The sequence below is a fragment of the Microbacterium sp. AK031 genome, assembly GCF_024807145.1.
Taxonomy (GTDB): domain Bacteria; phylum Actinomycetota; class Actinomycetes; order Actinomycetales; family Microbacteriaceae; genus Microbacterium.
Genome location: NZ_JANUCA010000003.1, coordinates 1 through 56,568, shown reverse-complemented (window position 1 = coordinate 56,568; position 56,568 = coordinate 1). Strand labels below are relative to the sequence as shown.

General features: G+C 66.5%; 55 protein-coding genes (1 of these 55 only partly in view). 36 read left to right on the top strand and 19 right to left on the bottom strand.

The features are described 5' to 3' along the window. The 3 genes in view from HDC95_RS08305 to HDC95_RS08295 are tightly spaced (at most 32 nt apart) and all read left to right on the top strand, a layout consistent with a single transcriptional unit that may run on beyond the window. A protein-coding gene (locus HDC95_RS08305; protein WP_259062919.1) for a transketolase family protein crosses the window boundary here: on the top strand, positions 1-298 show its 3' end. Its footprint begins 686 nt before the window's first position; the window shows 298 of its 984 coding nt (coding positions 687-984); its start codon lies off the left edge, out of view; the stop codon is at positions 296-298. Between the two features lie 28 nt (positions 299-326). After that, a complete protein-coding gene (locus tag HDC95_RS08300; protein ID WP_259062918.1) occupies positions 327-1,760 on the top strand; it encodes an NAD-dependent succinate-semialdehyde dehydrogenase in 1,434 nt (477 codons plus the stop codon). A 32-nt stretch (positions 1,761-1,792) separates the two neighbouring features. After that, positions 1,793-2,758: a Gfo/Idh/MocA family protein gene (locus HDC95_RS08295; protein ID WP_259062916.1), complete on the top strand. Its 966-nt coding sequence runs from the start codon at positions 1,793-1,795 to the stop codon at positions 2,756-2,758. 63 nt (positions 2,759-2,821) lie between these two features. Here HDC95_RS08295 and HDC95_RS08290 read toward each other — a convergent pair whose 3' ends face one another. Both HDC95_RS08290 and HDC95_RS08285 read right to left on the bottom strand, forming a co-directional pair. Continuing rightward, positions 2,822-3,514, bottom strand: coding sequence for an RraA family protein (locus HDC95_RS08290; RefSeq protein ID WP_259062914.1), 693 nt, complete (start codon positions 3,512-3,514; stop codon positions 2,822-2,824). A gap of 17 nt (positions 3,515-3,531) precedes the next feature. Continuing rightward, positions 3,532-5,004 (bottom strand): FAD-dependent oxidoreductase, encoded by a 1,473-nt coding sequence (locus tag HDC95_RS08285; protein ID WP_259062913.1) that lies wholly within the window; start codon positions 5,002-5,004, stop codon positions 3,532-3,534. A gap of 209 nt (positions 5,005-5,213) precedes the next feature. Here HDC95_RS08285 and HDC95_RS08280 point away from each other — a divergent pair, with 209 nt between their 5' ends. The 18 genes from HDC95_RS08280 (at position 5,214) to HDC95_RS08195 (ending at position 22,984) form a co-directional block, all read left to right on the top strand. Then, on the top strand, positions 5,214-6,140 hold the full coding sequence (locus HDC95_RS08280) for a dihydrodipicolinate synthase family protein (protein WP_259062911.1): 927 nt from the start codon (positions 5,214-5,216) through the stop codon (positions 6,138-6,140). An 86-nt stretch (positions 6,141-6,226) separates the two neighbouring features. Further along, positions 6,227-7,486 (top strand): hypothetical protein, encoded by a 1,260-nt coding sequence (locus HDC95_RS08275; protein ID WP_259062910.1) that lies wholly within the window; start codon positions 6,227-6,229, stop codon positions 7,484-7,486. Between the two features lie 67 nt (positions 7,487-7,553). After that, positions 7,554-8,570, top strand: coding sequence for a LacI family DNA-binding transcriptional regulator (locus HDC95_RS08270; protein WP_259062908.1), 1,017 nt, complete (start codon positions 7,554-7,556; stop codon positions 8,568-8,570). A 295-nt stretch (positions 8,571-8,865) separates the two neighbouring features. Continuing rightward, a complete protein-coding gene (locus tag HDC95_RS08265; protein ID WP_259062905.1) occupies positions 8,866-9,330 on the top strand; it encodes a hypothetical protein in 465 nt (154 codons plus the stop codon). After that, positions 9,327-10,232 (top strand): MaoC family dehydratase N-terminal domain-containing protein, encoded by a 906-nt coding sequence (locus HDC95_RS08260; RefSeq protein WP_259062903.1) that lies wholly within the window; start codon positions 9,327-9,329, stop codon positions 10,230-10,232. Before HDC95_RS08265 ends, HDC95_RS08260 begins: the two co-directional genes overlap by 4 nt. Next, positions 10,229-10,660 carry a MaoC/PaaZ C-terminal domain-containing protein gene (locus HDC95_RS08255; protein WP_259062902.1) on the top strand — a complete coding sequence of 144 codons (432 nt, stop codon included), beginning with the start codon at positions 10,229-10,231 and terminating at the stop codon, positions 10,658-10,660. Before HDC95_RS08260 ends, HDC95_RS08255 begins: the two co-directional genes overlap by 4 nt. Then, the gene (locus HDC95_RS08250; RefSeq protein WP_259062900.1) at positions 10,657-11,736 is read left to right on the top strand and encodes a tartrate dehydrogenase; all 1,080 of its coding nucleotides are present in this window, start codon (positions 10,657-10,659) and stop codon (positions 11,734-11,736) included. The genes HDC95_RS08255 and HDC95_RS08250 overlap by 4 nt, the downstream gene beginning before the upstream one ends. Positions 11,737-11,791: 55 nt before the next feature. Beyond that, on the top strand, positions 11,792-12,574 hold the full coding sequence (locus tag HDC95_RS08245; protein WP_259062898.1) for an SDR family NAD(P)-dependent oxidoreductase: 783 nt from the start codon (positions 11,792-11,794) through the stop codon (positions 12,572-12,574). Between the two features lie 8 nt (positions 12,575-12,582). Then, the gene (locus HDC95_RS08240; protein WP_259062897.1) at positions 12,583-13,509 is read left to right on the top strand and encodes an ABC transporter permease; all 927 of its coding nucleotides are present in this window, start codon (positions 12,583-12,585) and stop codon (positions 13,507-13,509) included. Further along, positions 13,506-14,723 carry a CaiB/BaiF CoA-transferase family protein gene (locus HDC95_RS08235; RefSeq protein WP_259062896.1) on the top strand — a complete coding sequence of 406 codons (1,218 nt, stop codon included), beginning with the start codon at positions 13,506-13,508 and terminating at the stop codon, positions 14,721-14,723. The genes HDC95_RS08240 and HDC95_RS08235 overlap by 4 nt, the downstream gene beginning before the upstream one ends. Then, complete coding sequence (locus HDC95_RS08230) at positions 14,720-15,778, top strand: ABC transporter ATP-binding protein (protein WP_259062895.1); 1,059 nt, start codon at positions 14,720-14,722, stop codon at positions 15,776-15,778. Before HDC95_RS08235 ends, HDC95_RS08230 begins: the two co-directional genes overlap by 4 nt. Further along, a complete protein-coding gene (locus tag HDC95_RS08225; protein WP_259062894.1) occupies positions 15,775-16,617 on the top strand; it encodes an ABC transporter ATP-binding protein in 843 nt (280 codons plus the stop codon). Before HDC95_RS08230 ends, HDC95_RS08225 begins: the two co-directional genes overlap by 4 nt. Then, entirely contained in the window at positions 16,617-17,453 is an 837-nt protein-coding gene (locus tag HDC95_RS08220) for an enoyl-CoA hydratase/isomerase family protein (RefSeq protein ID WP_259062893.1), read from the top strand. The genes HDC95_RS08225 and HDC95_RS08220 overlap by 1 nt, the downstream gene beginning before the upstream one ends. A 59-nt stretch (positions 17,454-17,512) precedes the next feature. Next, positions 17,513-19,048: an ABC transporter substrate-binding protein gene (locus HDC95_RS08215; RefSeq protein WP_259062892.1), complete on the top strand. Its 1,536-nt coding sequence runs from the start codon at positions 17,513-17,515 to the stop codon at positions 19,046-19,048. Between the two features lie 75 nt (positions 19,049-19,123). Then, positions 19,124-19,918 carry an HpcH/HpaI aldolase/citrate lyase family protein gene (locus tag HDC95_RS08210; RefSeq protein ID WP_259062891.1) on the top strand — a complete coding sequence of 265 codons (795 nt, stop codon included), beginning with the start codon at positions 19,124-19,126 and terminating at the stop codon, positions 19,916-19,918. Between the two features lie 25 nt (positions 19,919-19,943). Further along, positions 19,944-20,987, top strand: a complete 1,044-nt coding sequence (locus tag HDC95_RS08205; RefSeq protein WP_259062890.1) for an ABC transporter permease — start codon at positions 19,944-19,946, stop codon at positions 20,985-20,987. 41 nt (positions 20,988-21,028) lie between these two features. Continuing rightward, the gene (locus tag HDC95_RS08200) at positions 21,029-22,261 is read left to right on the top strand and encodes a CaiB/BaiF CoA-transferase family protein (protein WP_259062888.1); all 1,233 of its coding nucleotides are present in this window, start codon (positions 21,029-21,031) and stop codon (positions 22,259-22,261) included. Positions 22,262-22,309: 48 nt separating this feature from the next. Next, positions 22,310-22,984: an aspartate/glutamate racemase family protein gene (locus HDC95_RS08195; protein WP_259062886.1), complete on the top strand. Its 675-nt coding sequence runs from the start codon at positions 22,310-22,312 to the stop codon at positions 22,982-22,984. Between the two features lie 53 nt (positions 22,985-23,037). Here HDC95_RS08195 and HDC95_RS08190 read toward each other — a convergent pair whose 3' ends face one another. Both HDC95_RS08190 and HDC95_RS08185 read right to left on the bottom strand, forming a co-directional pair. Continuing rightward, entirely contained in the window at positions 23,038-23,892 is an 855-nt protein-coding gene (locus tag HDC95_RS08190) for a hydroxypyruvate isomerase family protein (RefSeq protein WP_259062885.1), read from the bottom strand. A gap of 26 nt (positions 23,893-23,918) precedes the next feature. Next, positions 23,919-25,085: a mandelate racemase/muconate lactonizing enzyme family protein gene (locus HDC95_RS08185; protein WP_259062884.1), complete on the bottom strand. Its 1,167-nt coding sequence runs from the start codon at positions 25,083-25,085 to the stop codon at positions 23,919-23,921. An 83-nt stretch (positions 25,086-25,168) separates the two neighbouring features. Between HDC95_RS08185 and HDC95_RS08180 the strand changes: the two genes are divergently transcribed. From HDC95_RS08180 to HDC95_RS08165, 4 genes are all read left to right on the top strand, one after another. Beyond that, positions 25,169-25,840, top strand: coding sequence for a GntR family transcriptional regulator (locus HDC95_RS08180; protein ID WP_259062883.1), 672 nt, complete (start codon positions 25,169-25,171; stop codon positions 25,838-25,840). A gap of 50 nt (positions 25,841-25,890) precedes the next feature. Continuing rightward, entirely contained in the window at positions 25,891-26,817 is a 927-nt protein-coding gene (locus HDC95_RS08175) for a 2-hydroxyacid dehydrogenase (protein ID WP_259062882.1), read from the top strand. A gap of 63 nt (positions 26,818-26,880) precedes the next feature. Further along, positions 26,881-28,542 (top strand): glycoside hydrolase family 13 protein, encoded by a 1,662-nt coding sequence (locus HDC95_RS08170; protein ID WP_259062881.1) that lies wholly within the window; start codon positions 26,881-26,883, stop codon positions 28,540-28,542. Between the two features lie 23 nt (positions 28,543-28,565). Further along, the gene (locus HDC95_RS08165; RefSeq protein WP_259062880.1) at positions 28,566-29,570 is read left to right on the top strand and encodes a LacI family DNA-binding transcriptional regulator; all 1,005 of its coding nucleotides are present in this window, start codon (positions 28,566-28,568) and stop codon (positions 29,568-29,570) included. Positions 29,571-29,584: 14 nt separating this feature from the next. Here the strand turns inward: HDC95_RS08165 and HDC95_RS08160 are convergent, their stop codons facing one another. Continuing rightward, complete coding sequence (locus HDC95_RS08160) at positions 29,585-31,051, bottom strand: sodium:alanine symporter family protein (protein ID WP_259062879.1); 1,467 nt, start codon at positions 31,049-31,051, stop codon at positions 29,585-29,587. A 223-nt stretch (positions 31,052-31,274) separates the two neighbouring features. On the opposite strand from HDC95_RS08160, the gene HDC95_RS08155 reads away from it, so the two are divergent. From HDC95_RS08155 to nhaA, 3 genes are all read left to right on the top strand, one after another. After that, positions 31,275-32,546, top strand: coding sequence for a TrkH family potassium uptake protein (locus tag HDC95_RS08155; RefSeq protein WP_259063152.1), 1,272 nt, complete (start codon positions 31,275-31,277; stop codon positions 32,544-32,546). 37 nt (positions 32,547-32,583) lie between these two features. Beyond that, complete coding sequence (locus HDC95_RS08150; RefSeq protein WP_259062878.1) at positions 32,584-33,279, top strand: TrkA family potassium uptake protein; 696 nt, start codon at positions 32,584-32,586, stop codon at positions 33,277-33,279. Positions 33,280-33,397: 118 nt separating this feature from the next. Further along, a complete protein-coding gene (gene nhaA / locus HDC95_RS08145; RefSeq protein WP_259062877.1) occupies positions 33,398-34,717 on the top strand; it encodes a Na+/H+ antiporter NhaA in 1,320 nt (439 codons plus the stop codon). 7 nt (positions 34,718-34,724) lie between these two features. Here nhaA and HDC95_RS08140 read toward each other — a convergent pair whose 3' ends face one another. The 3 genes from HDC95_RS08140 to HDC95_RS08130 are packed head-to-tail and all read right to left on the bottom strand — an operon-like array spanning position 34,725 to position 35,330. After that, complete coding sequence (locus HDC95_RS08140) at positions 34,725-34,919, bottom strand: hypothetical protein (RefSeq protein WP_259062875.1); 195 nt, start codon at positions 34,917-34,919, stop codon at positions 34,725-34,727. Continuing rightward, on the bottom strand, positions 34,916-35,245 hold the full coding sequence (locus tag HDC95_RS08135; protein WP_259062873.1) for a hypothetical protein: 330 nt from the start codon (positions 35,243-35,245) through the stop codon (positions 34,916-34,918). Before HDC95_RS08135 ends, HDC95_RS08140 begins: the two co-directional genes overlap by 4 nt. Then, positions 35,181-35,330, bottom strand: coding sequence for a TetR/AcrR family transcriptional regulator (locus HDC95_RS08130; protein ID WP_259062872.1), 150 nt, complete (start codon positions 35,328-35,330; stop codon positions 35,181-35,183). The genes HDC95_RS08135 and HDC95_RS08130 overlap by 65 nt, the downstream gene beginning before the upstream one ends. Before the next feature lie 87 nt (positions 35,331-35,417). On the opposite strand from HDC95_RS08130, the gene HDC95_RS08125 reads away from it, so the two are divergent. The 4 genes from HDC95_RS08125 to HDC95_RS08110 all read left to right on the top strand — a co-directional run bounded on the left by HDC95_RS08125 (position 35,418) and on the right by HDC95_RS08110 (position 40,085). Then, positions 35,418-36,107 (top strand): TetR family transcriptional regulator, encoded by a 690-nt coding sequence (locus HDC95_RS08125; protein ID WP_259062871.1) that lies wholly within the window; start codon positions 35,418-35,420, stop codon positions 36,105-36,107. Between the two features lie 149 nt (positions 36,108-36,256). Continuing rightward, a complete protein-coding gene (locus HDC95_RS08120; RefSeq protein WP_259062870.1) occupies positions 36,257-37,180 on the top strand; it encodes an ABC transporter ATP-binding protein in 924 nt (307 codons plus the stop codon). Continuing rightward, positions 37,177-38,835 carry an ABC transporter permease gene (locus tag HDC95_RS08115; RefSeq protein WP_259062869.1) on the top strand — a complete coding sequence of 553 codons (1,659 nt, stop codon included), beginning with the start codon at positions 37,177-37,179 and terminating at the stop codon, positions 38,833-38,835. The genes HDC95_RS08120 and HDC95_RS08115 overlap by 4 nt, the downstream gene beginning before the upstream one ends. A gap of 5 nt (positions 38,836-38,840) precedes the next feature. Continuing rightward, complete coding sequence (locus tag HDC95_RS08110) at positions 38,841-40,085, top strand: glycosyltransferase (protein ID WP_259062868.1); 1,245 nt, start codon at positions 38,841-38,843, stop codon at positions 40,083-40,085. A gap of 51 nt (positions 40,086-40,136) precedes the next feature. Here the strand turns inward: HDC95_RS08110 and HDC95_RS08105 are convergent, their stop codons facing one another. The 3 genes from HDC95_RS08105 to fdxA are packed head-to-tail and all read right to left on the bottom strand — an operon-like array spanning position 40,137 to position 42,938. Further along, entirely contained in the window at positions 40,137-40,766 is a 630-nt protein-coding gene (locus HDC95_RS08105; protein ID WP_259062867.1) for a superoxide dismutase, read from the bottom strand. Between the two features lies 1 nt (position 40,767). Beyond that, on the bottom strand, positions 40,768-42,615 hold the full coding sequence (locus HDC95_RS08095) for a flavin reductase (protein ID WP_310503239.1): 1,848 nt from the start codon (positions 42,613-42,615) through the stop codon (positions 40,768-40,770). Then, positions 42,612-42,938, bottom strand: a complete 327-nt coding sequence (fdxA, locus tag HDC95_RS08090) for a ferredoxin (RefSeq protein WP_259062866.1) — start codon at positions 42,936-42,938, stop codon at positions 42,612-42,614. The genes HDC95_RS08095 and fdxA overlap by 4 nt, the downstream gene beginning before the upstream one ends. A gap of 86 nt (positions 42,939-43,024) precedes the next feature. On the opposite strand from fdxA, the gene soxR reads away from it, so the two are divergent. Next, entirely contained in the window at positions 43,025-43,507 is a 483-nt protein-coding gene (gene soxR, locus HDC95_RS08085) for a redox-sensitive transcriptional activator SoxR (protein ID WP_259062864.1), read from the top strand. Between the two features lie 13 nt (positions 43,508-43,520). Here the strand turns inward: soxR and HDC95_RS08080 are convergent, their stop codons facing one another. Continuing rightward, positions 43,521-45,044, bottom strand: a complete 1,524-nt coding sequence (locus HDC95_RS08080; protein ID WP_259062863.1) for a SulP family inorganic anion transporter — start codon at positions 45,042-45,044, stop codon at positions 43,521-43,523. A gap of 182 nt (positions 45,045-45,226) precedes the next feature. On the opposite strand from HDC95_RS08080, the gene HDC95_RS08075 reads away from it, so the two are divergent. Further along, on the top strand, positions 45,227-45,577 hold the full coding sequence (locus HDC95_RS08075) for a MerR family transcriptional regulator (protein ID WP_259063148.1): 351 nt from the start codon (positions 45,227-45,229) through the stop codon (positions 45,575-45,577). A 117-nt stretch (positions 45,578-45,694) separates the two neighbouring features. Here HDC95_RS08075 and HDC95_RS08070 read toward each other — a convergent pair whose 3' ends face one another. From HDC95_RS08070 to HDC95_RS08045, 6 genes are all read right to left on the bottom strand, one after another. Then, positions 45,695-48,016 carry a glycoside hydrolase family 3 N-terminal domain-containing protein gene (locus tag HDC95_RS08070; RefSeq protein ID WP_259062862.1) on the bottom strand — a complete coding sequence of 774 codons (2,322 nt, stop codon included), beginning with the start codon at positions 48,014-48,016 and terminating at the stop codon, positions 45,695-45,697. Continuing rightward, a complete protein-coding gene (locus tag HDC95_RS08065; protein ID WP_396652685.1) occupies positions 48,016-49,077 on the bottom strand; it encodes an ABC transporter permease in 1,062 nt (353 codons plus the stop codon). Before HDC95_RS08065 ends, HDC95_RS08070 begins: the two co-directional genes overlap by 1 nt. 3 nt (positions 49,078-49,080) lie before the next feature. Continuing rightward, positions 49,081-50,172 carry an ABC transporter permease gene (locus tag HDC95_RS08060; RefSeq protein WP_259062861.1) on the bottom strand — a complete coding sequence of 364 codons (1,092 nt, stop codon included), beginning with the start codon at positions 50,170-50,172 and terminating at the stop codon, positions 49,081-49,083. Then, positions 50,169-50,969, bottom strand: coding sequence for an ABC transporter ATP-binding protein (locus HDC95_RS08055; RefSeq protein WP_259062860.1), 801 nt, complete (start codon positions 50,967-50,969; stop codon positions 50,169-50,171). Before HDC95_RS08055 ends, HDC95_RS08060 begins: the two co-directional genes overlap by 4 nt. Then, positions 50,966-51,790, bottom strand: coding sequence for an ABC transporter ATP-binding protein (locus HDC95_RS08050; protein ID WP_259062859.1), 825 nt, complete (start codon positions 51,788-51,790; stop codon positions 50,966-50,968). The genes HDC95_RS08055 and HDC95_RS08050 overlap by 4 nt, the downstream gene beginning before the upstream one ends. Before the next feature lie 89 nt (positions 51,791-51,879). Further along, on the bottom strand, positions 51,880-53,547 hold the full coding sequence (locus tag HDC95_RS08045; RefSeq protein ID WP_259062858.1) for an ABC transporter substrate-binding protein: 1,668 nt from the start codon (positions 53,545-53,547) through the stop codon (positions 51,880-51,882). Between the two features lie 124 nt (positions 53,548-53,671). On the opposite strand from HDC95_RS08045, the gene HDC95_RS08040 reads away from it, so the two are divergent. Together HDC95_RS08040 and HDC95_RS08035 are read left to right on the top strand one after the other, a co-directional pair. Further along, positions 53,672-54,352 carry a TetR/AcrR family transcriptional regulator gene (locus HDC95_RS08040; protein ID WP_396652684.1) on the top strand — a complete coding sequence of 227 codons (681 nt, stop codon included), beginning with the start codon at positions 53,672-53,674 and terminating at the stop codon, positions 54,350-54,352. A gap of 16 nt (positions 54,353-54,368) precedes the next feature. Further along, the gene (locus HDC95_RS08035) at positions 54,369-55,583 is read left to right on the top strand and encodes an amidohydrolase (RefSeq protein WP_259062856.1); all 1,215 of its coding nucleotides are present in this window, start codon (positions 54,369-54,371) and stop codon (positions 55,581-55,583) included. A gap of 124 nt (positions 55,584-55,707) precedes the next feature. Here HDC95_RS08035 and HDC95_RS08030 read toward each other — a convergent pair whose 3' ends face one another. Continuing rightward, on the bottom strand, positions 55,708-56,406 hold the full coding sequence (locus HDC95_RS08030; protein ID WP_259062855.1) for a GTP pyrophosphokinase family protein: 699 nt from the start codon (positions 56,404-56,406) through the stop codon (positions 55,708-55,710). Positions 56,407-56,568 lie beyond the last annotated feature (162 nt).

Genomic DNA, 56,568 nt, shown 5'->3' with positions numbered 1-56,568 from the left:
CGACGCCGAGGTGCTGCACGTGCCCACTATCAAGCCCCTCGACGAGGAGACGATCCTCACCAGCATCCGCAAGACAGGGCGCATCGTCACCGCGGAGGAGGCCCAGATCGCCGGCGGTTTCGGCGGCGCTGTCGCGGAGCTGCTGGGAACTCGCCTCCCCCGGCCGCTACTGCGCCTCGGCGTCGAGGACCGCTACGGCGAGAGCGGCGCCCCCACCGAACTGCTCGATGCCTTCGGGCTGACTGGCGCGCACATCACGGATGCCGTGCAACAGTTCGCCGGCCGCTCCTTCGACTAACCGATCCGCTCCGTTCTGAAAGGACCACATGTCTGAGGAGTACATCTCGCAGCTGTTCATCGACGGGGAGTGGCGCGACGGCGACCACGGCGAGAGCTTCGCCGTGGTCGATCCGTCCGACTTCTCGGAGCTCGCCCGCTTCGCCATCGCGAGCGAGGGCGACTGCCTGGCAGCGGTGGATGCCGCCGATCGGGCGTTCGCGGGCTGGTCGCGAACGGCGCCGCGCGATCGCAGCGAGCTCCTGCGCCGCGCCTTCGAGATCATGCGCGAGGAGCGGGAGGAGATCGCCGAGATCATCGTCCGCGAGAACGGCAAGTCCTTCGCGGACGCGCTGACCGAGGTCGACTACGCCAACGAGTTCTTCCGCTGGTTCTCCGAGGAGGCCGTGCGGGTACCGGGGGACTACCGGTTGTCGCCGCGGGGTGACAAGCGCATCATCGTGACGAGGGAGCCGATCGGCGTCGCGCTGCTGGTCACGCCATGGAACTTTCCCGCGGCCATGGCGACGCGCAAACTAGGTCCGGCGCTCGCCGCCGGCTGCACCGCCATTCTCAAGCCCGCCCGCGAAACGCCACTAACCGCGGCGCGCATCGTCGACATCCTCAATCGCGCCGGAGTGCCCAAGGGCGTCGTGAACCTGGTCACGCCCGTGCCGACCGGCCCCGCCGTGAGCGTGATGATGCGACAGCGGGCGGTACGCAAGCTCTCCTTCACCGGATCGACCGAGGTCGGGCGGCTCCTGCTGCATGAGGCCGCTGACTCCATCATCAGCTCGTCGATGGAGCTCGGCGGGAACGCTCCGCTCCTTGTGCTCGAGGGCGCCGATTTGGACAGTGCGGTCGCGGGAGCCGTCCAGGCCAAGATGCGCAACGGCGGATCGGCCTGCACCGCGGCCAACCGCTTCTACGTGCACCGTTCGCTACACGACGAGTTCGTGGAGTTGCTGAGCGGCGCCCTCGACGAGTACCGCGTCGGCCCCGGCATCGATCGGGACAATGCTCTGGGGGCCCTCGTCTCTCGCGGCGAGCGTGACAAGGTCGCGGACCTGGTCACGCGGGCTGCCGCGGAAGGCGCACAGGTGGTGCGCGGGGGCGGCGCACGTGAGGACGGGGCGTTCTACGAACCGACCGTGCTCGTCGACGTGGCCCACGGCAGTGAGATCAACCGCACGGAGATCTTCGGGCCGGTCGCCGCCGTCGTGGCCTTCGATGATGTCGACGACGCCATCCGCATGGCGAACGACACCGAGTACGGCCTGATCGCCTACGTCTTCGGCGCCGAGGAGCAGGCGATGAGCGTGGCCCATCGCCTGGAGGCGGGGATGGTCGGTGTGAACCGCGGCGTGCTCAGCGACCCCGCGGCGCCCTTCGGCGGCGTGAAGCAGAGCGGTCTCGGCCGCGAGGGCGGTTCCGAGGGCATCCTGGAGTTCATGGAGGAGAAGTACATCGGTCTCTCGATCTGACCCGGTGCGGCAGCGAAGCAGGAGGTGCGTCGATGACGCAGAACGTGCGATGGGGCATCATCGGCTGCGGTGATGTTACCGAGGTGAAGAGCGGCCCGGCGCTACAGAAGGCGAAGGGGTCGGAGCTCGTCGCCGTGATGCGGCGGACGGCGTCTCTCGCCGAGGACTACGCGCGGCGCCACGGGGTGCCGCGTTGGCATGACGATGCGGATGCGATCCTGCTAGCCGCCGACATCGATGCGGTGTACATCGCTACGCATCCCGCATCTCATCACGAGTACGCCCTCCGGGCCGCCGAGGCAGGCAAGGCCGTGTACGTCGAGAAGCCGATGGCGCGCAGCGCCCAGGAGTGCCGTGAGATGCAGGATGCCTGCGACCGTGCCGGTGTTCCGCTGTGGGTGGCGTACTACCGGCGCGCGCTCCCTCGATTCCTGCGGGTCAAGGAGCTGATCGACGAGGGTGCGATCGGCGATATCCGCGCGGTGGAGTCGCGCCGGTTCCAGGAGGCGCGACCGGATGCGTGGCAGAATACTCCTGGCCTCTCCGGAGGCGGCTACTTCTTCGACGCCACCTGTCATGCGATCGACTTCCTGCACTTCCTCTTCGGGCCGATGGATGAGGTGCGCGGATTCGCCTCGTCCCACGGCAACCTAGGACCGCTGGAGGACACTGTCTCGGCCTCGTACCGCTTCGCGAACGGCGTTGTCGGCAGCGGGACCTGGTGCTTCAACGCGGATGCCGAGGAGGACGTCACAACAGTCATCGGCTCGGCGGGAACGGTGAGCTTTTCGGTCTCGTCCCACGACGCCGTGCGGGTCACGCGCGGCGGCGAGAAGCAGGAACTGTGGATCGAAGACCCGCCGCACGCGCACCAGCCCCTCGTGCAGACGATCATCGACGAGCTCGCCGGCAGAGGGGAATGCCCGAGCACCGGTCGCTCGGCGCTCGGGACGGCAGAGGTCATAGACGTCATCCTCAAGGATGTCGTGCGGCGGTAGCCCGATCAGGTTTCCTGCAGGAATAGCCGAAGATCCGGCTTCCTTCTGCAGGAACCTGTGGGTTCAGGACCCGTATCCCCGGTGTGCCTTGTACGCGTCGAGGGTGAAGCCGTCGCTGGCGATCAGGTCCATGTCGGTGCGCTCGACGCGGCGGACGGTCGCGACCTCTTCAGGGAGGCGGTCGAGGGTCTCCCACGGAATGACGACGATGCCGTTCCGATCGCCGTGCAGAAGGTCTCCCGTGACGATGCGCTGGCCGTCGATGTTGACGGGGTCGCCCACGGACACGATCTCGTAGTTCGCGTGCGACACCACCGGGTAGCGCATGAAGTAGTGGAAACCGATCTCACCCACCTCGGCGACATCACGCAATGCGCCGTCGGTCACCATGCCGACGGCTCCCAGCTTCTGCGCGAGACGGGACATGATCTCACCCGAGTAGGCGACCCGCTCGGGAGCGCCGCTGGCATCCGCTATTACGAGGACGACCGGCCCCTCCAACGCTTCGAGCGCCTCCCACATGCGCCAGTACCCCTCGCGCTGCGCGGGCGGGCCGGGAGCATCCGACATCGTCACGGTGAGGGCGCGTCCGACCATCGATCCGAGATCGGGGAAGACGCACTGCACATTGCCGCCGATGAAGCCCTCGGTGCGGTCGCGGATAGCGAACCTCTCGATCGCATTGGCGACGGTCGGGCTGTCGACGCCAAGCAGGAACTCGTGTTCGGAATCGGCCAGGGGTCGGGTGCTGCTCATGGAGGTCATCTCTCTTCTCATTTGTTGGTAGCGGGTACGGATGCGGTGCGCGCGAGCGCTGTGCCGGCGAGGCGGCCGGACGTCATCGCCCAGCCGATGTGGTGACCGTGGCCTTTGAGGAGCATCCCGCCCTGTCCGACCCCGCCGACGGCGAAGAGCCCGCGGACGGTCGAGCCATCGGCGCGGAGAACCCGCAACTCCTCGTCCACAGCGATGGAGCCCTCGGTGACCGTCAGCATGCTGTACACGGGACCGAGGACGATGAGCTCACCGCTCAGATCGCTCGAGTCGACGGCGGCAGCGATGGTCGCGGGATCGAACCCGAACTTCGCGGCAAGATCCTTCGGGGATGCCGCTCTCGTAATGAGATCGGGGCGCCCCTTTCGGTAGTCCTTGAGGTACGCGAAGGCGATGCCGGGCGCCGTCGAGATGTGCTGAGGTGGAGTGTCGAACTCGGCCGCGATACGGCCGTCGAAGACGAGGAAGCCCCGGCCGTCCGGCTGCAGTGCCAGCTCGGCGGCGGGAGACTCCTCTTTACCGAAGCGCTCCCCCTTGGCGTTCACCAGGATCGCGCCGCGACGGAACATCGTGTCGGTGGGCGACATGTGCGACACCAGCAGCGACTTCACGACCGGGCGCAAGAGAGCGGGCGGAACGTTGTTCGCGACGAGCGCCTCCAGCCGGCACAGCCAGCGCCAGGTGGGCAGCCGGTCCAGAAGGCCCGGCTTGGGCGATGCGGGGAAACGCAACTGCGGACCAAATAACAAATCCATGTTCTTCAGCTCTGCTCCGGCATCCGCCGCGAGGCGATGGCCGAAGCCCTGCGCATCCGGGTTCACGGGAACGGCGGCGGCGGCACTGTTCGACAGATGCTCCGCGCGCATATCAGAGTTTCCGCTGAAGTCGCCGCTGGCGAGCACGACGCCGCGCTCGGCTCGGAACTCGGCATCCTCGCCGTCGACAGCAGCGTGAACGCCCACCACGGTGCCGTCCTCGACGACGAGCCGATCGACCTCCGCGCGGGTCACGATCAACACCCCGCCCTTCACCGCAGCCTCGTGCAGCCGCGCGATGTAGCTACGCGAGTTGGGGATGACATTGTGCATCCGCGGCACACGGTGCGGCGGCTCGGGGAAAGGACCGGCGAACGCCACCCCATGCCGAATCAGCCAATCGAGGGTCGCCGACGATTCGCGAGCATAGAGCCGACGCAGGCTCGGCGCGTCTCCGGTGAGAAGCGTCTCATCGAACTTCCACATGTCCTCAACGAGGTCGTCCGCGTTGTCACGGATGCCGCGACGCCGCTGGTAACTCGTATCAGCGGCGGTCAGAGACCCGATCGACAGCGCCGTAGTGCCTCCGACGGCCGGCCGGCGCTCCAGCAGAATCACTCGAGCACCTCCTTCGGCCGCGGCCACGGCAGTTGCTAGTCCGGAGCCGCCACCGCCCACCACAACGACGTCCGCAGAGCGAGGGGAAGGTCTCATCATTGATTCCATTCTTTCGGTACCGTTTTCAGGGTAGCTTAAACGGCGATCCCCGTCTATCGCATTTTCGCCCGTGATTCCGGGGTTTTCGAGCCGGCATGGCCAATGCTTTTGAGTAGAGAATTTTGGAAATCGGTTGCAGTTCAGTCGATGAAGGAGTTCAATGGTGAGCGTCAGAATGCCTTCTGACCCAGCACAGAAGAGGGGCAAGGATGCCTGTACCCAACCTGCGCGGAGTCACGCCCGCGATCATCACACCGTTCGACGAGCAGGGCGAGGTCGACTACGACAGCCTCATCTCATACTGCCGATGGTTGAAATCGATACCAGGAGTAACCGGCATCGTGACGAACGCCCACGCGGGTGAAGGCACGTCGCTCAGCGAGGAGGAGCGCACCGACATCATTCGCGCCGTCAAGGCCGAAGTTCCCGACTTGCACATCGTCGCCGGAGTCGGAGGCGAGGGGACCCGCGTCATCGCTCGCGAATCCGAACGAGCCGCAGAGGCCGGCGCCGACTCTCTGCTCGTATTCCCCCCGCTTGCCTCGCTGCGGTTCGGCTACCAGGACGGAGCAACACAGGACAGGTACCGCGCTGTCTGGAGCGCCGCGTCCCTGCCGATCACACTCTTCAACTTTCCCAACGTGTCATTGGCGACCTACCCGCTCAAGCTCATCCTGGAACTCTGCGCCCTCGACGGCGTCTTCGCGATCAAAGACGGCGTCCGGGACATGATCCGCTGGGACGTGGAGACGCCGATCATCCGACAGAACTTCCCCGATGTCCAGATGCTCACCTGTCAGGACGAGTTCCTGCTGCACACGATGTGGGAGTCCGACGGTGCGCTGGTGGGTTACGCGGCGCTCATCCCCGAGCTCATGGTCGAGCTGCTGGAGAAGGCGAAGGCGCACGACTACGACGCGGCGAAGGAGGCCTACGACCGGATGATCCCGATCACACGGGCCGTCTACCACCGTAAGTCCCATATCGAGTCGACGACGGCGATGAAGCTGGGGCTCGTAGCACGCGGCATCATCCGCACTGCGACCGTGCGCTCCCCTCTCATGCCACTCGAAGACGGTGCTGCCGAGCAGATCCGGACCACTCTGAAGAACGCCGGAGTCAGCCTGACAAACTGACCAGGTTCCGCTTCGGAAGCGGCGATGCAGACGCGGACACCGCGTGAGAGGAGTCCGACACGAAAACCCTGAACGCCGGTCTGTCGGTGGTCCTCAGTCTGCTGATCCTCACGGTGGCGATCTCCATCGCCGTTCCCGAAGCAACTCTCGTCGCAGGGGCGCTGACACTTCTGTCCGCGCTCATCGGGCTGCTGATCGTCCGCGGAGTGCAGCTGATCATCTCCCTCGTCCTGGTGGGGTGCGGCCTCGCCGCGCTCATAGCGGGACTGCTGCTCGGCGACCGACCTGATCTCGCCGACTTCCTTACCGTGAACCAAGACCTCATCGCGATGCTCGCCGCAGTGTCCTTCGTCCGCTTGATCACCACCTCAACCGAGACGCCGGCCCCGCGCTTGTCCGGGGCGAAGGCGGTTTGGCGTACCGCAGCGGCTGTGCATCTTCTCGGCTCCGTGATCAACATCAGCGCCATCAACCTCATCGGGGAACGCCTGGGCAAGGACGGGCGGCTGTCGCGTCTGAACGAACTGCTCCTGTCCCGTTCCTTCTCCGCCGGAGCGTTCTGGTCGCCGTTCTGGGGAGCGACCGCCGCGGCGATCGCATACGCGCCTGGCGCGAAGTCGAACGTGCTGATCCTCTGCGGTCTTTGCCTCGCGCTGGTCGCGCTGACCTACAGCATCACGGCGACCGTACGCAGATTCGGACCGAGCCTCGGCAATTACCACGGCTATGTCCTCACCTGGAGGGCGCTACGCATTCCGCTCGCGCTGGCCGTAGTCGTGCTCGGGCTGCACACCCTCATCCCCGAGACGCCGATCACCCGGCTAGTGCTGGTCGGCTCGCTCGGGATAACGGTGGTGACCCTGTTCTTCATCCAGCCCCGCACCGCGGGAAGCCGGCTCTTCTCTCATGTGCGAAGCGCACTGCCCCGCCTCTCCGGAGAACTCACGCTGTTCGCCTCGGCCGGCGTTCTCGCGATCGGGCTGGGCTCCTTCTTCAATGCCGTGCAGCTCGAGCTCCCTGTGACGCAATACACCATCCCCGTTGCCTGGGCCACCACCCTCGTGATGGCGATGCTGTCGCTGGTAGGAGTGCATCCGGTAATCTCGATCGCTGCGGTGGCCGCAGTGATCGTCCCACTGCATCCGGACCCGACCCTCTACGCGATGTCGGGCATGATCGCCTGGGGCGCCTCGGCGGCTGCGGGCCCGATCTCCGGCCTAAACATCTATCTCAACGGTCGCTTCGGAACGAACAACTTCGCCATCGCGCGCAGGAATCTGCCGTACTTCATCGTCGTCCTCGCTCTCGCCTGGCCGGTGCTGTGGCTCTGCGACACTCTCGCCTGAGCACGCGGTATCGTTTCCCAACACGTATTTCCGCGCCAGAGCGGGAACCAATGAAGGAGTTGACGCCGTGGCGACGATCCGTGACGTGGCTAAACGCGCGGGGGTTGCACCCGCCTCGGTGACCCGGGTGCTCGGCGACTACCCCAACGTCAGCGACGATCTCCGTGAGCGCGTCATGGCCGCTGTCGAAGAGGTCGGCTACCAGCCCGACCTGGTCGCCGCCGGTCTTCGCCGCGGATACACCAGGACCATCGGCGTGATGATCAACGACATCCTCAACCCTGTCGTCGCAAAATGGGTCGACGTGATCGAGGAGGATCTCCGCGCAGCAGGGTACGGGGTCATCCTCGCGCACTCGCGCGGCGAGCGCGACAACGATATGTCCAACCTCCGTCTCTTGCACCAACGGAGAGTCGACGGTCTGATCGCATCCTTCGCCGATGATCAACACGACGATCTCGTCGCCGCGGTCAAGGGATTGACGATTCCGGTGGTACTGCTGGACCGCCAGATGGGCCTGGATCATCTGAGCGCGGTGGTCAGCGACCACGAGTACGCTACCAGCGCACTGGTCTCGCACCTCATCGACCACGGACATCGTCATATCGCCCTGTTCACCGGGCAGCCCCATGCCTATCCGAGCCGCGAAAGGGTGAAGGCACTAACAAGCGTCCTCCACGAGCGCGGCATTCCCGTGCGACCAGAGCTGCAGATCGTCGGCCGCGGTTCTGAGGGCTATGCGGCGAGCGCGCTGTCCTCGGTCCTCGAGCTTCCTGTCCCTCCGACCGCCGTGATCGTCGGGAACGGCAACATGTCGGCGCTCGCGGGAGCACTCCAGGAACTCCGGCGGAGGAACATCCGCATCGGCGAGCAGATCGCCGTCGCAGCCAGCGAGCAGAGCGCGCTGGCCACCCTGCATACTCCCGCGATCACTGCCGTGGAGCGCAATGTCGTCGACCTGGGCAAGCGGGCGGCTGCCATGATCCTGAGCAAACTGGCCACGGGATCGTCGCGCGCACACACCATCGTGCTCCCCACCAGACTGGTCATTCGAGAGTCGACGGACTGGACGTATCGCGGATGACTCGCGAAAAGATGTTGCGCACTCCGATCATTTCCCATAGCGTGGGATCACTTCGCTGAATCTCGGCTCTGAAAACGGTACCGAAAGTAGCAATGATGCCTGTGAACCTTTACGTCGCCCGACGCGTCCCCGCCTCGCGGATCGCCTCCGCGGCACCTGCACGCCGCACTGGAGAGCCACCGGTCAACGCGGCCCGCACGACGGCACTCCAACCACGCAGTGATTTTTCTGGCCTGTTAGAAATCGTTTTCACTTCACTCCTGTCAAACATGCGGAAGGCAGCGAGGAGCATCTGATGGCCTCTCTGCTCAACGCACGCCCGGAACGGACCTGGAACCGGACCGTCGCGTCGGAACTGACAGTCCACCTGGGCCGCATCGGCCGCATCCAGACGCTCACCCTGACCTCGGAACGGCGTGACGCATTGCGCGTTGCGCTCGGAGAGGGGTTCACCGACGAGACGACCACCATCGCCGACTTCTGCCCCGACCCCCTCGTGTTCGCACTGGAGTCCGGGTTGCCCCGCGTCACCCTCCTCGACCGCGTCGTCGACGGTGGCAGCGAATGGGAACAGTTCGCCGAGCTGGGGCCGCGTTCGCTCATCGCGGTGTCCCGCATCGCCGACATCGTGGAGCGCGCGAGCTCGGCGGGCCGCCGCATGATCCGCACGGTATACGAGACCGATTTCCGAGACGAGCGGGGCGTGCGCGTCGGCGTCGCCCGAGGATTCAGCCTCGACATCGAAGAGGCCCACGCATGAACGCACTGAGAGTCGGCGACGACATCGGCTCGTACGGCCCCCTCGCCATGTCGATCGAGGACAGCGTACGCTGGGCCGCGGCGAGCGGCGATTTAACGCCCTTCCATTTCGACCCGCAGGCCGCGGCCGACCGCGGCTTCGAGGGCCCGGTGGTGCACGGCCCTTGGAAGGCCGCCGTGCTGCGCGGACTCGTCCAGCGGTGGCTCGGTAAGGCCGTGCTGCGCTCCTTCTCGGCCGACTACCTCGCCCCCGACCTCCTGGGCGAGCCGATGGTGTTCGGCGGAAGCATCACCGGCGTGGGCGTGACCACGGACGGCGCCACCCAGGTGGACTGCGAGCTGTGGGTGAAGCGCGCCGACGGCTCGCTCTCCGTCCGTGCGACATGCGCCGCGGTCGTCGAGGAAGAGCTGGACGGACTCCCGCTGGAACGCGTAAAGCAGAGCGTGCGGCTCGGCGAGGTCGCCGGCGTCTTCGTCTACGAGGTCACCTCCGGCGACATCGCCCGCTTCATCGAGGCCGTCACGGGAGAGCCCGTCGACAGGGACGACATCGACGAGGCGCCCGCGACCTTCTACGCCGCACTGGACCCCGTCGAGCGGCGCGACCTCGACCTCGACGACTTCGTGCAGCACCTGCCGTTCCGCAAGACCGGCGGCGGCAACGCCTTCAACGAGGTCTCCGCCGTCCGACCGATCCGCGCCGGCGACGTGGTCACCGTGACCACCCGCTACACCGAGGTCTACGAGAAGAAGGGCTCACGCGGCAGCCTGCTCTTCCGCGTGCGGGAGAACGAGCTGACGGATGCCGCGGGCGAGCGCATCGCCACGACGAGGTGCGGGCACGTGCTGTCCTTCGACCTCACCTCGCGAACCGTCACCCCCCGAGCGGAGGCACGGGCATGATCGCCACCACGGACGGCCGGAGTATCGAGATCGGGACGGAGCTTCCCGCCCAGGTCCGCTTCACCACGAACAAGCAGCTCGTGCAGTACGCCGGCGCCGCCAACGACTATTCCGGCATCCACTACGACCGCGACTACGCCGAGGAGCGCGGCTTCTCGAACGTCATCGTGCACGGGCTCCTGAAGGCCGCGATCCTGTCGGATCTCGCCTGCCGCTGGGGCGGCCGCGGCAGCTGGCTGATCGACTACTCCGCCCGCTACGGCGGCGTCGACCTCGTCGGCGCACCCATCACCTGCCGCGGACGCATCGTCGATATCGATACCGAGAACCGACGCGTGAACCTCGAGCTGTGGACGGAGAACGTCGACGGGGTCCGCACCACAACAGCAACCGGCCTGCTCCAACTCGCGAATGAGGAAACCCGATGACCATCGCACCGCGCCACTTCCGTATCGCGACCCTTCCCGGCGACGGGATCGGGAACGAGGTTGTCCCCGCGGCGATCAGCGTTCTGGACGTGCTCGGCGAGATCAACGGCATCCGCTTCGACTGGAAGACGCAGGAGTGGGGATGCGAGTACTTCCTGCGCACCGGACGTATGATGCCGGACGACGCCCTGGAGCAGATCGCCGGCGACGACGCCATCTTCCTCGGGGCCGTCGGCGCCCCCGGGGTCCCGGACCACGAGTCCCTGTGGGGCATGCTCATCCCGATCCGCCGGGAGTTCGACCAGTACGTCAACCTGCGGCCAGCACGGCTTCTCGCCGGAGTCCCGACCCCCCTCGCTGGCGTCGTGCCCGCCGACCTCGACATGGCCGTGATCCGGGAGAACGTCGAAGGGGAATACTCCCGCATCGGCGGCCGGCTCTACGCCGGGACCCCGCACGAGATGGTCATCCAAGAGTCGGTCTTCACCCGTCGCGGCGTGGAGCGCGTGATGAACTACGCCTTCGAGCTGGCCTCCCGCCGTCGGGGGGACGTGACCTCGGCGACCAAGAGCAACGGGATCGTCTTCACCATGCCGTTCTGGGACGAGATCTTCGCGGAGCGCAGCGCAGCGCACCCCGGGGTGACGACGCAGCAGTACCACATCGACGCCCTCGTGGCGCACTTCGTGCTCGACCCGAAGCGCTTCGACGTGGTGGTCGCATCGAACCTGTTCGGCGACATCCTCACCGACCTAGGCGCCGCCGTGGCGGGCAGCATCGGCATCGCCCCCTCGGCCAACATCAACCCGGAGCGTCTGCACCCCTCGATGTTCGAGCCGGTGCACGGTTCGGCACCCGACATCGCGGGCCAGGGCATTGCGAACCCGGTCGGCCAGATCTGGTCGGGGGCGATGATGCTCGACCACCTCGGCGAAGCGGATGCCGCGGCACAGCTCATGAAGGCCATCGAGGGCGTTCTCGCAGACGGCATCAAGACCCGCGACCTGGGCGGCACGGCGACGACCGTCGAGGTCGCCGCCGCCATCGTCGATCGGCTGAAGGCGGATGCGACATGACCGTTGTCCCGGCCTGACACAGCTACACGACTGACAGCAACAAAGGGGTTTGCTTATGGAATTCAACGGAGAATCGATCCTCATCACCGGAGGATCCGGTGGCATGGGCGTCTCGATGGCGCGCCGCTTCGCCGGCTCGGGCGCACGGGTGGCGCTCTGCGATCTGGACGGCGGTGCCGTCGAGAAGGCAGCCGCGGAGCTCGTCGGAGAGGGGCTGGACGTCATTGGCGTCGCGGCCGACACGACCGACGAGTCCTCGATGGCGGAAGCGGTTGCCGCCGTCATCCAGCGTTTCGGAGCGCTCAACGGCCTGGTCACCGCCGCCGGCATCCGCCAGACCGCGCAGAGCTTCCTCGACCTCGACCTCGACTACTGGAAGAAGATCCAGGAGGTGAACGTCACCGGCACGTTCATCGCGATCCGGGCCGCGGCCCCGGCTCTCATCGAGAGCGTCGGGTCGATCGTCACGGTCGCATCGGTCACCGCCACGGCGGCCCGGATGAACCAGTCGGCGTACTGCACCAGCAAGGCCGCGGTGCTCAGCCTCACCAAGCAGGTGGCCCTCGAGCTCTCCCCCCAGCGGGTCAGGGTCAACGCCCTGTGCCCCGGCGTGACGGCGACGCCCATGATCGAGCAGGCCGTCCGCACCGACGGCCCCAACCTCCTCAAGGAGAAGGTCGAAGGATCCCTCGAGCAGTTCCGTCCCGGCATCCCGCTCGGACGGCTCGCCACCGCCGACGAGCAGGCCGCCGCCACGGAGTTCCTGCTATCCGCACGCGCATCGTTCATCACGGGAACAGCCGTGTATGTCGATGGCGGCGTCTCGATGCTCGGCTAGGAGAAACCATGAGAGTCATCCGAAAGGCCGCCCTGTTCGCCTGGCGGCAGAAGATGGTCACACTGAGCATCATCGCGCTGCTCGTGGTTGCGGTGAGCGCGCTGTTCGTGCATCTCATCGCCCCGTTCGACCCCTACTTCCAGGACATCGCGCTGCGCAACCAGCCGCCGATGACGCCCGACCCCAACGGCGGCGTCCACCTGCTCGGCACCGACCCGCTGGGCAGGGACGTCCTGTCGCGGCTCATGCTCGGCTCGCAGATCTCGATGTCCGTCGGCATCGCGAGCGTCGTCGTCTCGGGCGTCTTCGGCACCGTGGTCGGCATCCTCGGCGGGTACTACCGCGGCTGGTTCGACGACGTGATCATGCGACTGGTCGACTTGCAGATGAGCGTCCCGTCGCTGCTGATCGCGCTCCTGGTGCTCTACGTCCTCGGCCCCAGCTTCCTCAACATCGTCCTCGTGCTCGCCGTCACCCGGTGGATGGTCTACGCCCGCGTGGCCCGGGGGCTCACGCTCTCCCTGCGCGACGAGCTGTTCATCGAGGCGTCCCGATCGCTCGGGGCGTCCAACTTCCGCATCCTCGCCCGCCACCTGCTGCCCAACCTTCTGGGCCCGGTGCTGGTGCTGGCGACGCTCGAGCTCGCGGTCATGCTGCTCACCGAGGCCTCCCTGAGCTTCCTCGGCCTGGGCATCCAACCGCCCGAGTCGTCCTGGGGTCTGATGCTCGCCGAAGGACGCGAGTACCTCACCACCGCTCCGTGGCTGGTCGCCGTGCCCGGCCTGGCGATCCTGATCACCACGCTCAGCGTCAACATCCTCGCCACCTGGTTCCGTGCTCGGTCGGCGAACAAGGCCCCCGACCGGAGCATCGCCGAGGAGAAGGATGCCTCCGTACCGGCGATCCCGCGCACAGAAACGATGCGCAGCGTATGACCGGGCCATTGGACGGAATCGTCGTGCTCGACTTCACCGAACGGGTGCAGGGTCCGTACGCGACGCAGATGCTGGGCGATCTCGGCGCCGACGTCATCAAGGTCGAGCGCCACGAGGCGCTGACCCCGGACGGTCGTTCGGATGAACGCTACGCCACCGAGGGCAGCGAGCGCCCCTCGTCCCTTTACCGCGCGACCTTCCTCGCGAATAATCGCAACAAGCGCTCGATCACGCTCGACCTCAAGTCGGACCGCGGGCATGAGGTTGCCGCGGCTCTGGTCGCCAAGGCCGACGTCGTCTACGAGAACTTCCGCCCCGGCGCCATGGCCCGCCTCGGCCTGGACTACGACGACTGCGTGCGCATCAAGCCCGACGTCATCTACCTCTCGGCGAGCGGATACGGCGACGAGGGGCCCTATGTCACCAAGCCCGGGCAGGACGTGCTCGTGCAGGCGCTCTCCGGCATGGGCGTCATGAACGAGTCCGCCGACGGCAGGCCCACCCCCGTCGGCATGTCGATCACCGACGTGCTGGGCGGCCTCAACGGCGCAGCCGCCGTCCTGGCGGCCATCGTGCACCGCGAACGCACCGGCGAGGGGCAGCGGGTGAGCGTCGATCTGCTTGGCTCGGCCCTGGCCGCTATGAGCGAGCACATCGTCCACTTCGCCAACAACCACCCCGGCGAGCCCGTCCGCGGCACGCGGATGCACGGGCACGGGTACATCCCGCCGCCCTACGGCTTCTACGCGACGAGCGACGGGCACATCGCGCTGTCCAGCGGACGCCAGATCAGCGAGATCTGCGCGCTCATCGGCCTGCCCGATCTCACCGAGGATACGCGCTTCGACAGCTTCGAGAAGCGCAACGAGAACCGCGCAGAGATGGAGAGTCTGCTCGAGGCGAGGCTGTCCACGCAGACCACCGCGCACTGGCTGGCCGTCCTCGAGCCCGCCGACATCTTCGTCGCACGGGTGAACTCACTGGGCGAGGCCCTCGCCGACCCGCAGGTGGTCAGCACGCAGCGCCTGCAGACGGTCGACGGCCCCGACGGCCCGCTCACCCTGGTGGCCTCGCCGCTGCGGTTCTCCCATTCGGTTCCGCCGCCGCCGAAGGCCCCGCCCGAGCACGGCGGAGACACCGCCGCGATACTCGCGGAGCTCGGCCTCCCCTCCGATCACCTCACCGCCCACTCGCCCGAAGGAGCTCTCACGTGAACAGACTGAAGAGCGACCCCGGCCCCAGCGCCGTCGCCGAGGCCCAGCAGACGGGGGAGGCCGCCCGCCCGCCTCTTCTCGAGGTGCGCGACCTGACCGTCTCGTTCGACACCGAGCACGGGCTCGTCAAGGCGGTCAACGGGATGAACTTCACCGTCTCCGAACGGGAGCGGGTGGGGATTGTCGGCGAGTCCGGATCCGGGAAGTCGGTGACCGCGCAGGCGCTCCTCGGGCTCCTGCAGGGCGCGGACATCACCGGGGAGATCCTGTTCGAGGGTCGCAACATCCTCACCATGCCCAAGGCCGAGCTCCGGGCGCTGCGGGGCTGGGACATCTCCTACGTGTTCCAGGATCCGCTGTCCGCCCTCGACCCGGTGCGCACGATCGGCGACCAGGTGAGCCAGCCGCTGCGCCTGCGCGGAGTGCCTCGGAACGAGGCGCGCGAGCGCGCCATCGAGATGCTGGCGAAGGTCGGCATCCGGGAGCCGCAGCGACGGTACCGGGACTACCCGCACCAGTTCTCCGGCGGAATGCGCCAGCGCGTCATGATCGCCATCGCCTTGATCGGGGAGCCCCGGCTCGTCATCGCCGACGAGCCGACGACGGCTCTCGACGTTCGCGTGCAGGCGCAGGTCATCGACCTCCTCTACACGCTGACCGAGGAGCAGGGTGCGGCCGTGGTGTTCATCACCCACGACCTAGGGATCCTCGCGGGCTTCGCGGACCGGATGATGGTGATGTACGCCGGGCGGGTCATGGAGAAAGCACCGACCGAGGAGCTCTACCACCGGTCGATCAACCCGTACACGCTAGGACTGCTCGAGTCGCTGCCGCGCATCGACGGACCGATCCCGTTGACCCTTACAACGATCGGCGGAAGGCCGCCGTCGCCGTCGAACCTGCCGAGCGGCTGCCCCTTCAGCGCACGCTGCCGGTACGTCCAGGACATCTGCCGCGAGGAGGCCCCGGCTCTCCTCACTCCGCCGAACGGCACACACCCCAGCGCCTGTCACTTCTCGGAGTGGCTGGCCGAAGAACCCGGAGTGCTCCGATGACCGACAACATCCTCGAAGTCGAGAACCTGACGCGGGAGTTCGTGGTGCGTGGGCAGGTGGTGACCGCGGTGGACAACATCTCCTTCAATGTTGCCCGCGGCGAGGCGCTCGGGTTGGTGGGCGAATCGGGCTCGGGAAAGTCGACCACTGCGCGTTGCGTGCTGCGGCTGATCGAGCCGACCAACGGGGCCGTCCGACTGAACGGAGTCGACATCACCACCCTCCGCGGCCGGAAGCTCCGCAGCTTCCGATCCAACGCCCAACTCGTGTTCCAGGACCCGTACTCCTCACTCGATCCTCGGATGAACGTGAGCGAGATCATCGCCGAGGGCATCCGCATCCACCGCCCGCGGGAGAAGGCATCCGTCGTTCGGGACGAGGTCGTCGAACTCCTCGACGTCGTCGGGCTCCGCCCCGACCACCTGGGGCGCAAGCCCGCAGCCTTCTCCGGTGGCGAGCGGCAGCGCATCGGTATCGCCAGGGCGCTTGCGGTGAACCCGCAGCTGCTCGTCTGCGACGAACCGGTCGCATCTCTCGATGTGTCGATCCAGGCGCAGATCCTCAATCTGTTCCAAGACCTCAAGAACCGCCTCGGGCTGACCCTGCTTTACATCGCGCACGATCTGGCCACCGTCCGGCACCTGTGCGACCGGGTCGCCGTGATGGAACAGGGCTCGATCCGCGAGATCGGGACACGGGAGCAGCTCTACACGAACCCACAGCACCCGTACACGAAGGCGCTGATCGCGGCCGTGCCGGAGCCGGACCCGGTGGAGGAGCGGCGCAAGCTCACCGAACGCCGCGCCGCTGCGGCCGCACGCGCGAAAGGGGCCGCGTGATGACCGTGAAAACGATCTCGGTAGAAATCGAAGAACACGTCGCGACCCTGACGCTACGGCGCCCGCAGGTACTCAATGCCCTCGATTCGCATACTCATCGGGCCATCGCCGCAGCCTTCGATGACCTCGAATACGACGAGAGCGTCGGGGCGATCGTAATCGCCGCCGAGGGCAGGGCGTTCTGTTCCGGCTCGGACCTTCGCGAGATCGGTCAGCTCTCTGGGCGCGCGGAACAGGAGTATGTTGAGCTCGACTTCCGCACCAAGAACAAGATCGCTTCCTTCCCTAAGCCCGTACTCGCGGCGATCCAGGGATACTGCGTCGGCGGCGGGCTGGAGCTCGCGCTCGCCTGTGACCTGCGGATCGCGGCAACGGATGCGATCTTCGCGATGCCAGAGGTCGGCCTCGGCAGCCTCCCCGGATCGGGTGGGCTACAACGGCTGCCCCCCGTGGTCGGTGCAGGCATCGCGAAGGAGTGGATCCTCACCGGTCGGCAGGTCACCGCCGACGAAGCCCACCTGCGCGGCCTGGTCAACCAGGTCGTGGAGCGGGATGCTCTGGATGATGCCGCCCGGGAGCTCGCGCAGGAACTCGCTTCCAAGAGCCCGTTGGCGGTTCGACTTGCCAAGGTGGCTCTCACGCCCGAGCCGCTGGCGGACCGCGGCCTGGTCTCCGCGTTCCAGATGCTGGCCGGAGACGCGACGCACTCCCAGCCCTCCTATTCCTCCGCCACACGGAGGTTCGCAGACACCGATCCGTCGCGGGCGGCCCGACTGTCCCAAGAAAAATGGCCCGTTCATCAGAGCGGGGCACACCAAGAGAAAGAAGCACGGTGATGAAACGAATATCGGCAACGAAGCCACATTCCGGATTCCGTCGGATGCGGATCGGCGCGGTGGCCACCCTGGCCGCAGCGGTCATGGTCCTCACGGCGTGCAGCGGCGGCACCGGCGGAAACGGCGGTGACGGGGGCGACTCCAGCGAGATCACGATCGCGCTCGGTGAAGAGCCCAGGACGCTGGCCAGCTGGAACGCCTACTCCAACGACGGGCATCCGATCCTCCGCAACGTCGGCGAGGCGCTCCTCAACCGCGACCCGGAGACGGCGGAGCTCGTCCCCGAGTTGGCCACCGAGTGGTCGCAGGTCGACGATCTGAACTGGTCGTTCACGCTCCGCGAGGGTGTCAAGTTCCACAACGGGAAGGACTTCAACGCACAGGCGGCCGCCGACGCGCTGAACTACGTCCTCGACGCGGACAACGCGTTCCCGATGCGTACCTTCCTCGGCCCGAACGTGACGTTCACTGCCACGGACGAGTTCACGCTCAACGCGGAGACCGAGACGCCGGATCCGATCCTTCCGACCCGGCTGTACTTCGTCACGATCCCCGAGCCGAGCCAGATCAAGGATGACCCTGCCGCGTACGAGACCAACCCCATCGGCACCGGACCGTACAAGTTCGTGTCGTGGGAGCGTGGCCAGAACATCGTCCTGGAGGCCAACCCCGACTGGTGGGGTCTGACCGACACCGACGACGCGCGCGGCACACAGGAGATTCAGAAGGCGACCTACCTCTTCCGTCCCGAAACGGCGGTCCGAGCAGCGATGGTCGGACAGGGAGAGGCGGACCTCGTCAACCGGATCACGACCGAGCAGTGCGACGATTCTCCGAAGTGCGAGTCGACACCCACGGTGGAGATGGTGCTCCTGCGCCTCGACACTCCCAACCCGACTCTGGGCGACCTCCGCATCCGACAGGCGATCTCGATGGCGTTCGACAAGGACGTCGTGATGAACGACCTCGGCGGCGGCGGCGATCTGTTCGGCCAGATCGTCGGCTCTGCGGCCGTCGGTTACGCGGACCTCGAACCGTACCCGTACGACCCGGAGAAGGCGAAAGAGCTCGTCGCGGAAGCTGCGGCGGATGGCGTCGACGTCACTGTGCCTCTGCAGGTCAATGCCCGCGAGGGATACATCCTGCGCGCCAACGAGCAGATCCAGTACATCGCGGACCAGCTCGTCGCCATCGGACTCACAGGAGCCACTTCCGGGATGTATGAGACAGCGGCCTTCGAGGAGCAGTGGACGATGGGATACGACAACATCCCCCCCGAGCGCGGTCTGCTCGGCCTCCAGCAGCACGGCAACGAGCTGATGGACTTCTCCCAGAGCATCGCAGGTTACTACAGCTGCGATGGGGCGACCTCCGCGTTCTGCGACCCTGAGCTCGACAAGATGTATGTCGAGGCCAACGCCGCGACGGGTGATGACCGTCAGGCGAAACTGGCCGCGATCGCCGAGTTCGTCTACGACGAGGTTCCGGTCATCCCCATCGGCGCCCCGAGCTTCAACTTCGGGCTCGTGGAAGATCTGAACTGGACACCCCGCATGGACGGGTTCATCCTCCTCAAGGAGATGACCCGCAGCTAGACCCCGGGGCTGCCCGGCAGTTCCGCCGGGCAGCCCCATCCACTCTTACGCAGCACCTCTACGCAAGGACTTCACATGACTTTCATGAATCCCCTCCTCGACGCCTGGAAGAACGGCAAGAAGACCGTCGGCGGCTGGTGCACTCTGCCCGGATCGTTCGCCGCCGAGGTCATCGGACGGCAGGGGCTGGACTACGTCTGCGTAGATCAGCAGCACGGCATGATCGACGACTCGACGGCCTTCCCGATGCTGCAGGGCATCACAGCCGCCGGCGCCATCGGAATAGTGCGGGTGCGATGGAACGAGCCCGCCGCCATCATGTCCGCGCTGGACGCGGGCGCCTACGGCGTGGTCATCCCCATGATCGAGACTCCGGAGGATGCCGCCGCCGCCGTGCGCGCATGCCGCTATCCTCCCCGCGGTCAGCGCTCGTACGGTCCGATCCGAGTCCGCGACGTCTTCGGATCCACCGACCCCGATGTGATCGACAACATCGCCTGCATCATCATGATCGAGACGGCCGAAGCCATGGCCCGTCTCGACGAGATCGTGGCTGTTCCGGGCGTCGACGCCGTGTACATCGGCCCCAGCGACCTTGCGCTCGCGCTCGGCGAGAAGCCGGGCACAACCTCTCCCGTGCTCCAGGAGGCGATCGACAAGATCGTCGCCGCATGCCGCAAGGTCGGCATCGCCGTCGGTATCCACACCGGTGCCGGCGATGTGGCCCGGGGCTACCTCGACCAGGGACTCGACTTCGCGACCATCTTCTCCGACGCCGGATTGCTCGCCTGGGCGGTCCAGCAGCAGGTCGCCGCTGTCGGAGACCTCACCGCGGACTCCACCGAGCCCGCCGCACCTTCCGTCTACTGACCCTCCACCTCCAGAGGAGCTGCTCATGCTGGCCAAATACATCGCCAAGAGGCTGCTGCACGCCGTCCTGGTGCTGCTGGCCGTCCTCGTCGTCGTCTGGGTTGTCGTCACCCAACTCGGCGACCCGGCCCGGCTGATCCTTCCGCCGTCCGCGAGCGAACAGCTCTACCTGGATACGCGAGAGGCCATGGGGCTGAACGAACCGATCCTGGTCCAGTTCTGGAGCTCGTTCTCGGGCTGGGTCGTCGGCGATTTCGGCAACTCGGTGTGGCAGAACGTCCCGGCGCTCGGGCTCGTGCTGCAGCGGCTCCCTGCGACGCTGGCGCTCACTGCCCTGACGCTCGTCATCGCAGTGCCACTCGCCCTGGCGCTCGGCATCCTATCGGCCCTGCACCCGGGCAGCTTCCTCGACCGGGTGCTGACGACGATCTCGCTGGCCGGCGTCTCGATCGCCGATTTCTGGCTCGGGCTGATGCTGATCCTCTTCTTCGGCGTGCAATTGGGGTGGCTGCCCACATCGGGGTACGGCGGCCTGGAGTATGCGATCCTCCCGGCCGCCGCCCTGGCGTTTCGGCCACTCGGCCGACTCGCGCAGGTGGCCAGGTCCACCCTCGTGGAGGAGATGAAGAAGCCCTACATCGTGACGCTGCGCGCGCAGGGGATGCCGGAGAGCAAGATAGTACGCCGCCACGCGCTGAAGAACAGTCTGATCCCGATCATCACCGTCGGAGGCGACGAGCTAGCCTCGTTCCTCAACGGCGCCGTCGTGATCGAGATGATCTTCGCTTGGCCGGGCGTGGGAAGCCTCTTCATCCAGGCGATCGAACGCCGAGATCTCCCGCTCGTGCTCGCGTGCGTCTTCGTGATCGCCGCGCTCGTCATCTTCGTGAACCTCGTCATCGACCTCGCCTACGCCTGGATCGATCCGCGCGCCGCCCTCACCGGAGGCTCGACGAGACGAGGACGACGCAAGCGTGCAGAGACGCTGTCGGCCGCACCCGCCCAGGCCTCCCCTACCATCGCCCGCTCCGAAGAGGAGCTCGAGGCGCGCAGCACCGAGAAACTCTGACGCTGTCGTACCTGCATCACCATGAAAGGAACACCAGTTCGATGACTTCCCAAGGCCCGCTCAGCGGTATCCGCATCCTCGACTTCACCGAGCGCATGCAAGGACCATACGCCACCCAGATGCTGGCCGACATGGGCGCCGACGTGATCAAGGTCGAACGCCGCGTGTCGCTCACCCCCGACGGACGCCCCGACGACCGCTACGGCGAGAAAGGTCTCTACGGCAAGGACCACGAGGACTCGAAGACGTACTCCGCCGGCTTCCTCGCATCCAACCGCAACAAGCGCAGCATCACGGTGGATCTGAAGTCGCCCGAGGGGCTCGCCATGATCGAGCGCCTGCTGCCGACCGTGGACGTCGTCTATGAGAACTTCCGTCCCGGAGTCATGGAGCGACTGGGAGTTGGATACGAACGGTGCGCCGAGTTCAACTCCTCCGTCGTCTACGCCTCTGCCACCGGCTACGGCCCGGACGGTCCTTATGTGAAGCGGCCCGGTCAGGATGTCCTCGTCGAGGGTCTGACCGGATGGGGGCGGATAAACGGGGATGCGACAGGTCGTCCGGTTCCCGTCGGGACAGCCATCGCCGACACGCTCGGGGCCATGAACGGCGCCTTCGCCGTCGCATCTGCGCTCTACCACCGCGCACTAACCGGTGAAGGCCAGCACGTGCACGTGAACCTGTTCGACAGCGCGCTGGCCGCACTCGCCGAATGGGGCCTGCACTTCATGAACACCAAGGAGGGCGAGCCCCAGCGGCGGCCGGCCTCGCACGCCAGTCCGTACACTCCCCCGCCCTATGGCTTCTACAAGACGGGGGATGGCTACATCGCCCTTTCGAGCGGACGGCAGATCTCCCAGCTGAGCCGCATCCTCGGCATCGACGATCTCAGCGTCGACCCACGCTTTTCGACCTACTGGCCGCGGTTCGACAACCGGGAGCTCTTCAGTGCGATCATCGAAGAGGCACTGTCGCACAAGACGACCGCCGAATGGCTGGCGCTGATGGAGCCTGAGGACATCTTCGCCGCCCCTGTGAACACCTTCGAGGAGGCCTTCACTGATCCGCAGGCGCTGCACAACGAGATGATCGTCGAGTTGCCCACCCCGATCGGCCCGATGAAGTTCTTCGGTGTCCCCTACAAGCTCGACAAGACGCCGGCGAGCGTGCGCACTGCTCCCCCGCTACATGGCCAGCACACCGACGAGGTGCTCCGGGAATTCGGTTTCACCGATGCGGAGATCGAAACCCTCCGGGAGCAGAAGGCCATCTAGGGCCCCTGCACCCTACCCACACCACTTACTCAGAGGAAAGGCCAGACCATGGCAAAAATCGCGATGCTCCACACCAGCTTCGTCTTCTTGAACATCGACACGCAGATCCAGGACCTGGTGTCGGATCTCATGCCCGGCGATGAGCTCATCCATTTCGTCGACTCGGAGGTGCTCGCCGACGTGGTCCGCGACGGGGGGATCAGTGAGTCCAGCCAGGACCGAATGATGCATCTCGCGCAGGCTGCCGAACGCGCTGGCGCCGACGTGATCTTCTCCGCCTGCTCGTCGCTCGGCCCGGCCATAGACGCCGCCAAGCAGCACGTGCACGTCCCGATCATCAAGGTCGACGACGCCATGACCCGGGATGCGGCGGCGGCCGGCGGCACGATCGGCGTCCTGGCCACCGTACCGACGACGCTAGGACCGACCGCCGACCTCATTCGCGGCCACGGCACTGCGGCCACGAAGGATCTGACAGTCATAGAGAAGCTCGCCGCAGGGGCATTCGACGTGCTCATGACGGGCGATCGGGCGAAGCACGATGAGATGGTGAAGGCGGCCGCACAGGAGCTCCTCACACAGGGCGTGGACCGCATCGTCCTGGCCCAGGCCTCAATGGCGCGTCTCGCCGAAGAGCTCCAGGAGTCGACTGGGGTTCCCGTTCTCGCCAGCCCGAGACTGGGCGTACAGAACCTCGCAGAGTTCGTCCACCCGGCGGCCTAGCCACGAGTGCTTCGAAGGGGTTCCGTGCTCATGCGCGGAATCCCTTCGTTTACTCAGGAACTACCGCCCCGGCAACGCCACCCCGGCAACGCCACCCCGGGCAGGGCATCGATCCAGTCCAACGACGGCACCGTCGGCACGGTCGGAGCGTACTCGCAGGCGATGAGCCCGTCATAGCCCGCCGCATCCAGCGCACCGAGCACACTGTGGAAGTCTGTCGTCCCCGTCCCAGGCTGCCCGCGTCCCGGGGTGTCTGCGATCTGGACGTGACCGATCTTCGCGGCGTGCGCGCGAGCCACCGCCACGAGATCGTCTCCGTTGTTGCTCAGGTGGAAGGTGTCGTAGAGCAGCCCGATACGTCCTCCATCGGTTCGGGCGGCGACGGCATCCACCACCACGACTGCCTGGTCGCCCGTCTGGATCGGGTACCGATCGACGCCGCTCAGCGGTTCGATCAGAATCATCCCGCCCAGCGGGGCGAGCGCATCGGTCGCGAACGTCAGATTGTCAAGAGCTGTCTGCGCGTGCACGGCCGGAGAGACATCCGGCAGTTCGGCTCCGTACAGGGCGTTGAAATGCCGACATCCGGTGCGCTGTGCGATATCGACGATCACTTCCACGTTGCCGCGGAACTCCGCCTCCCGACCGGGGTGCGACGCGACGCCGCGCATCCCCGCGGCCATGTCCCCGGCGAAGAGGTTCAGTCCTGTGAGACGGGCCCCGGATGCCCCCACCACCCCGAGGAGCTCCTCGAGCTGAGCCTCCGAAGGGACGGCATCCGCGAACGGCCACCACGCCTCGACGGCGCGGAAGCCGGCATCCGCGGCAGCCGCGAAGCGATCGAGGAACGGATGCTCCGTGAAGAGGAGCGACACATTGGCGGAGAGTTCGTACGACGTGTTCACCATGATCCCGGATCGCTGCGCCGCCGGGCTCAGCTGTGCAGTCCCCGGAGCAGACGGTAGAACTCCGCCTTGCCTTCGAGGCCGATCCCGAGACGGTCGCCGGGAGCGATGCGGCTATTCGAGATGACCGCGTCGTCGGCGAAGCCGCCGGTGGGCTGGAACTCCCCTGGATAGGACTCGTTGCCGCCGAGCTTCAGCGCTGCAGCGATGTGCAGGGAGAACTGGTGACCGCCGTGGGGGACGCACCGGCGCGAGGACCAGCCGTGCCGGGCGAGCTCGTCCTGCACGCGGCGGTATTCGGTGAGCCCATAAGCGAGCGTCGGGTCGACCTGGATGTAATCGCGATCGGGGCGCATTCCTCCATAGCGCAGCAGGTTGCGGGCGTCGTGGACCGAGAACAGGTTCTCTCCCGTGGCGATAGGCGGCGCGTAGTGCTCGGAGAGTGTGGCGTTGAGGGCGTAGTCGAGCGGATCCCCGACCTCTTCGTACCAGAAGAGGCCGTAGGGCTCGATAGCCTTCCCATATTCGAGTGCGGTCGTGAGGTCGAACTTGCCGTTGACGTCCACCGCGAGCCGGGAGCCGTCGCCGCCGAGCACATCGATGACAGCTTCGATGCGGGTGATGTCCTCCGCCAGGTCCGCACCGCCGATCTTCATCTTCACGACGTCGTAGCCGGCATCTAGGAAGACCCGCATCTCGTCCTGCAGATCGCCGATGCTCTTGCCCGGTACGTAGTACCCGCCCGCCGCATACACGAAGACGTCCTCGTCCGGATCCCCGTCGCCGTAGTTGTCGGAGATCCATCGATACAGGGGGACCCCGGCGATCTTCGCAGCGAGGTCGTGCAGCGCCATGTCGATGACGCCTACCGCCACGGACCGCTCTCCATGTCCGCCGGGCTTCTCGTTGCGCATAAGGAGTTGCCATGCCTTGGCCGGCGATATCTGGCCGTCCTCGGCGAGGAGCGAATCGGGTTCGGCGCCGAGTAGGCGGGGCAAGAAGCGGTCCTTCATGATCGCGGTCGCGTTGTAGCGGCCGTTCGAGTTGAAGCCGTAGCCGACCACCGGCTTGCCGTCGACGATGACATCACTCACCAATGCCAGAATCGTGCAGTCCATCTTCGAGAAATCGATGAAGGCGTTCCTGATCGACGAACTGATGGGGATTGTGCTGGCGTAGGCGGAGGTGATCTTCATTGATAGTCCCTTCGATGCATCTTATAAATTACATCTGAGGCTATACTGCCTACTTCCGGACCTCAACGATCACCCAGGAATCTATGCTCACGACCGCCATGTTCTCAAGCAAGGCCGCACTCGCGTACTCCGAGCTCCGGCGACTCATCCTCACAGGAGAGCTCCCTCCTGGGGTTCGTCTGTCGCAGGATGAGCTCGCCGACTCGATGGACATGAGCATTACGCCGTTGAGAGAGGCGATCCGCCAACTGGGCAGTGAGGGCCTTGTCGTGATGGCGGCCCACCGCGACGTCCGGGTCTCCGAGGTCAGCGCCGACGAGGCGCGGCAACTACTTCAAGTGCGGCTTGCCCTCGAGCCGTACGCTACCCGCCTCGCCGCTGAACACCGAACCGACGAGAGCCTGAGCATCATGTCCACGGCCGCCGAACGACTGCTGCCTGTCAATCGCCAATCGGGCGAGGAGGCCATCCAGGCTCATCGTGCCTTCCACCGTGCAGTGTATGTCGCATCCGGAAACCGCGTCATGACTCGGATGCTCGACGAGGTGTGGGACAAATCCGACAGGTATCGCCGGCTCGGCTTGTCACTCCCGGAGGGCGACAGCCCTCGCACGCGGGATCTCAAGCAGCACCACGAGATCCTGAGCGTGGTAACAAGCGGAGACGGCGCAGGCGCCGAACGGCTCGCGCGTACACACGTCGAACAAAGCCTCGCCGTGACAGTCCTCGGCACCTTGGATCCACCTGCGAAATGAGTGACGCTAACACCGCGAGAGGGATCTCGCCACTTCGGTAGGATCGCAGTGTGCCTCTCGTCGTCACTCTGCCTGCCCAACACTTCATCGACGACCTCGGCCCGCTTCCACCGGAGGTCGAACTTCTCCTCTGGGACTTGGACTCACCGGCGCCGCGCGAACGCCTCGATATCGTCGTTCCGCCTTACATGGGCTCAAGCAAGGTGCTCTCTGCTCTCGCGGGGCTCGACGTCGGTCTCGTTCAGGCGCAAACGATCGGCTATGACGGGATCGGCGAGAAGCTGCCCGCCGGCATCCCGTTCGCGAATGCCGCGAGCGTGCACGAGACCTCGACCGCCGAGACCGCGCTCGCCCTGACGCTGGCCGCGCAGCGCCAGTTCCCCCGCTTCGTGCTGGCTCAGCAGCGCGGCGAATGGTCTCCGGTCTTCGCCGAGAGCCTCGCCGACCGACGCGTACTGCTGATCGGCTTCGGCGGTGTCGGCGAGGCGATCGCCCTGCGCCTGGAACCGTTCGAGGTCGAACTGACCGTCGTCGCCCGTACCGCGCGCCCTGTCTGGCACGAACGGCTCGGACGCGTGCAGGTGCACGCCATCGACGAGCTCGCCGATCTGGTACCGAATGCCGAGGTCGTGGTGCTCGCGCTGCCCGGTGGCGACGAGACGCGCCACCTGTTCGACGAACGGATGCTCGCGCTCATGCCCGACGGTGCACTCATCGTGAACGTCGGCCGCGGCACGCTCATCGACACCGACGCCCTAGTGCTGCAGAACGGTCGCATCCGCGCCGCGCTGGACGTCATGGATCCGGAGCCGCTTCCGGCGGAGCATCCGCTCTGGAAGACCGAGGGGGTGCTCATCTCGCCGCACGTCGGCGGCGCCTCGACCGCCATGAACCCGCGCATCGCGAAACTCATCCGCAGACAGATCGAGCGGATGCTGCGCGGCGAAGACCCCGTGAACGTCGTGATCGGCGGCTGAGCCGCCGAACCGATTCGATACCGGCGCTCGCACAGCTGTAAGCGCTTGCAGTAGGCTCGTCGCATGACAGAGCTTGAGCAGTTCGCCGCCCCCGGAGCAGAGTGGTGGCGCAGCGCCGTCATCTACCAGATCTACCCGCGCTCGTTCGCGGACGCATCCGGCGACGGCATCGGAGACCTTCCGGGCATCACGAGCCGCCTCGATTCGTTGAAGGAACTCGGCGTCGACGCCATCTGGCTGAGTCCGTTCATGACCAGCCCGCAGAAGGATGCCGGCTATGACGTCGCCGACTACCGCGATGTCGACCCGATCTTCGGCACGCTCGCCGACTTCGACGAGATGATCGCACAGGCGCACGCCCGCGGCATCCGCCTCATCGTCGATCTGGTCCCGAACCACTCCTCCGATCAGCACGTCTGGTTCCAGGAAGCTCTCAAGGCCGGTCCAGGCAGCCGCGAGCGCGCGCGCTACGTCTTCCGCGACGGCAACGGTGTGAACGGCGAGCTTCCGCCGAACAACTGGGAGAGCGTCTTCGGCGGCGGCATGTGGGAGCGGGTGACCGAAGCCGACGGCACACCCGGCCAGTGGTACCTGCACATCTTCGACCCGACCCAGCCCGACTTCGACTGGACGAACGAAGAGGTCAAAGAGGAGTTCCGCTCCGTCCTGCGCTTCTGGCTCGACCGCGGGGTCGACGGTTTCCGCGTCGACGTCGCGCACGGCATGGTCAAGGAAGCCGGGCTTCCGGACTACGCCCCGGTGGCGGATACCGACTCGATGGGCGGCGGCGAGGCCAGCGTGCCCTACTGGGGCCAGGACGGCGTTCACGACATCTACCGCGACTGGCACAACGTGCTCGCGGAGTACGACGGCGACCGCGCCCTGTGCGGCGAGGCGTGGCTGCCGACTCTCCAGCAGACCGCGCTCTGGGTGCGTCCTGACGAGATGCACCAGACGTTCAACTTCCCCTACATGATGACCGCGTGGGATGCCGAGCGCATCCGCGACGTCATCCGTGAATCACTCGACGAGTTCGGCAAGGTAGGGGCTCCGAGCACCTGGGTGCTGTCCAACCACGACGTCGTCCGGCACGCATCACGCCTGGCGCTCACGGCCGACAACCCGCAGGGCGAGGGGATCGGCCCGAAGTCGGCCGGCAAGCCCGACCCTGTCGTCGGCCTGTCCCGCGCACGCGCCGCGACGACCGTTATGCTCGCGCTGCCCGGCTCCTCGTACCTCTACCAGGGTGAAGAACTCGGCCTCCCTGAGGCCATGGAGATCCCGGACGAGTTCCGCCAGGACCCGACCTGGTACCGCACGAACGGCGAGCGGTACGGCCGTGACGGTTGCCGCGTGCCGATTCCGTGGGAGGCGTCCGCGCCCGCCTTCGGGTTCAATGATTCCAGCGACTCGTGGCTGCCGCAGCCGGCCGAATGGGCGACGTTCGCCCGCGACGTCGAAGAGGCGGATGCCACGTCGACCCTGAACCTGTACAAGCAGCTGCTCCGGCTTCGCCGTGAGCGCGCACTGGGGACCGGATCGCTCGTGTGGGAAGATCTCGGCGAGACGGCGGTCGCGTTCCGCCGCGGCGACCTGCGTGTCGCGGTGAACATCGGAACCGAGCCGTTGGAGCTCGGCGACGACGTCACCTTCGTCGTGCAGAGCCAGCCGTTCGAGGGCACCGCGCTGCCGGTTGACCACGCCGCCTGGTACACCAAGGCCTGAACGCATTCCTGGGATCGAGTGACATGGTGAGCATCGATGAGGTCGCGAGACTGGCCGGCGTCTCCACGGCGACGGTCTCGCGCGCCCTCAGCGGTCGCGGCCATGTCTCCGCGGCATCGCGTGACCGTGTGCTCGCGGCCGCGCAGTCCCTCGGTTATGTCGTGTCGTCGCGCGCCTCGTCGCTCGCCTCCGGTCGCACGCGCAACATCGGTGTGGTCGTGCCGTTCCTGGATCGCTGGTTCTTCAGCACCGTGCTCTCCGGGGTCTCCAGTGCGCTGATGCGCGAGGGCTACGACATCACGCTGTACAACATCACGGCCGACAAGGATGTGCGGGGGAACGTCTTCGACACGGCGCTGCGGCGCCAGCGCGTGGATGCCGTGATCGCCGTGTCGATCGAACTCGACGATGCCGAGACGACCCGTCTGCTCGAACTCGGCCTCCCGGTCATCGCGATCGGCGGACCGAACCCGAAGCTCGACACCCTCACGGTCGACGACGGTGCGGTGGCGCAGCTGGCGACCGAGCATCTCCTGAGCCTCGGCCATACGGAGATCGCACACATCGGCGCCAACCCAGAATTCGACATCGACTTCCACATCCCCACCCGGCGTCGACTCGGCTTCGAGAAGGCGCTTGCGGATGCCGGGATCACCCCGAAGCCCGCGTTCCTCGAGCCGGCCGACTTCACGATCGAGGGCGGCTATCGCGCTGGGAAACAGCTGCTCGGGCGGCCGGGACCACGGCCGACCGCGGTCTTCGCGGCATCCGATGAGATGGCGATCGGCGCGATCCTCGCCGCGCGCGATCTCGGCTTCCGCGTGCCGGAGGACCTCTCCGTCGTCGGCATCGACGGCCACGAGCTGGGTGAGTTCTTCCAACTCACGACGGTCGATCAGTTCCCGCTCGCCCAAGGGGAGCGCGCCGCATCCGCTGTGCTGGCGAAACTCGAAGATGCCCTGGTCTCCCCCACACCTGGCGCGCTGCCCTACGAACTCATCGTGCGCGGCACGACCGCCAGGGTCTGACCGGCCCCGAGCTGTCAGCGGCGACGCTGTGCGGGGAGGTCGATCGGTCCGGTGACCGACAGCTCGTCCTCCCAGACCTCGATTCCGCGCACGCCGGGGAGTCGCGCCTTCGTGAAGACAGGATCCAGCCCCTCGCGGCGCTGCTGCGTGTAGTCCTTGAGGAGCCGGAAGGCGACTCCCGAGAGCAGGGCGATGGCGACGAGGTTCACGATCGCCATGAATCCCATCGCTCCGTCGGCGAAGTTCCAGACGACATCCGCCGACACGATCGCGCCGGCGAAGACGGCTGCGACCGAGAAGAGGCGGTACCCGAGCAGCACCTTGCGACTCGACGTGATGAATTCGACGTTGGATTGGCCGTAGTAGTAGTTGCCGAGGATCGAGCTGAACGCGAGCAGGAAGATGATGACGATGAGCAGGATGTTCGACCACCCGCCGAGCGCGCTCACGATCGCGCCCTGCGTCAGGCCGATTCCCCGCTCCGCGCTCGCGAGGTCGGGCACCGACACCAGGATGATGAACGCGGTTATCGAGCAGATCAAGAACGTGTCGAAATAGACGCCCAGCGTCTGGACGAGACCCTGCTTGACCGGGTGCGTGACAGCGGCGCTCGCTCCTGCATTCGGCGCGGAACCGAGGCCGGCCTCATTCGAGAACATGCCGCGCTTCACACCGGTGAGGATGATGTAGCCCAGCGTCGCGCCGACGACCTCGTTCGGACCGAAGGCCTGGGTGAAGATGGTCGCGAAGACCTCAGGAAGGCGCTCGATGTTCATCGCGACGATCACGAGCCCGAGGAGCAGATACAGCAGCGCCATAAGCGGGACGAGGGCCTGCGTGACGGACGCGATACGGCGGACGCCGCCGAAGATGACGAGTGCCATGAGCACGGCGAGCGCCGTGCCGGTCACCCAGGGCAGCCAACCCGTTGCCGCGCCGCCGAGGCTGCCGGCGACGGTCGCCTGAATGGTGTTGGCCTGCAGTGAGCTGAACGCCACGGGGAAGCAGATGATGAGGATGACCGCGAAGAGGATGCCCATCCAACGGGCACCGAGACCGCGCTGCATGTAATACGCCGGACCACCGCGGAAACCGTCGGCGTCACGCGTCTTGTACAGCTGCGCCAGCGACGACTCGATGAACGCGGATGCGCCGCCGACGAACGCCATCAGCCACATCCAGAAGACCGCGCCGGGGCCGCCGATGGCGATCGCCGTGCCCACGCCGGCGATATTGCCGACGCCGACCCGCGATGCAGCAGATATCGTGAAGGCCTGGAACGCCGAAACCGACTGCGGCTCACCCGTATCCTTGCGCGGCGTCCGATCCTTCAGCGTGCGGAGCATCTCGGGTATCAGCCGGAACTGCACCACACCGGAGCGCACCGTGAAGTACAACCCCAGCAGCACGACGATCGGCAGCACCAGCCAGGTCCACAGGTTGTCGCCCCAGGTCAACAGCCACTCATTCACAGCATCCATTCAGACAGTATGTCGTGGATGGTGTTTCTTGGCCATGAACCTCGAGCCCATCTTCCCCGTGAGGGAGGCGTATGGATCCCGTTAGGATCCTGTCGAGCACGTCGGCGCTCGCGTAGCGTTCCCTGTTGTGGTTCGAACCGACTTCTTCGCGCGTGCGCGTCGCCCGAAACAGCGACATCTTGCTCCGGCACAGGCGATAGCGATCGGTTTCGGGTCGGCGATCATGATCGGGACCATCCTGCTGATGCTGCCGATCTCCTCAGCGGCAGGCAGGTGGACCGGTCTGATCGACGCTTTGTTCACCTCGACGTCCGCGGTGTGCGTCACGGGACTCATCGTGGTGGACACGCCGGTCTATTGGAGTCCGTTCGGCAAGCTCGTGATCCTGCTGCTGATACAACTCGGAGGTCTCGGGATCATGCTGTTCGCCTCGCTGATCGGACTCGCACTCGCGCGCAAGCTGTCCGTGCGCTCGCGGGTCATCACGGGCACGGAGACCAAGACGACCGGCAGCGGAGACATGAAACGCATAGCGACCGGCATCCTGGTGACGACCCTGTCGATCGAGGTCGCCGTCGCTGTGCTCCTCTTCGTGAGATTCACGACGGGATACGGCTACGAACCCGCCCGCGCCGCGTGGCACGCCGTCTTCCACGCGGTCTCGTCATTCAACAATGCCGGATTCGCGCTCTACAGCGACAGTCTGATGGGATTCGTCTCCGATCCATGGATCTGCCTTCCGATCTGTGCGGCGATCATCCTCGGTGGCCTCGGTTTCCCGGTGCTGCGCCAACTGCGCAAGGAGCTGCGCCGACCGCTGCACTGGACGATGAACACCCGCATCGTGCTGTGGGCGACGGGCACGCTGCTCGTGGTCGGAACGGCGTACGTCCTGGTGATCGAGTGGAACAACCCGGCGACGCTCGGTGCTCTCGACCCCGGCTCCCGTATTCTGGCCGGATTCTTCCACGCAGTGCAGTCGCGCACGGCCGGATTCAACTCCGTCGACACGTCCGGGCTGCACGACGAGACGTGGCTCGGCACCGACGTTCTGATGTTCATCGGCGGCGGACCTGCCGGGACCGCGGGCGGGATCAAAGTGACCACTTTCGCTGTGCTGTTCTTCATCATGTTCACCGAACTGCGCGGCGGCACCGCCGTGAACGTGTTCGGCAAACGTCTCTCCCGCGCCGTTCACCGCGAGGCGATCACGGTCGTGCTCGTCGCGCTGGGCGCCGTCATGGCGGCGGTGATCGCCATACTCGCGATAACCGATCTCGACCTCGACCGGGTGCTGTTCGAAGTCGTGTCTGCGTTCGGGACCGTGGGGATGTCGACCGGTATCACGGCCGATCTTCCAGAGGCGGGCCAGCTCATCCTGGTGCTGCTCATGTTCCTGGGCCGGCTGGGGCCGTTGACACTCGGTTCGGCGCTGGCTCTGCGGGAGCGGGCGACCGCGTACGAACTCCCCAAGGAACGTCCGGCGATCGGATGACCCTTCTCCGACACACGCGTCATCGAAAGGACCGCATATGACCAGATTCCTCTCCTTCGGGCAGGACGCCCGAAGGATCGCAGAAGCCGACTCGGTGGCCGTGATCGGGCTCGGCCGATTCGGAACGTCCCTCGCCGTCGAATTGATGGGCTCGGGGACGGAGGTGCTCGGCATCGACGCGGACGAGGACGTCGTGCAATCGCTCAACGGCGTGCTCACACAGGTGGTCCGCGCCGACTCGACGCGACTGGAAGTGCTGCAGCAGCTCGCGATCGGCGAGTTCGATCGGGTCGTTCTCGCCATCGGCAGCGACATCACCGCCTCGATCCTCACGGCATCACTCCTGCTTCAGCTCGACGTGCCCGTCATCTGGGCGAAGGCGGTCGACGAACGGCACGGTGCAGTTCTCGAGCAGCTCGGCGTGCACAAGGTCATCTATCCGGAGAAGGACATGGGGCGCCGGGTCGCGCACCTGGTCCGCGGCGCGGCCGCAGACTATCTGGAGATCGACGAAGGCTATGCGATCGTCAAGTCGTTCGCACCTCAGCTGCTCCACGGCATCACGCTCGCCGAAGGTGCGGTTCGTCATACGCACGGCGTGACGATCGCTGCCTATCGCGGAGCGAAGAGATCTTGGGAGAACGCTGAGGCGGACACCGTCCTGCATGAAGGCGACCTCGTCCTCGTGGTCGGCCCGACGACCGACGTGGAGCGGTTCGCGCAGCTTCGCTGAGCGACAACGAAGCCGACCAGACCGACTAGACTGCCAGACCGACTAGACTGCCAGACCGACTAGACTGGGGTTTCGGAGTGTCGGGAAGCCTGGTCGACGTCCCTATCAGTCGACCAGAATGGCCTCCATGTCACCCACTTCTCCGCGCTTCCCCCGTGTTCGCAGCATCTTCCCCTCGGCATCCCGAGAGGAATCGATCCGCGTCACCGAGATCCTGCGCAAGGAGACGGTCGGCGGCATCCTGCTGGTCGTCTTCGCAGCCGTCGCGCTGATCTGGGCCAACTCGCCCTGGGCCGATTCCTATTTCGCGATCCGCGACTTCGAGATCGGCTACGAGCCGTGGCACCTGAAGCTCTCGCTGGGCGCATGGGCGGCGGACGGCCTGCTGGCGATCTTCTTCTTTCTCGTCGGACTCGAACTCAAACGCGAGTTCGTCGCCGGCGACCTCCGAAAGCCCAGTACTGCCATCGTGCCGATCGTCGCCGCCGTGGGAGGCGTCGTGGTCCCCGCGCTCGTGTACGTGGCCGTGGTGGGCACGACCACCAGTGAAGCCCGTGGCTGGGCGATTCCGACAGCGACCGACATCGCGTTCGCTGTCGCCGTTCTCGCGCTCATCGGGTCGCATCTGCCCAGCGCTCTGCGGATCTTCCTGCTGACGCTCGCCGTCGTGGACGACCTCATCGCGATCGGGATCATCGCTATCTTCTACACCGAGTCCATCGAGCTCGTGCCGCTGCTGTTCGCGCTGGTGGCGATCGCCGTGTACGGCGCGATAGCGCAGCGCTTCCGACAGTTCTTCCATGTACGCCCGGGGGCCGCATGGCTGATCCTGCTGCCGATCGGGTTCGCCGCCTGGGGGCTGATGCACGCCTCGGGGATCCACGCTACGATCGCCGGCGTGCTGCTCGGATTCACGATCCCGGTGCTGCACAAGAAGGCGGATCGATCCGACGATGCCGGACCCGGGCTGGCAGAGCTCTTCGAGCACCGATTCCGCCCGCTGTCCGCGGGGTTCGCCGTTCCGGTGTTCGCATTCTTCTCCGCCGGGGTCGCGATCGGCGGCACGGACGGATTCGTGTCCGCACTCACGGATCCGGTGCTGATCGGGATCGTCCTCGGTCTCGTGGTCGGCAAGCCGCTCGGCATAACGGTCGCGACCTGGCTCATCACCCGGATCCGCCGCATCAACCTGGATCCGTCCTTGCGCTGGATCGACATCACCGGCGTCGGCATTCTCGCCGGCATCGGATTCACCGTCTCGCTCCTCGTCGCCGAGCTGAGCTTCGCCGCCGACAGCCCGCACTACGACCACAGCAAGGTGGCGATCCTGACGGCATCCGTCCTGGCGGCAGTACTCGCCGCAGTTCTGCTCGGGCTGCGCAACCGGCGCTATCGCAAGTTCGCGGATGCGGAGAGGTCGGCCGACTCCGAGGCGTGAGAGCGGATCACTGCACCTTCGCCTTCCGCCACCACCGCCAGGTGCCGGCAGCGGCGGCGACGCCGACCGGAAGCGCGACGAGCAGCCGCGGCACCGTCACCTCGTCCGCGAGCTGTGGTCCACCGAGCCCGGACCACAGCCCCGGCGTGGGCGTGACCAACAGGGCTCCGAAGGTCTTGTCGGTGAATTCGGTGGTGGTCATCCGTGCATCTCCGGGCGGATCATCTCGAGCGCGGCGACGATGCGCTGCCCCAGTGCGTCGTCGCCGGCTGAGGCGTCCCATTCGAGGAGCGCCGACATCACGGCGCCGAGGCACGCGCCCGCCGCGACCACACTCTCCTGCCTCGACGTACCCTGCGAGATCGGAGCGTCGACGATGAGCGCCTCCGTCCGCTGGGTGTTCTGCCACGCACGCGCGCGCAGAGCAGGATGCCCGGCCATGATCACGATCCTCGCCCTGGTCTCATCGCTCGTCCCGGGCGGCACGGACTCCCACGCCGTCAGCAGCCCGCGCCGCACACGCTTCATCCAGAACATCTTCCTTCGTCGAGAAGTGCCGGAAGAAGGTCATGTGCGAGACTCCGGCATCCCGTGCGATCTCTTCGACGGTCACCCAATCGAAACCGCACTCAGTGAAAAGGCGCAGAGCGCTTACCCGAAGCCATTGCGAGGGACTGAACGAGTGTTTATGATACTGAATGTGCGTTCAGTCACCGAAGATCTCACCACCCGGGCACGGATCCGGGATGCGGCTGTCGTGCGCTTCGGACAGCACGGATTCGCGGGCGCGAGCCTGCGCGCGATCGCACAGGACGCGTCCGTGAGCGCCGCGCTCATCCTGCATCACTTCGGCAGCAAAGAGGGACTCCGGGAAGCCTGCGACACACACGTGGTGGCGACTTTCGTCTCGGAGCGCGACGACTTCATGGGTCCAGACGCGGCACGACTGATGCGGGAGGCCCTGGACGCGCCGGACCACCGCGCCCCCGCGCTGGATTATCTCGCCCGCATGCTCATCGACGATTCACCGGCATCCGGTCGACTCTTCGACGCGTTCCTGGCCGGCACTCGGCAGACGCTCGAGAGTCAGATCGCGGCCGGGGTGATGCGCGAGCAGGCCGACCTGGATGTGACGACGGCGTACCTCACGCTGTACGGACTCGGGCCCATCGTCCTTCGGCACCATCTCGCGCGCACATTCGGCGAGAGCGGCCTCACGACCTCTCTGCTGGAACGGTCCACCATTCCGGTGCTCGAGTTGTACACGCATGGCCTCTACACGGACGATCGCCTTCTGGTCGCCGCGAAGGAAGCACTGTCGGCTCGGGTCGGGCCTCGCTCGGACAAGGGCGAGAACAATCCGAATCAGGACCCGGATCCTCCACGCTGACCGCCGGTCCTCGCATCCGCTCCGTCGACAGGAGCTGAACATTCGCACGCGTCATCCTCGCGGACGGACCGGACCGGGCGGGCGCGTCCTTTTGAGGACCACAGCGAGCACATCATCGTCCATGCACGTATGCACAGAGGACTCTTTTCATGAACACCATCGATATTCAGGGGCTCGACAAGTCGTTCGGATCGGTCAAGGCGCTCGATGACCTCGACCTTACGGTCGCGCCCGGAGAGGTCCGAGGCTTCCTCGGCCCCAACGGCGCGGGAAAGTCGACGACGATCCGCGTACTGCTCGGGCTGCTGCGCGCGGACGCGGGAAGAGCCCGCCTGTTCGGCGGAGACCCGTGGACGGCACCGGTCTCACTCCACCGGCGGCTGGCATACGTCCCCGGCGACGTCGCACTGTGGCCGAACCTCACCGGCGGCGAGGCGATCGACTACCTGTCGCGCCTGCGCGGCCGAACGGACGAACGGCGCAAGCGGGAGCTGCTCGAGCGCTTCGAGCTCGACCCCACCAAGAAGGCGCGCACCTATTCCAAAGGCAACCGGCAGAAGGTGGCGCTCGTCGCCGCGTTCGCGAGCGACGCCGAGCTGTTCATCCTGGACGAGCCGACCAGCGGGCTGGACCCGCTCATGGAGGCCGTCTTCACGGAGCACGTTCGAGAACTGAAGGCCCGCGGAACCTCGATCCTGCTGAGCAGTCACATCCTCAGCGAGGTGGAGAAGGTCTGCGACACGGTCACGATCATCCGCGCCGGTCACGCTGTGGAGTCCGGCACATTGAGCAGCCTCCGCCGCCTCACGCGATCGCGCGTCATCGCCGTGGTCCCGAGCTATGACGGCTCCCTCGCCATGCTCGACGGCGTGCACGATCTGAAAGCCGAGGAAGTCGAGGACGGCACGCGCCTGAGCTTCGACATCGACGACGCCATGGCCGGTGAAGTGCTCACGGCACTCGCGCGGCTCGGGATCAGGTCGCTGATCTCCACACCGCCCTCACTCGAGGAACTGTTCATGCGGCACTACGGCGACGAGATCGCCGCACTCGAGACCGAGACGTCGCGATGAGCACCGCGCTCGAGACCCGGCGATCCGCTCGGGTCCAGACCGACCCGCCTCTCGCGGGCCTGTGGCAGGTGTGCCGGCACATCGTGCGTCGCGACCGGGTGCGGATGACCGTGTGGGCGGCGTCGATGACGCTGTTCGTCGTGTACTTCACATTCGCACTCACCACCGTGTTCGACGAAGCGGCGCTGGCCGCCCGCGGTACGGTGATGTCCACCCCCAGCGGCATTGTGATGGGCGGTCCCGGTTACGGCCTGGACGACTACACGCCCTCCGTGGCCATGGCGAACGAGGGCATCACCTGGCTGGTGCTGTCGATGGCGATCATGAGCATCCTCCACGTCGTACGCCACACGCGCGCCGGAGAGGAGAACGGTACGGCAGAGCTCGTCCGCGCGAGCACCGTCGGCCGGAACACCACGGCGGTCGCCGCCATGCTGACACTCACCGGCCACCTGCTCGTGATCGCGGTGCTGGGCACCGGAGGGTTGGTCCTGGTCGGCGAAGACGTGCCGGTGGCGGATGCATTCGCCATGATGCTCGGCAGCGTCCTGGCCGCCCTCGTCTTCGGTACGGTCGCGCTCGTGACATCGCAGGTCACCGCGCATTCCCGCGGGGCGAGGGGTACCGCGCTCGCGGTGTTCGCCGTCGCCTTCGTGGTCCGCGCAGCGGGAGACCTTCAGGAAACAGGGGGCTCGGTGCTGTCATGGTTCTCGCCCATCGCGTGGGCGCAGCAGATGCGCTCGTTCGTCGATCTGAGGTGGTGGCCGCTGCTGCTTCCGGTGGCCGCGACGGCCCTGCTGCTCGTGGTTGCGGCGCAGCTCGCTCGTCGACGCGATTTCGGTGCCGGTCTGATGGCCGGACGGCCGGGACCCTCAGGCGCCTCGACGCTGCTCAGGTCGCCGTTCGCGCTCGCGTGGCTGCAGCAGCGCGGTGCGACGCTGTGGGCCGCGCTCGCGATGGCGTTGCTGTGGTTCGGCGCCGGAACGATGATGTCGACGCTCAACGAGATGGTCGCCGATCTGGTCGATGAGAATCCGGTGCTCGCCGCGATGTTCGGATCCGAACCGTCGGCGTTCACGGAATCCTTCCTGGGCGCGATGGTGATGTTCATCTCCGTCACGGTCGGCGCGTACGCCATCGTCATGGGGCAACGACCCAAAGTCGAGGAGGCATCCGGCCGACTGGAGCTCGCCCTGTCCAACCCGATCGGACGCTGGCGCTGGCTCGCCGCGCAACTGATCGTCGCCGGAATCGGCACCCTGCTTCTGCTGGCAGTCTCGGTGTTCGGGATGTGGGCCGGAGCGGCGCTCGTCGGCATCGAGGATCCGACCTTCGGCGATTTCGTCGTGGTGTGGGCCTCGTACGCGCCGGGCGTGCTGACCCTGCTCGCGCTGACCGCTGCCCTCTACGGGTGGCTGCCGCGCGCGACGAGTGCCGGCTGGGCCCTGCTCGCCTTCATCTTCGTCGCGGACTTCTTCGGGCCGCTGTTCGACCTTCCGGAGTGGGTGCAGGACCTGTCGCCGTTCCACTGGGTGCCGACGGCGTTCGACGCCGACGCCGACATGTCCGGTGTGCTCGGCGTCTCCGCCGTGTGCGGCGTCCTGTTCGCCCTCGCGTTCTGGGGCTTCCGGCGACGCGACGTGGTCAGCAGCTGATCGACATGCGCGCTCTCATCATCACTTTCGGCACCCGTGGCGACGTCGAGCCCTACCTCGCACTCGCCGAACGCCTTCAGGGCGAAGGGCATGAGGCAGTGCTGTGCGCGCCGGAGGCGTACCGCAGCGAAGCCGCACGGTCCGGCATCGGCTTCGCGCCGGCCGCCACCCGCATGCACGAGCTCGTCCGCGACGGCATGTCGACAGCCGCCGGTCCGATGGATGTCGCACGAGCGGCGCGGCAGATGACCGCCGCGATGCGCGACTCCCTCGTGGAGCAGTGGGATGCCGCCCAGCGAGTCGAGCCGACGATCATTTTGTCGCATCCGAAGGCCCTCGGCGGCCTGCACATCGCCGAGCGCCTCGCGATCCCGTTCGCCGCGTCCCTGCCGCTGCCGTTCCTGACGCCGACCGGAGAGTTCCCGATCCCGTTCATGACCGGTCGCCATTCGGAGCGCTGGAACCGGACGACATACCAGTTCAACCGATTCACGGCGATCGCCTACGGCGGCATGATCAACCGCTTCCGCAGGCGACAGCTCGGTCTCGCCCGCGAGAGCCGCTTCAGCGACTTCCTGCATCGCGATGGTGCCGCCGTACCCGTGCTGTACCCGGTCAGTCCGGCGGTCGTTCCACGCCCGCATGATTATCCGGAGTCCGCTCATCTGACCGGATACTGGTTCCGCGCGCGGGGAACGGCGGAGGCGCTCCCTGATGACGTCCTGGCCTTCCTCGACGGCGACGAACCCGTCGTCTACGCCGGCTTCGGAAGCATGGGCTTCGGCAGGCATGCCGCCGATCGGGGCAGGACTGTACTGGATGCCGTGCGCGCTGCCGGTGCTCGGGCGATCGTCGCTCGTGGATGGGGCGGCTTGGAAGCCGAACAGGCCGAAGACCTGCTAGTCGTCGACGAGGTGCCCCACGAACTGCTGTTCCCGCGCGTGTCCGCCGTCATGCATCACGGCGGGTCCGGCACGACGGCGGCGGGACTGCGGGCCGGCCGTCCGACGCTGATCTGCCCAGTACTCGGCGATCAGCCGTTCTGGGGTGAGCGCGTACGTGCACTGGGCGTCGGTCCCGAACCGCTGCCTCTGATGAAGATGCGCGCCGATTCGCTGACGGAACGGCTGACCGACCTGGTCGGCAACGCCGCGTACTCCGAGCACGCTGCGGCGATCGGCGAGCAGATCTCGGGGGAGGACGGCACCGGCAGAGCAGTGCGGATTCTGGAAGAGATCGAAGCCGCCTGAGTCGCGTGCGCCCTCGTCCGAAAGACGGTCGAGGGCGCACGCACGGACGTGTCACGGCAGCGAGATGAGGCCCTGCGTCGCCGTCCTGGCCCTCTCGAACCGCTGCTGCACGTCGTCCCAGTTCACGACCTCCCAGAACGCCTTGACGTAGTCGGCGCGGACGTTGAGGTAGTCGAGGTAGTACGCGTGCTCCCACACGTCCAACTGCAGCAGGGGCGTGACGCCGAGCGGAGCGTTGCCCTGCTGGTCGAAGAGCTGGAAGATCACCGGTCGCGCCCCGAGGCTGTCCCACGCGAGGACGGACCATCCCGAGCCCTGCACGCCGAGCGCCGTGGCCGTGAAGTGCGCGCGGAAAGCGTCGATCGACCCGAAGGAGTCCTCGAGCGATGCGGCGAGCTCCCCCTCCGGAGTCCCGCCCCCGTTCGGCGACATGTTCTGCCAGAACACCGAGTGGTTGATGTGACCGCCCAGGTTGAAGGCCAGGTCCTTCTCGAGCTTGTTCACGTTCGCGAGGTCGCCGCCATCGCGCGCGGCGGCCAGTTGTTCGAGCGCGGTGTTCGCACCCGTGACGTAGGCCTGGTGGTGCTTGGAGTGGTGCAGCTGCATGATCTTGCCGGAGATGTGCGGCTCGAGCGCCGCGAAGTCGTACGGCAGTTCGGGGAGAGAGTAGGGAGCGGGCATGTCAGTTCCTTTCAGAGTGGATCGGCAGGGAGTGGAAGCGTCGGTCGAGATAGACGAGGGGGCGGCCGGAGGTCCCGGCGACGATCTCAAGCACCTCGGCGATCACGACGGTCGAGGATCCGACCGGAATGGTGTGCAGTGCCCGGCATCGCAGCGCAGCTCTGGCACTGGGCAGATGCGGTTCGCCGGAGTCGAGCGTGACCCACCCCTGCTCTGGGGTGAACCGGTCGGCGCCGCTGGTCGCGAAGGTCTGAGCGAGGTCGGCGTGGTCGTCGTCGATGAGGTGCACGGCGAACGTATCGGCATCGAGGAGCGCTCCGGCGCTGCCGGTCGCTCTGGTGACCGAGAACATGATCGCGGCGGGATCCACCGCGACGGAGGCGACGCTGGATGCCGTGAGACCCACGGGTCCCGACGGCGTCGCGGCTGTGATGATCGCGATGCCGGCCGGATGCGTGCGAAAAGCGGCCTTCAACCTGGCACCCACTGCTGAAGGTTTCGGCGTCGCGGTCGCGATCATGTCGCTGCGATCGACCAGCTTGGTGCGCTCGCGGCCGCGCTGTGCGCCGGCACGACGTTCGGCCGCGTCGATTCTCAGCCACCCCGTCCAGTCGACGGCATGGACGAGGTGCGCGAGCGGGTCGCTCCCGTCGCCGAGCCGATCATTCCCGTCGCCGATCCGATCAGGGGCCGCGAGATCATCGACCAGGTGCTGCACCGTCTGTGCGGCATCCGACTTCGTCGAACCGATGAGTCCGATCGGTCCGCGTTTGATCCACCCGGTGGCGTACAGGCGTGGTATCGGCACACCGTCCGCGTCGACGACGCGGCCCTCTCGATGCGGCACGACCCCGGACACTTGATCGAAGGGCGCGCCGGGCACTGCCGATGACCGGTAGCCGATCGCCCGGTAGACGGCCCCGACGTCGTGTCGAACGAGGTCGCCCGTGCCCACCATGCGTCCCAGCGGGTCGGATGCCGTGCGCTCCATCTCGATGCCGCGGACGTCCTGCTCGCCCAAGATCCGCACCGGCCGCTGACGGAAGTGCAGGTGGATGCGGCGCGACGCGGTCAGCGAGGATGATGGCCGGTCGGCCCATTCGCGCAGCGTGCGCAGGATGATGCGGCGCTGGGAGAACTGCTCCAGCATCCGCTCGCCGTGCGCGTCCAGTTCCAGCTCGACCGGGTCGACGATGACGTCGACGTCACGCTGCTCCCCCAGCTCGCGCAGCTCGAGTGCTGAGAAGCGGACGTCTGCCGGCCCGCGACGGGCGAAGAGATGGATGTCACGGACGGGGTTGGCTGCCAGCGCATCGAGCACCTCGTCAGGCGTGTCGGTGCGGTCGAGGTCCGCCGCATGCTTGGCGAGGATGCGCGTGACATCCAGCGCCACGTTGCCTGCGCCGAGCACGGCGACGCTCTCGGCCGCGAGCGGCCAGGTCCGTGGCACGTCCGGGTGCGCGTCGTACCAGGCGACAAGATCCGCTGCGCCGAAGGATCCGGGCAGATCAGCACCCGGCAGGTCGAGCGCCATGTCGCGATCGGCGCCCGTCGCGAGGATCACGCCGTCGTAGGTGACACGAAGCTCGTCGACCGTGATGTCGACGCCGACTTCGATGTTCGCGCGCAGGCGGATCGACGGGTGCTGCAGCACATCGTGCAGCGCATCGATGATCTTGCGGATTCGGGGATGGTCGGGCGCGACGCCGTAGCGCACCAGACCGTAGGGCGCCGGGAGCTTCTCGAGCAGGTCGATGCGGGCGTTCGGAACTCGAGAGAGGAGGATGTCTGCGGCATAGATTCCGGCCGGTCCCGCGCCGACGATCGCCACCCGAGGTGCAGAGGTCACTCGGTCCCTCCCTGCGGAGGCAGTGCTGCGATCAGCGGGTGATCATGCGCGATGACTCCGACCTTGGCTGCGCCACCGGGGGAGCCAACTTCATCGAAGAACTCGACGTTCGCCTTGTAGTACTCGACCCACTCCTCCGGTACGTCGTCTTCGTAGTAGATCGCCTCGACAGGGCACACCGGTTCGCAGGCACCGCAGTCGACGCACTCGTCGGGGTGGATGTAGAGCGAACGCTCGCCCTCGTAGATGCAGTCGACAGGGCACTCGTCGATGCAGGCCCGATCTTTGACATCGACGCACGGCAGCGCGATCACGTACGTCATCGGGGCATCTTCTTCCAAGTCATGCTGTCCACGCTAAAACCTCAAGTACACTTGAGGTCAAATCGAGCGCGGCGAGAGGAGCCTGGATGGCGAGCCAAGAGAGCACTGACTCTCCGCACCACGCACCCGACGAGCAGCTCACCATCGGCGAGATGAGCAGGCGAACCGGTGTGGCCGTCTCGGCCCTGCACTTCTACGAGACGCTCAACCTCATCGCATCGACGCGCACACCCGGCAATCAGCGTCGCTACCCGCGTCATATGCTCAGGCGGGTCTCCCTCATCACGGTCTCCAAGAGGCTCGGCATCCCGCTGGCAGACGTGCAGGAGGCGTTCGCCGACGTCCCCCTCACAGAGACGCCGAGCCACGAGGACTGGCAGCGCGCTTCACGACGATGGAAACGCGATCTGGAGCGACGGCGCGAAGGGATCGAGCGTCTGGAACGGGAACTGACGGGATGCATCGGCTGCGGCTGCCTGTCCATGAAGGCGTGCGGTCTACTCAACCCCGACGACGCACTCGGAGCGTCCGGCGCAGGCCCGCGCCGACTCGACGACATTCCCGACTGACGAGCGGCGCGCGTCAGTGCTCGCCGCCGAGCCCTCCGCTCAACCGTCCGTACATCTGGGTGGTGGCGTCGTTCATGCCCTCGAGGATGACGCGCTTGCCGTGACGTTCGTACTTCGTCGCGATCGCATCGAGCGCCGCGACGGTCGACGCATCCCAGACGTGTGAACGGGACATGTCGATGATGACGCGCTCGGGGTCGTGCGTGTACTCGAACTGCGTCGTGAGGTCATTGCTGGAGGCGAAGAAGAGCTCACCGTCGACCGTGTAGCGCACTGTCGGGATCTGCTCGTCCTTGTCGACACGACGGGTCACGCTGACGAAGTGGGCGACGCGACGGGCGAACATCACCATCGCCGCGAGGACTCCGACGCCCACGCCGACAGCGAGGTTGTGCGTCCACACCGTGACGATGACGGTGATGAGCATGACGAACGTCTCGCTCTTCGGCATCCGCTTGAGGGTCGCCGGACGGATGCTGTGCCAGTCGAAAGTGAGCACCGACACGACGATCATGACCGCGACGAGCGCCGCCATGGGGATGATCGCGACGACGTCGCCGAGCACGAGGACCAGGATCAGCAGGAAGACGCCCGCGAGGAACGTGGAGATGCGGGTCCTCGCTCCGGAGGCCTTCACATTGATCATCGTCTGACCGATCATCGCGCATCCGCCCATACCGCCGAATGCGCCGGAGAGCACGTTGGCGATTCCCTGGCCGAAGGTCTCGCGGGTCTTGCGGGAGTGCGTGTCGGTGATGTCGTCGACGAGCTTCGCCGTCATGAGTGATTCGAGGATTCCGACCACGGCCATCGCGGCGGCGTAAGGAAAGATGATCGCGAGCGTCTCCCACGTCAGAGGGACGTTGGGGATGAACAGTTCGGGCAGGCTCTGCGGCAGCTCGCCCTGGTCGCCGACGGTGGGCACGTTGAGCCCGAACGTCACGGCCGCACCGGTGAGCAGGACGATCGCGACCAGCGGGGCGGGGACCACTTTGGTGATGCGCGGCATCAGGAACATGATCAGCAGGCCGACCACGACGAGCGGGTAGACCATCCAGGGCACGTCGACCAGCTGCGGGAACTGCGAGATGAAGATCAGGATCGCGAGCGCGTTGACGAAGCCGACCATCACGCTGCGCGGGATGAACCGCATGAGCTTCGCGACGCCGAGCGCGGCGAGCACGACCTGGATGAGCCCGCCGAGCATCACCGTGGCGATGAAGTAGTCCATGCCGTACTCACGCGCGACCGGCGCGATGACCAGCGCGATCGCACCCGTCGCTGCGGTGATCATCGCCGGACGCCCGCCGAGGAAGGCGATGGCGACGGCCATGACGAACGAGGAGAACAGACCGACACGGGGGTCGACGCCCGCGATGAGCGAGAAGGCGATCGCCTCGGGGATGAGCGCGATGGCGACGACCAGGCCGGCAAGGACCTCACGCGTGAGGAGGCGGGGACTGCGCAGCGCCTGCCACACGGTCGGTTCGATGCGGTATCGCTCTTTGGGATCTTGGACGGGGATGACGTCGGTCATGGCGCTCCAGTTGGTGCGAGGGATGGGCAGAGTTGTTCAGCGCACCGTTGCGCCGGGCCGACGCGGTCGCCGGGAGACAATGGGGAGTCGATCCGCATGAGCGGGACGAAAGAGACTCTACCGTAACGTGAGAGTTGCGAGATAATCGTGGGCACGAGGAGCGAACAGTGAGCGACAAGACCATGCACATCGGCGAGGTGGCCGAACGCACATCGCTCTCACTGCGCACGCTCCGGCACTACGACGAGATCGGGCTCGTGAACCCGTCCGGGCGCACGGACGGCGGCTTCCGTCTCTACACCGATGATGATGTGCGCAGGCTCCTGCTCATCAGGCGGATGAAGCCGCTCGGATACTCGCTGGAGCAGATGGGCGATCTGCTGCGTGTGCTGGACGGCACAGGCCCCGGCGACGACCCGGAAGCGCGGACGGTGCTGCGGGACTTCCGCGTCGACGCCGCAGAACGCCGCGACCGTCTCGCGCGGCAGCTCGAGATGGCCGACGAGTTCCTCGAGCAGCTCGACCAGATCTGAGTCGCTTGTATCGGCCGAGGCCCCTCGCCGCGCCGACGCCCCCTCGTGCGCGCGCGGCTGCGAGGGGGCGTCGACGGCAGGAGGGGGCGTCGGGAGAAAGGAAACGCCGGGGTCGGCTCAGGCGATGGCGAACCCCGCGCTCAACAGCACCTCGGACCGCGAGTTCGGACCCACCAGCAGCTCGAAGGCACCGGGCTCCACGACGCGGTCGCCTGCAGCGTTGACGATCGTGCAGTCCGCGACGGGCAGCTCGAGCCGCACGCGCGTGCTCTCGCCGGGCGCCAAGGGCACCTGACTGTAGGCCTTGAGCTCCTTGTCCGCCCAGCTGACGCTCGTGACATTGTCGCGGACGTACACCTGCACCGTCTCGACTGTCGGACGCGCGCCCGTGTTCGTCACGGTCACCTCGGCGACGATCGTGTCGGATGCCGCGAGCGTCGTTTCTGCGAGCGCGAGGTCGCTGTAGTCGACGGTCGTGTACGAGAGGCCCTCGCCGAACGCCCACGCGGGCGCCTGTGTGAGGTCGGCGTATCGGTCGCCGTGCTGTCCGCGGAGCTGGTTGTAGTACGTCGGCTGCTGGCCGGCGTGCCGTGCGAACGAGATCGGCAGGCGCCCGGTCGGCTCGATCGCGCCGGTCAGCAGCTCGGCGATCGCGCGCCCGCCCTGCATGCCCGGATTCGCGGCCCACAGCACCGCCGCCGCTTTCGAGACGGATGCCGGAAGCACCAGCGGCTTCGACGCCAGCAGCACCACGACAACAGGCGTGCCTGTCTCGACCAGCGCGTCGAGCAGCGCATTCTGCCCGCCGATCAACTCGAGCGTCGCAGTCGAGCGTCCCTCTCCGTACAGTCCCCGCGCGTCTCCGACGACGGCGATGCAGACGTCCGCGGATTCGGCCGCCGCGACCGCCTCTGCGATCTGCGCGGCATCCGGGGCGCAGGGCTTCACTACCGGCGGGCGCGGCTGTCCGTCTGGCCAGGTCGCCCCTGCGGGGTCGGGCTGGAGCGTGAGGATGTCCGCGCCGACCGCATGCACGACCTCCCACGGTGCGATCCCCCGCAGTCCGTCCAACACGGTCGTGATCATCTCGCGCGGCTGTCCGTCCAGCCAGCCGGCCTGACCGGAGCCGCCGGCCCAGTCGCCGAGCTGCTCCTGAGCGTCGTCGGCGAGCGGCCCGACGACTGCGACGCGCGTGGTCGCCGCAGACGGAGTGACGCGACCAGGTGCAGCCGGCGAAAGAGGCCCACCAGGCGCAGTCGACCGTAGGGGACCACCAGGCGTAGCCGGCGAAAGAGGCAACGTGCCGTCGTTCTCCAACAGAACGAGCGAGCGGCGCGTGACCTCCAGATTGAGTTCCGCGTGCTCGGCCGTGCCGACGATCTGCTCGAGACCGTCAACAGGTGTCCGCGGGTCTTCGAACAGTCCGAGCTCGAACTTCAGCGTCAGGATGCGCTCGACCGCGGCATCGAACGCATCTTCTTCGAGCAGGCCCTGCGCCACGGCATCCAGAGCGCCTTCGAAGAAGGCCGGCGTCGTCATGATCATGTCATTGCCGGCCTTCACCGCAGCGGCGGCCGCGTGCGTGATGTCGGGTTGCACCTGCTGCTCCCAGACCATGCGTCCGACGTTGTCCCAGTCGGTGATGAGCGTGCCGGTGTATCCCCACTCACCCCGCAGCACGTCGCTGAGCAGCCACTCGTTGAGGGTGATCGGCACGCCGTCCATGCTCTGGTAGCCCAGCATGAACGAGCGGCAGCCCTCGCGGGCGACCCGCTCGAACGGAGGCAGGAACCACGACAGCAGCTTGCGGCGTGAGATGTCGGCTTCGCTCGCGTCGCGTCCGCCCTGGGTCTCGGAGTACCCGGCGAAGTGCTTCGCCGTGGCGAGGATCGCCGTCGGATCCTCCAGCCCCTCCCCCTGATAACCGCGCACCATGGCCGACGCGAGCTCGCCGAGCAGGAAAGGGTCCTCGCCGAACGTCTCATTGACGCGACCCCAGCGCAGATCGCGGGCGATGCACAGCACTGGCGAGAACGTCCAGTGGATGCCGGTGGCTGCCACCTCGACAGCGGTCGCGCGAGCGACCTTCTCCAGCAGCGACGCATCCCACGACGCCGCCATGCCGAGCTGCGTCGGGTAGATCGTCGCGCCGGGCCAGAACGAGTGGCCGTGGATGCAGTCCTCCCCCACGAGCAGAGGGATCTGCAACCTCGTCCGCAGCGTCAACTCGCGGGCGGCTACGATCCGCTCCGGCGAGGTGTGCAGGATCGATCCGACCATGCGCCGCAGCACATGGTCGTCGAGGTCGTCGCGAGCGTCGAGCTGCAGCATCTGCCCGATCTTCTCCTCGAGCGTCATACGCTCGAGGAGGTCGGCGACGCGCGCCGAAACCGGCAGAGCAGGGTCGAGATACGGGAGGGTCAGTGTCTCGGAGGTCATCACTTCTTGTTCTCTGCGGCCCGACCGGCCACGTCGGTGGTGCGTACAGCCGTGACCGCGTCGTTCACGTTCAGGCCCTTCTTCTTCATCGCGCGCGCCCGCTCGCCGGCCGAACGCAGGCGCGGGTTGACGTACTCGTCGATGCCGAAGTTGATCAGCGACAGCGCGACGCCGATCGCCGCGATGCACAGCCCGGGCGGCAGATACCACCACCACTGGTTCTGCCCGAACGCGCCCTGAGCCGAGGCCCAGTTCAGGATCGTGCCCCAGTTGTAGGTGGTCACCGGAATCACGCCGATGTACGAGAGGGTCGTGAGGCCGAGGATGGCGGCGGTGACTGTGCCGACGAAGCTCGCGGCGATCAGCGCCATGAGGTTCGGCAGCATCTCCACCGTGATGATGCGGCGCAGCGGCTCGCCGTTCGCGCGGGCAGCCTGCACGAAGTCACGGTTGCGCAGCGACATGGTCTGCGCGCGCAGCACGCGCGCGCCCCACGCCCATCCCGTGATGCCCAGCACCGCCGCGATCAGCACCAGCGGCGGGTCCTCGAACATCGCGGCGACGATGATGATCAGCGGGAGCCCGGGGATCACCAGGAACACGTTCGTCAGCGCCGACAGCGCCTCGCTCTTCCATCCCGACAGGTATCCGGCGATCACTCCGACCGTGATCGCGATCACCGTCGCGATCAGCGCGGCGAGGAATCCGACGACGATGACGCCGCGGGTGCCGTGGATGACCTGGCTCAGCACGTCCTCCCCGATGTGGGTCGTGCCCAGCCAGTGCGCCGCCGACGGCGGCTGCAGGCGGGCCGAGTTGTCGATCTTCGTCGGCGAGAACGGCGCGAGCACGTCGGCGAAGATCGCGACCAGCACGAAGAATCCGAGGATCGCGAGACCGGCGATGGATTTGCCGTTGCGGAACATCGCGAAGGCCGAGATGAACTTCGCCCAGAAGCTCTGGCTTTGGCCGCCGTTACCGCTGCCGGCGCCGCTGGTGCGGATGAGGAAGGTGTCCGGAGCGCTCGCCTGGCGCCGACCGGCTTTCTCAGTTGTTGACATGACTCAGGCCTCCGTCTGGCGCGTGCGCGGGTCGAGGAACGCATAGGCGATATCCGCGAGGATGTTCGCGATCAGCACCGAGAGGGTGATGACCAGGAAGACGCCCTGCATGAGTGCGTAATCCTTCGCGTTGGTGGCATCCAGGAGCAGCTTGCCGACACCCGGATAGCTGAAGACCATCTCCATCACGATCGTGCCGCCGACGATGAAGCCGATCGACAGTGCGAAGCTCTGGATCTGCGGCAGCACGGCATTGCGGGCGGCGTACCGCCACAACACGCGCTGGTTCGGCATGCCCTTCGCCTGCGCGACGGTGATGTAGTCCTCATCGAGCACCGTGAGCATCATGTTGCGCATGCCCAGCATCCATCCGCCGAGCGACGCGATCACGATCGTCGCGGCGGGAAGCGTGCCGTGGAGGATGACCTGCCCGATGAACTCGAGGTTCCACCCCGGCACCATCCCGACGCCGTACGCCTTGCCGATCGGGAACCAGCCGAGGTTGACCGAGAACACCGCGATCGCGAGCAGGCCCAGCCAGAAGTAGGGGATCGTGCTGAGGAAGGTGGTGATGGGGATGAATGCCTCAAGCCGGCTCCCCCGACGCCATCCGATGACCGCGCCGCCGATCGTGCCGATCGCGAAGGACACGATCGTCGCGAAGCCGACCAGCCCGACCGTCCATGGCAGCGCCTGGCTGACGACTTCGGTCACCGGCCGCAGACCATGCAGCAGCGAGACGCCGAGGTCGCCTTGCAGCAGCAGGCCCCAATAATCGAGGTACTGCTGGAAGAGCGTCTTGTCGGTGTCCAATCCGAGAAGCGAACGCAGCGCGTCTGCCGCCTCTGGTGAGACGTTGCGGTTGCGCGAGAGGTATTGGCTGACTGCATCGCCCTTCATCATGCGCGGCAGGAAGAAGTTGATGGTGAGCGCCGCCCACAGCGTGAAGAGGTAGAACGCCGCGCGGCCGCCGAGGAAGCGCCAGGGGATGCGCGAGCGACCGGCGACGACCTTGGTCGCAGTCGTGCCGATCTCGACGGCATCGACATCCGGCCGGTCGTCGGTGGTGGGCATCTGGGGTTCGACGGCGGTCATCGTGCACCTCCGCTGGTGTCGGCGAAGAATCGTTCGGGGTCGGGAGATGCCGCACGCAGCTCCTGCGTGTAGGGATTCTGAGGGCGAAGGATGACGTCGTCGGCGAGGCCGTGCTCGACGATCCGGCCCTGATTGAGCACCATGATCTCGTCGCTGAAGTGGCGGGCGGTGGCGAGATCGTGCGTGATGTACAGCACGCCCAGTCCCTCCTCACGCTGCAGGTCGGAGAGCAGGTTCAGCACACCGAGGCGGATCGATACGTCGAGCATCGAGACCGGCTCGTCGGCGACGAGGATCTTCGGACGAGACGCGAGCGCTCGTGCGATCGCGACGCGCTGGCGCTGTCCGCCGGAGAGTTCGTGCGGTCGGCGATCGATCACGGCATCCGGAACCAGCCGCACTCGCTCGAGAAGCCGGCGCACCTCCGCCTCGGTCTCGCCCTTCGGGACGACGGCGTCCAGACGCAGCGGTCGCTCGAGGTGATAGCGGATCGAGTGGTACGGGTTAAGCGAGGCGAACGGGTCCTGGAAGACCATCCTCAGCTGCTGCCGGTACGTCCGCAACCCTCGCCCGTGTCGCGGAATCGGCTTGCCATCGAGGAGTACCTCACCGCTTGTCGGCGTCTCGAGCTGGGTGAGGATCTTCGCGATCGTCGACTTCCCGCTGCCGGACTGGCCGACCAGGCCGATCGTCCGGCCGGAGGTGAGCGTGAAGCTCACATCGTCGAGGGCCTTGAGCTGGCCGGCCCCGCGGACGTTGTAGACCTTGGTCACGCCACGCACTTCGAGGGTGCTCATCGCACCACCACCCCCTTGTCGCCGGTGAGTCTCGGGAACGACGACAGCAGCGTCTTCGTGTATTCGTCCTGCGGCGCGTTCCAGATGCGCTCGGCCGTGTCGATCTCGACGATCTCGCCCGCTCGCATGATGGCGATGCGATCGCTGATCTCCAGCAGCAGCGGAAGGTCATGGGTGATGAAGATCACCGAGAAGCCGAACTCCGTCCGCAGCTGCGAGATCTGCCGGAGGATCTCGCGCTGCACGAGCACGTCCAGCGCCGTCGTCGGCTCATCCATCACCATCAGCTGCGGCCGAAGGGCCAACGCCATCGCGATCATCACGCGCTGGCGCATGCCGCCGGACAGCTCGTGCGGGAACGAACGGGCGCGCTGCGCCCCCACCTTGACGATCTCGAGGAGCTCAGCGACGGCATCCTTGCGCTGCTTCCTGTTCATGCTGGGGCGGTGCACCTCGAACACGTCCTCTAACTGCGCACCGATGGTGGCGACAGGGTTGAGCGCGTTCATCGCGCCCTGGAACACCATCGAGATCTTGTCCCAGCGGAAACGGCGCATCTGCTCGGCTTCGAGGGCGCTCACATCGATGTCGTCGCCTTCGGCATCGTGGAAGACGACGGATCCGCTCGTGATCACCGCCGGCGCCTTGAGCAGGCGCTGCACTCCGTACGCGAGCGTCGTCTTGCCGCAGCCGCTCTCACCGGCGAGGCCGAGGATCTCTCCGCGCTGCAGCTCAAGGGTGACGTTCTTCACCGCCGCGACGGGCGGATCGACGTCGTACACGACCGAGAAGTCGTGGACGGACAGCAGGGGGTCTGGCATGGGTATCGCTTTCGTGCGTTGGGCGGATGCCGGGCAGGGCGGTGCTGTGCCCGTCGAAGCGCACCTCGACAGGCTCAGCATCCGCCTTCCTACTTCGCCTCGAGCTTCGTCAGGATCTGCACGATGCCGGGCTGGGTCGGGTCGCCCGACGCGTACTGGTCGTCCTCGCTCGGCCACCCGACGTAGTTGCGGGTGTTGAACTCGCCCAGCAGCGGGTGAGCGCCCAGCGGGATCGCGGGCACGTTCTCTGCGAAGGCCGTCTGCAGCACCGCCGAGGCCGCAGCACGATCCTCATCGGACGAGGCGTTGGCGTAGGTGTTCAGCGCCTCGGTCACAGCGGGGTCGTCGAAGCGGCCGAAGTTGTACTGCGCCTTGCCGTCGACGATCCACTTGGGATCCATGGTGGAGGTGTACAGGCCGTAGACGTTACCGGTGTCCTCGAGCCAGTGGATGATCGCCTGGAAGGTGCCTTCCTGACGGGCGGCGTCCCAGCCACCCCAGTCGGGCTGGTCGACCTTGACCTCGATACCGAGTGCCTCGTCAAGTTCTTCCGCGATGAGCGCCTGCTCGGTGTTCCAGTCGCTCCATCCGGCGGGAACCGAGATCGAGAACGAGACAGCCTCGCCGTCGGGGTCGATGAGCTTGTCGCTCTCCCAGGTGTAGCCGGCGTCCGTGAGGATCTGCTTCGCCTTGTCCACGTCGACCGCGTATGACTGGTCCTTGTACTCGGGGATGATCTCGTCTTCCAGCAGCGTTCCGAGGCCGGTCACGTTCCAGACCGCTTCGCTCGCACCCTCACGGGCGATGTCGACATACGCCTCGCGGTCGATCGTCCAGGCCAGGGCCTCGCGCAGCGCGGGGTCGTTGAACGGCTTGGTCTGCAGGTTGAAGAACAGCGTTCCCGCTCCGGCCGTCGGCGAGACGAGGAACTGGTTGTCCTCATCGGCGGAGAGGTAGCTCTGCTCGATCTGCGGGATGAACGCCTGAGCCCAGTCGGCCTCACCGGAAGCGAGCGCCGTCGTCAGCGCAGCGTTGTCGCCGTACGAGACGTAGTGCAGCTCGGGAACCGTCAGCTCGCCGCCCCAGTAATCCTCGTTCGCCGTCAGGGTGACGGATTCGGTGGTCCAGCTCGAAAGAGTGTAGGGCCCGGTGCCGACGGCGAGACCGTCCTCGGTGAGCGGGTCGGTGTTGGGGTCTTCGATGTTCTCCCAGATGTGCTGAGGCACGATCGGGGTGTGCAGAACGCGCGACTGGGCGGTGTACTTCGAGTCGCCGAACTTCAGGGTGATCTTGTCGCCGTCGACGGTCGCGCCCTGATAGTTCAGCCCCGACGAGTCGGTGAGCGTGCCGTTGAGGAACTGATCGAAGGTGAAGACGATGTCGTCGCCGGTGAACGGCTCGCCGTCGCTCCAGTTCACGCCACTGCGCGGGACGACGGTCAGCTCGGTGTAGTCGTCGTTCCATTCGACCGACTCTGCGAGCCAGGGCGTGGTGGCGAGGTCGCCGGTCGGGTTCACGAGCGCGAGGGGCTCGAAGATGACCTTGGCGTAACCGTACTTCGATGCGGATGAGTCGCCGAGGTACGGGTTGTGCGACTCGGTGGTGATCGCCCCATCAGGCTTTGCGATCGTGAGCGCGGCGCCGGACGAGCCGGAGTCTCCGCCGCTGTCGCTCGAGGCCGGCGAGCATCCGGCGAGCACGCCGATGCTGAGGGTCGCGATCGCGCCGATCGCGATCAGAGATCTGCTGAGCTTCATTGCTTCTCCTTGGACACGGGTCATTGTGCAGGTGTGGCACGCGTCGGTGTGACGCCTTAGCTTACTCATGAGAAAGTAAACTGAGGCGAGGTTACCGACAAGTAAGTAAGCTTGCAAGTACGCGATGCCAGACCGTTACACTCACTCGAAGGGGGATGCCGTGGCCACAGAGAATTCGACGCGCACACGCCCTGCCACCAGGCAGAAGCGCACCGACATCCTGGAAGCAGCTGTCGAGATCTTCGGCAACAAGGGATCGACGAACGGCACGCTCGCCGACGTCGCCGAGCAGGTCGGCATGACGCACGCGGGCGTGCTTCACCACTTCGGCTCGAAGCAGAAGCTGCTGCTCGAGGTGCTCGCCTACCGCGACCAGGCCGACGTCGCCGAACTCGACGAGAAGCACATCCCCGGCGGACCCGAGCTGTTCCTGCACCTGGTGCGCACGGCGTTCGCGAACGAGCGGCGCCCTGGCATCGTGCAGGCGTACACCGTGCTCTCCAACGAATCCGTCACAGACGACCACCCGGCGCGCGACTTCTTCGAGGAGCGCTACACGACGCTTCGCCGCGAGGTGTCCGAGGCGTTTCATGAACTGTGCGCCCAGGAGGGTGTGACCGAGCCGGACACGGTGGCCGCCGCTTCCGCCAGCATCCTCGCGGTGATGGACGGCCTGCAGCTGCAGTGGCTGCTGCACCCGGAGGTCGTCGGACTCGGCGAGGCCAGCGAGTTCGCGATCCGCGCGATCGTGAACGCCGTGCTGCGGCCGGGGCCGGAGCTGGAGAGCTACGCCCGCACGGACTGACACTAGGCTCAGCCTCATGAGCATCGATCTCGAAGCGCTGTACATCGACCTCCACCAGCATCCCGAACTGTCCTTCCAGGAGACGCGCACCGCGGGCATCGCCGCTCAGCACCTGCGTGATCTCGGTCTCGAGGTCGAAGAGGGAGTCGGCGTCACGGGCGTCGTAGGGATGCTGCGCAACGGTGAGGGTCCGACTCTCTGGGCGCGCGCCGACATGGACGCGCTCCCTGTCGAAGAGCAGACCGGCCTGGCATACGCGAGCACTGCGACCGGTATCGACCCCGCCGGCCACGCCGTCCCAGTGATGCACGCCTGCGGGCACGACATGCATGTCACCGCGATGATCGGCGCCGTCGAACGGCTCGTCGCCGAACGCGCGGAATGGTCAGGAACGCTCGTCGTGATCATCCAGCCGGCAGAGGAGTACGGCGCCGGCGCCAGGGCGATGCTGGATGCCGGCATCCTCGACCGCTACCCGAAGCCCGACATCGTGCTCGGTCAGCACGTCACGCCCTTCCCCGCCGGAATCATCGGCGTGCGTCCCGGCACTCAGATGGCGGCATCCGATGGACTCACCGTCACGATGCACGGCCGCGGCGGACACGGCTCCCGTCCGCACACGACCATCGATCCGGTGGTGATGGCTGCAGCCACGGTGATGCGTTTGCAGACGATCACCTCTCGCGAGATCGACCCCAAAGACGTTGCCGTCGTCACGGTCGGTTCGATCCACGCGGGACTCAAGAACAACATCATCCCCACCGAGGCGACGCTGGAGCTCAGCCTGCGTTATCCGAACGACGAGATGCGTGACAAGGTGCTCGCCAGCGTCGAGCGGATCGTGCGGGCGGAAGCCGCGGCATCAGGCGCAGAGCGCGAGCCGGAGATCCGCACCGACCACACCCTTCCCGCCACGATCAACGACGACGATGCCACCACCAGGGTGACCACGGCGCTGCGTCGAGCGCTCGGCGACGAGGCCGTCATCGACCCCGGCATGTTCACCGGAAGCGAGGACGTGTCGTGGTTCGCGCGCGATGCCGGCGTTCCCCTGGTGTTCTGGTTCTGGGGCGGGCTGGACCCGGCGACCTACGCCACCGCTGTCGCGAACGGCACCGTCGACAGCACCATCCCGACGAACCACTCCCCGTTCTTCGCGCCGCAGATCCACCCGACGATCGAGGTCGGCGTCACCGCGATGGCCACGGCCGCGCGCGAGTTCCTGGGCTGACGCGACGGCCGAAACGGGACGCTTCGTCAGCACGCGCGCGAATAACTCCGGAGGAACTGCCGTTTCACTGTCCGGCACGGCCGGGATCATGGCGAACGGCGGAAAAGCTCCGGAGTTATGCCGGTCACACGTTGACGATGCGCGGCGGGGGCGGCGGATCGAGCTGGCGCTGAGGCACGCCGTGCGCCTCTCGGTGCAGCCGCTCCATGCGTGCGTCAAGTTCTGCAGCGGCATCCGCCGCGTCTGACAGGCTCTCGACGAGGTGCGATGGCACCTGGTTGGAGAACTTGTAGTAGATCTTGTGCTCCAGGCTCGCCCAGAAATCCATCGCTATCGTGCGGAACTGCACCTCGACGGGCACCAGGAGGGGTCCGGTCGACAAGAACACCGGCACCTCGATGATGACGTGCAGGCTCTTGTAGCCGTTCGGCTTCGGGTCCTTGATGTAGTCCTTGACGGCTCGCACCGTGACGTCGTCCTGCTGCGTGAGCAGGTCGAACAGCTGATACACATCGGCGACGAAGCTGCAGGTCACGCGGACGCCGGCGATGTCGGTGATCTCCTCGCGGATGCGCTCGAAGTCCGGCTCCTCGATCCCCTTGCGGGCGATCTTCTCGACGATGCTGTCCGGAGTCTTGATGCGACTCTTCACGTGCTCGATCGGGTTGTAGGAGTGATCGTGCAGGAACTCGTCCCGCAGGATCGAGATTTTCGTCTCGACCTCTCGCATCCCGAACTCGTACTCGCGCAAGAACTTCTGGAACTCGTCGCGGAGTTCGCGCGTCTGGCGGATATCGTCTTCGCTGACCTGAATGGTCGTCATGAGATCGACGTTACGCGAGCGTGATCAGAACGCGCTGTGCGTTTCGCTGTGGGCGGATGGCTCGGCAGCACCCGCGCAATCGGTAGCCGCTCACCCGGGTGTCTCATCCGGGTGTGGGTTGTCGTTGGTGTGGGCTTCGGGTGCGGTGCCAACTCTGGCGGG

Bases quoted from the DNA above. Each gene is read 5' to 3' on its own strand.
- HDC95_RS08235 (WP_259062896.1), top strand. From the start codon at position 13,506: ATGACCGGGCCATTGGACGGAATCGTCGTGCTCGACTTCACCGAACGG.
- HDC95_RS08045 (WP_259062858.1), bottom strand. From the start codon at position 53,547: ATGAAGCTCAGCAGATCTCTGATCGCGATCGGCGCGATCGCGACCCTC.
- HDC95_RS08190 (WP_259062885.1), bottom strand. From the start codon at position 23,892: ATGGTGAACACGTCGTACGAACTCTCCGCCAATGTGTCGCTCCTCTTC.
- HDC95_RS08070 (WP_259062862.1), bottom strand. From the start codon at position 48,016: ATGACCTCCGAGACACTGACCCTCCCGTATCTCGACCCTGCTCTGCCG.
- HDC95_RS08105 (WP_259062867.1), bottom strand. From the start codon at position 40,766: ATGCCCGCTCCCTACTCTCTCCCCGAACTGCCGTACGACTTCGCGGCG.
- HDC95_RS08195 (WP_259062886.1), top strand. From the start codon at position 22,310: ATGGCAAAAATCGCGATGCTCCACACCAGCTTCGTCTTCTTGAACATC.
- HDC95_RS08035 (WP_259062856.1), top strand. From the start codon at position 54,369: ATGAGCATCGATCTCGAAGCGCTGTACATCGACCTCCACCAGCATCCC.
- HDC95_RS08040 (WP_396652684.1), top strand. From the start codon at position 53,672: ATGCCAGACCGTTACACTCACTCGAAGGGGGATGCCGTGGCCACAGAG.
- HDC95_RS08225 (WP_259062894.1), top strand. From the start codon at position 15,775: ATGACCGACAACATCCTCGAAGTCGAGAACCTGACGCGGGAGTTCGTG.
- HDC95_RS08255 (WP_259062902.1), top strand. From the start codon at position 10,229: ATGATCGCCACCACGGACGGCCGGAGTATCGAGATCGGGACGGAGCTT.
- HDC95_RS08300 (WP_259062918.1), top strand. From the start codon at position 327: ATGTCTGAGGAGTACATCTCGCAGCTGTTCATCGACGGGGAGTGGCGC.
- fdxA (WP_259062866.1), bottom strand. From the start codon at position 42,938: ATGACGTACGTGATCGCGCTGCCGTGCGTCGATGTCAAAGATCGGGCC.
- HDC95_RS08075 (WP_259063148.1), top strand. From the start codon at position 45,227: ATGCACATCGGCGAGGTGGCCGAACGCACATCGCTCTCACTGCGCACG.
- HDC95_RS08140 (WP_259062875.1), bottom strand. From the start codon at position 34,919: ATGACCACCACCGAATTCACCGACAAGACCTTCGGAGCCCTGTTGGTC.
- HDC95_RS08055 (WP_259062860.1), bottom strand. From the start codon at position 50,969: ATGAGCACCCTCGAAGTGCGTGGCGTGACCAAGGTCTACAACGTCCGC.
- HDC95_RS08135 (WP_259062873.1), bottom strand. From the start codon at position 35,245: ATGAAGCGTGTGCGGCGCGGGCTGCTGACGGCGTGGGAGTCCGTGCCG.
- HDC95_RS08290 (WP_259062914.1), bottom strand. From the start codon at position 3,514: ATGAGCAGCACCCGACCCCTGGCCGATTCCGAACACGAGTTCCTGCTT.
- HDC95_RS08155 (WP_259063152.1), top strand. From the start codon at position 31,275: ATGATCGGGACCATCCTGCTGATGCTGCCGATCTCCTCAGCGGCAGGC.
- HDC95_RS08245 (WP_259062898.1), top strand. From the start codon at position 11,792: ATGGAATTCAACGGAGAATCGATCCTCATCACCGGAGGATCCGGTGGC.
- HDC95_RS08200 (WP_259062888.1), top strand. From the start codon at position 21,029: ATGACTTCCCAAGGCCCGCTCAGCGGTATCCGCATCCTCGACTTCACC.
- HDC95_RS08295 (WP_259062916.1), top strand. From the start codon at position 1,793: ATGACGCAGAACGTGCGATGGGGCATCATCGGCTGCGGTGATGTTACC.
- HDC95_RS08030 (WP_259062855.1), bottom strand. From the start codon at position 56,406: ATGACGACCATTCAGGTCAGCGAAGACGATATCCGCCAGACGCGCGAA.
- HDC95_RS08170 (WP_259062881.1), top strand. From the start codon at position 26,881: ATGACAGAGCTTGAGCAGTTCGCCGCCCCCGGAGCAGAGTGGTGGCGC.
- HDC95_RS08240 (WP_259062897.1), top strand. From the start codon at position 12,583: ATGAGAGTCATCCGAAAGGCCGCCCTGTTCGCCTGGCGGCAGAAGATG.
- HDC95_RS08260 (WP_259062903.1), top strand. From the start codon at position 9,327: ATGAACGCACTGAGAGTCGGCGACGACATCGGCTCGTACGGCCCCCTC.
- HDC95_RS08110 (WP_259062868.1), top strand. From the start codon at position 38,841: ATGCGCGCTCTCATCATCACTTTCGGCACCCGTGGCGACGTCGAGCCC.
- nhaA (WP_259062877.1), top strand. From the start codon at position 33,398: ATGGCCTCCATGTCACCCACTTCTCCGCGCTTCCCCCGTGTTCGCAGC.
- HDC95_RS08160 (WP_259062879.1), bottom strand. From the start codon at position 31,051: ATGGATGCTGTGAATGAGTGGCTGTTGACCTGGGGCGACAACCTGTGG.
- HDC95_RS08115 (WP_259062869.1), top strand. From the start codon at position 37,177: ATGAGCACCGCGCTCGAGACCCGGCGATCCGCTCGGGTCCAGACCGAC.
- HDC95_RS08185 (WP_259062884.1), bottom strand. From the start codon at position 25,085: ATGAAGATCACCTCCGCCTACGCCAGCACAATCCCCATCAGTTCGTCG.
- HDC95_RS08150 (WP_259062878.1), top strand. From the start codon at position 32,584: ATGACCAGATTCCTCTCCTTCGGGCAGGACGCCCGAAGGATCGCAGAA.
- HDC95_RS08280 (WP_259062911.1), top strand. From the start codon at position 5,214: ATGCCTGTACCCAACCTGCGCGGAGTCACGCCCGCGATCATCACACCG.
- HDC95_RS08220 (WP_259062893.1), top strand. From the start codon at position 16,617: ATGACCGTGAAAACGATCTCGGTAGAAATCGAAGAACACGTCGCGACC.
- HDC95_RS08065 (WP_396652685.1), bottom strand. From the start codon at position 49,077: ATGTCAACAACTGAGAAAGCCGGTCGGCGCCAGGCGAGCGCTCCGGAC.
- HDC95_RS08120 (WP_259062870.1), top strand. From the start codon at position 36,257: ATGAACACCATCGATATTCAGGGGCTCGACAAGTCGTTCGGATCGGTC.
- HDC95_RS08210 (WP_259062891.1), top strand. From the start codon at position 19,124: ATGACTTTCATGAATCCCCTCCTCGACGCCTGGAAGAACGGCAAGAAG.
- HDC95_RS08050 (WP_259062859.1), bottom strand. From the start codon at position 51,790: ATGCCAGACCCCCTGCTGTCCGTCCACGACTTCTCGGTCGTGTACGAC.
- HDC95_RS08265 (WP_259062905.1), top strand. From the start codon at position 8,866: ATGGCCTCTCTGCTCAACGCACGCCCGGAACGGACCTGGAACCGGACC.
- HDC95_RS08250 (WP_259062900.1), top strand. From the start codon at position 10,657: ATGACCATCGCACCGCGCCACTTCCGTATCGCGACCCTTCCCGGCGAC.
- HDC95_RS08205 (WP_259062890.1), top strand. From the start codon at position 19,944: ATGCTGGCCAAATACATCGCCAAGAGGCTGCTGCACGCCGTCCTGGTG.
- HDC95_RS08285 (WP_259062913.1), bottom strand. From the start codon at position 5,004: ATGATGAGACCTTCCCCTCGCTCTGCGGACGTCGTTGTGGTGGGCGGT.
- HDC95_RS08165 (WP_259062880.1), top strand. From the start codon at position 28,566: ATGGTGAGCATCGATGAGGTCGCGAGACTGGCCGGCGTCTCCACGGCG.
- HDC95_RS08080 (WP_259062863.1), bottom strand. From the start codon at position 45,044: ATGACCGACGTCATCCCCGTCCAAGATCCCAAAGAGCGATACCGCATC.
- HDC95_RS08060 (WP_259062861.1), bottom strand. From the start codon at position 50,172: ATGACCGCCGTCGAACCCCAGATGCCCACCACCGACGACCGGCCGGAT.
- HDC95_RS08180 (WP_259062883.1), top strand. From the start codon at position 25,169: ATGCTCACGACCGCCATGTTCTCAAGCAAGGCCGCACTCGCGTACTCC.
- soxR (WP_259062864.1), top strand. From the start codon at position 43,025: ATGGCGAGCCAAGAGAGCACTGACTCTCCGCACCACGCACCCGACGAG.